The following is a 55,023-nucleotide window of genomic DNA, read 5'->3' as shown; positions in this document are numbered from 1 at the left end:
GGCGGTCCTCGGCCTGGCTGTCGGATTCGGGGTGCCGATGATCGTGAACGCGCTGATCGGCTGACGGAGCGGCGCCTGCCGTCAGCGGCGCCTGCCGGCGCGTGCGGGAGCCGCGGCTCCCGCCACACGGCGCGCGATGCCAGACTGGGGCCATGCGCTTCCTCATCCGCTCGATCGTGAACGGCTTCGGCATCTGGGTGCTCACCCTGATCCCGTTCCTGCAGATCACCGTCACGGCGTTCCCGCCGGCCGACGACCTGCAGCTGGTGCTCACGCTCGCGCTGCTGGGCGCGCTGTTCGGCCTCGTGAACACCGTGATCGGCACGATCATCAAGATCGTCGCGTTCCCGCTGTTCGTGCTCACGCTGGGGCTCATCTCGCTGCTGCTCAACGGCGTGCTGCTCATGATCACCGCCTGGATCACGAGCTTCTGGGGCTGGGGCCTGTCGACGGGCGACTTCTGGCCGGCGGTGCTCGCCGGCATCCTGCTGAGCATCATCAACTGGGTGTTCGGGATCGTGCTGCGGCCCCAGGCGAAGAAGGGCCGCTGACGCCGCCACGGCTCATTCCTCCTCGATCCGGGTCGCGCTGTACTCGGTGACGTCGACGTCGACCGCTCCGTCGAGCGCGGCGAGCGCCTCGCGCACGGCCCCGACGCGGGGATCGTCGCTCGCGTCGACCATGGCGGCGGTCTCGGCGTAGGCGTCGAGCCGGTGCGCCGGCACCGTGTACTCCTCGCTCCCGATCGACGGATCGAACAGGCGCTCCACGACGAGGCTGTCGGGCGATCCGGCCCCCGCCGCCATGCCGCCGCTCGCCAGCAGGGCGACCGGATCGTCGGTGTGGCGCACCGCGACCGCGAGGGTGCCCGGCTCGGTCTGCGCGTCGACCGGCGAGCCGAAGCCGATGTTCGTGGCCACCTCGTAGCCGCCCTCCACCGCCAGCCGCGCGCCGATCATCGCGCCCTGGCTGAAGCCGGCGATGTGCAGCACATCGCCGGGCTGCGCCCCCGCACGCTCGAGCGCCTCCTGTGTGGCCTGGAACGAGGCCGAGCGCTCGCCGCCGTACAGCTCGACGTTGGAGCGCCAGTCCCACGCGTCGTCGTCGCCGCCATGCGTGCCGGCGAGGTACACCGCGAACTGGCGCGACCCGTCCGGCATCGTGTACCTCTCCACCCGCACCCGGGCGTCGCCGCCGGACGGGATCCGCCGCGCCACCTCCTCGAGCCCGGTGGGGGCGACCGCGGCGCCCACGCTCGTCACCCGCACCCGCACCGGCTCCGCCGCACCGGTCAGGCGTGCGCCGGCCGGCACGACGCCCAGCCCGAGCGCGGGCACGTGCATGCGCAGGAACATCGGCAGCAGCATCAGCACAGACAGGAGCGTCCCCCGCAGCCCGTGGAGAATCGGCTCCAACGGGATGGCGTACCCCGGCGGCGGCGGTGCGGACCTCCACTGCCGCTCGAACTCCACGCCGACCTCGGCGCGCCACTGCGCCAGCAGCGCGTCGGCCTGCGCCAGCGCGGCGGGATCCGCCGACTCCATCGCCGCGATCCGCTCCTCGATCCCGCGGAGCTCGCGCTCCGCCGCCGGCCCCTCCCCCGGCCACTGCCGCATCAGCTCCGCGAGCACGCGCAGCTCCACCAGCTCGTAGGCGTCGGCCACCGTGCGGATGCGGCTCGCGAGGTCGTCGAGGTCGGGGCCGACCCGGGAGATCCGGTCCTGCAGCGCGGGGACATCCCAGTACGTCGGGCTCAGCAGGGCGAGCTCCCGCATCCTCCAGGCCGCGTCGTCGGCCTCGGCGGCCGCGGAGTCGACCCAGCCGCGCGCCTCGTCCACGCGTGCCGCCAGCTCGCGCAGCTCGCCGGGGTCGACGGCGATCGCTCCTCCCGCACGGATCTCGAGGGTCATCGCGCCTCCTATCCCACCGCGGCGCGCAGCCCGGCCGCCACCTTGTCGCACGCCACGGCCGCGTCCAAGGCGGCGCCCGCCCGCTCCTCCAGCTCGGCCTGCGCGGCGTCGCCGGCCGGCGATTCCCACATCGCGCTGCGTCGCGCGGCGCGGATGATCATCGCCGCCGTGGTCAGGTCGTCGGAGGCCCGCCGCAGCGACGCGCACATCGCCTCCACCACCTCGTCGATCTGCGTCGCGCTCGTCATGGCTCCACGATCCGCGATGGCGGCCGCCGGCGGGGCGCGCGAGCGGCGGATGTGGACGGCTCCCGCGCCTTCGCACGCTGTGAGCGAGCGGACGCCGCGCCCGATGCGCGGCCGGCCTTGGGACGACGGGGGTCGCACCGCCAGAATGGCCGCATGCCCTCGGATGCCTTCCGCGTCGTCTTCGTGTGCACCGGCAACATCTGCCGGTCGCCCATGGCGGAGGTCGTGTTCCGGCACCTGGCGACCGCCGCGGGCCTCGGCGACCGGGTCGTCTCCGCGAGCGCGGGCACCGGCGACTGGCACGTCGGCGAGCGCGCCGACGCCCGCACGATCGAGGCGCTGCGGCGACGGGGCTACGACGGGTCGCTGCACCGGGCCAGGCAGTTCGCCGCGAGCGACTTCCGCGACAACGACCTGGTCGTGGCGCTGGATCGCACGCACGAGCGGATCCTGACCAGCTGGGCGCGCACCGACGAGGACCGAGACAAGATCGCGCTGCTGCTGTCGTTCGATCCGGAGGCGGAGGGCCGGGACGTGCCCGATCCGTACTACGACGACGACGCGGCCTTCGACGAGGTGCTCGGTATGATCGAACGATCCGGTCGGGCGCTGTTTCGTCAGCTGGAGCCCGCCCTTCGTCCGCGATCCTGAGGACTCCCGTGAGCGATTTCCCGCCCCAGCCCCTGAGCCCGCTCGACGGCCGCTACCGCGCCGCGGTGTCGCCGCTCGCCGACGACCTCTCCGAGGCCGGCCTGAACCGCGCCCGCGTCGAGGTCGAGGTGGAGTGGATCCTGTCCCTCACCGACCACGCGCTGTTCGGCACCCGGCCGCTGCCGCTGGAGACGAAGCAGCAGCTGCGCGCGCTGTACCTGACGTTCGGCCAGGGCGCGATCGACTGGCTCGCCGAGAAGGAGTCGGTCACCCGCCACGACGTGAAGGCCGTCGAGTACCTCGTGCGCGACCGGCTGTCGCAGCTGGGGCTGGACGACATCGCCGAGTTGACCCACTTCGGCTGCACGAGCGAGGACATCAACTCGCTCGCCTACGCCCTCACGGTCAAGCGCGCCGTCACGCGCGTGTGGCTGCCGAAGCTCAAGGAGGTCGCCGCGCGGCTGCGCGGCCTGGCCCTCGAGCACGCCGACGCCGCGATGCTCTCGCGCACCCACGGCCAGCCGGCCACGCCCACCACCATGGGCAAGGAGCTCGGGGTGTTCGTGTGGCGCCTCGAGCGCGTGATCCGCCGCCTCGAGCAGACCGAGTACCTCGGCAAGTTCTCGGGCGCGACCGGCACCTGGTCGGCGCACCTCGCCGCCGCGCCCGAGGTGGCATGGCCCAACATCGCGCGCGAGTTCGTCGAGCGCCTGGGCCTGACGTTCAACCCCGTCACGACGCAGATCGAGTCGCACGACTGGCAGGTGGAGCTCTACGACGCCGCCAAGCACGCCGGCGGCATCCTGCACAACCTCGCGCAGGACATCTGGACGTACATCTCGCTCGGCTACTTCGCCCAGATCCCCGTGGCCGGCGCGACCGGATCGTCGACGATGCCGCACAAGATCAACCCGATCCGCTTCGAGAACGCCGAGGCGAACCTCGAGATCGCGGGCGGCCTGTTCACCACGCTCGCGCAGACACTCGTCACGTCGCGGCTGCAGCGCGACCTCACCGACTCCACGACGCAGCGCAACATCGGCGTCGCGTTCGGACACTCCCTGCTCGCGCTCGACAACCTGTTGCGCGGCCTCGGCGAGATCTCGCTCTCGCGCGACGTGCTGCTGGCCGACCTCGACACCAACTGGGAGGTGCTCGGCGAGGCGATCCAGACGGTCGTGCGCGCCGAGGTGGTCGCCGGGCGCTCGCAGATCACCGATCCGTACGCGCTGCTCAAGGAGCTCACGCGCGGTCGCCGCGTCGGACCTACGGACCTCGCGGAGTTCGTGAGGGGCCTCGACATCGGCGACGAGGCCAAGCAGCGCCTGCTCGCCCTCACCCCCGCGACCTACACGGGCCTCGCCGAGCAGGTCACCCGCACCTACCTCTGACGAGGGCAGTCCTCCCCATCCCGCTCCCGGTCCGTCCGCCCCTAGCATCGATGCGGACGGATCTGGAGGGAACAAGATGACCGGTCTCGTGGATATCGACTTCGGCGTCATGCGTCGCGCCTCGGCAACGCTCTCCTCTGCGGCGGGCGACCTGGAGGACGCGGCATCGCGTGCACGGCAGGCGGACGTCTCCACCTCGGCCTTCGGGCTCATGAACCTCCCGTTCGGCAGCGCGCTGCCCCCGCTGTCCGAGCTCGTCGAGGCGCTGATCTCGACGGGGTCGGCGGCCTGCGTGACGCTCGCGAGCGACGTCGACGCCGCTCGCCAGGCGTTCGAGGACGTCGATGCCGATTCCGGCGCGCGCTACGCGGCCGCCGAGGCCGACCTCGCCGGACAGAAGGCCCTCCAGTGACGGCGGCCGCGGCCACCGCGATCCGGAACGGGTCGTGGGCGCAGGGCGGGACGGCCGCGTTCCGAACGGACTTCAGCAGCCCCGGCGGTGTCGCCGCGACGATCGTGGGGTTCGCCCTCGAGTACGTGGCTCCGCTGAACGAGTGGCTCGACGATCTGGTCGGCGACGAGGGCCAGGTGCGGGCGTTCGCCGACGACTGGCGCCGCGCAGCGAACATCATCGACGCCGTGGAACAGGACCTCCACGCGGCAGACAACCGCCTCGACGTGCTCGAGGGCCGCACGGCACGCGCGATGAGGAAGCGGTTCGACGAGCTCCGGTCGCGCCTGGAGCTGACGTCCGAGAGCACCTCGGCCATCGCCGAGGCGCTCGAGCTCGCGTCGCAGATCGTCACGATGGTCCACGACGCGGTCGTCGGGGCGCTCTCGGAGCTGGCGGGTCTCGTCGGAGACCTGTTCGGCTTCGAGCTGAGCCTGCACTCCCTCGACCCGTTCGACCGGGTCGAGAAGCTCCAGAAGCTCATGGACCGCGCCTGGTACTTCATCGAGATGTGCGGGGCGCTCATCCAGCGGATGTTCGACGCCTTCACGCAGCTCATCGCGCTGATCCAGGCGCTGTGGCCGCTGCTGCTCGAGGCGCTGAAGGTCCTGCGCGAGATCGCCGCCGAAGCGGCGCCGTACATCGGCGCCTCGCTGGGGGCGACGCTCGGCGCCGTCGGCGGCTTCGGCCTCGGCGGCATCCCCGGCGCCATCGCCGGAGGCCTCGGTGGCGGGGCTGCCGGTTGGGCCCTGGGCGGCGGCGCCTCGACGCTTCTGCAGAACGACGCGCGCGTCACCGAGGTCCACCCCGATGACCTCACGATGGAACAGTACGACTACTACCTCAAGGCGCAGGAGGTCGATCGGCTCGGGTCCCTCGCCGATCTCGTCCAGCAGAACACCTACACCGACGGCATGGGCGGCTCGGAGCAGTCGGTCGTCGACGTCAAGAAGATCCGGGTCGGCGACGAGTACCGCTGGGTCGTGTCGCTGCCGTCGACGCAGGACTGGAACATCCCGACGGACGCAGGGGCCACGAACGACCTCAACTCCAACGTCGCGCTGATGACCATGGACAATGAGCTGCTGCGCACGCAGTACGAGCGCGCGGTGTACCAGGCGATGCGGGACGCCGGCGTGCCCGACGGCGCCGAGGTCGTGTGGACGGGCTTCAGCCAGGGCGGCATCATGGCGGCCAACCTGGCCGAGAACTCGCCGTATTCCACGGTCGGCGTCGTGACGAACGGCTCCCCGACCGGCACCTTCGACCTCGATCCCGACATCCCCGTCTACTCCTTCCAGCACGCGACGGATCCCGTCCCCCATCTGGACACGGTCATCGGAGCGAACGGCTCGTCCCCCCACCCGAACCACCACACGATCACGCTGCCGAACCCGACGTCCAATCCGGTCGACGTAATGGAGATCCACAAGAACGACAACTATGCGCAGAGCGTGGCCGCGTGGGAGACTCAGATGCAGGACGACCCGTCGTACCAGGAGTTCCTGGGACTCGTATCGGGTGAGGTCGTCGACCACCAGCAGCACCGTTGGAACGAGTGACGTGCGCAGAGGCTATCGAATCGCAGCGGCGATCGCGGGGGCTGCCGCACTGGCGGCGACGCTCGTCGGATGCGCCGCGGGAAGTGCGGATCGGCTCCCGGCCGCGCTGGAGGAGGCCGACGATCGCGTGACCGCGGTCGAGACATCCACGGGGTACGAGGGCTTCGCGCAGTACCTGTCCGTCGGGGTCGACATCGACGACGACTCGATGACCGAGGCGCAGCTGCGCGCCATGCTCACCGTCATCGCCGACAACGCCGGGTCGGGATTCGAGCGGATCTCGCTGGGCGTGCGCGACGGCCGCCGGCCGGGCGTGCACGAGGGGTACATCGACCTGGGCGGGCTCGCCGAGCAGCTGGGCCTCCCGCTCGCCGACGACGACACCTCCATCCTCATCAAGATCATGTGGGACGATCTCGTTGCCGCGCGCGCGGGGTGGGAGTGAGCATGACGGACCCGCTCGCCGGCTTCGCCGAGATCCTGGAGAGCTCATGACCGACCCCCTCAGCGGCCTCGCGGCGGCGCGCGAGCGCGTGCAGCAGCAGATGGACCAGGCCCGGCGCCGGCAGGAGGCGATTCACCGCCTGTCGCGGGAGATCGAAGACGCCACCGCCCGCGCCAGCTCTCCGCGCGGCGAGGTGACGGTCGTCGCGACGGCGAAGGGCGCCGTATCGGCCGTCGAGCTCGGCGGCGCCGCGATGGATCTCGCCCCGCAGGCGCTCGGCGAACTCCTCACAAGCACCATCCGCGCGGCGCAGAAGGCGGCGGCGGAGCAGGCGCTCGCGCTCACCGAGAACACGCTCGGCAACGGCGCCTTCACCGCCGAGCTGCGCGCCGACATCGAGCAACGCTACGGCGACGACGGGCCCGAGCCCGACGACTACCTCTCCCGCTTCACCGCCCGCTGACCGCGGCGGCGCGAGGCTCAGTCCTGCGCGCGCAGCGCCTCGTCCTCGAGCAGCCCGAGGTCGTCGCGGGTGACGAGGTTCGACGACACCGCGTACTCGACCAGGCGCGCGCGGCGGTTCGTCGCCAGCTTGCCGGGGCCGCCGCGCAGCCCCTGCACGCCCATGCGGTCGAGCTTGTCGCAGACGTTGTCGAGCTTGCGGTTGAACTTGCTCATCGTCCAGCCGAGGCGCTGTGCGGCGGCCGTGCTCGACGGCAGCTCGCTCATGCTCACGCCGTCGCGACGCAGCATCGGCTCGGCCAGCGCGACGATGAGCAGCTTCTGCAGCGGGGTGAAGCTCACCGGCATCACGGTGGTCTCCCCGCTGACCTGGTTCTGGATCGACGACGAGACCGCGAAGGGCGCCTCGTCGGCGTGCAGGTTGAGCTCGTAGGTCGTGGGACCGGCCGTGAAGACCACGACGCTCTCGGCGAAGACGATCGGCATGCGCGCGCCGGGCGAGAGCCACGACTGCACGGCGCCGCCCGCGCTCGAGACCGTCGCCGACAGGCGAGATCCCACGTTCGCGAGCCACCAGAGCCCGTCGTAGAACGAGATCTCCAGGAAGATGCGGTGCAGGTACTGGTTGTCGTCCACCTCGAGGTCGCCCTCGCGACCGATCGTGAACTGCTGATCGGGCGCCAGCTCGTGCCATTCGCCCGCGAACTCCACGCGCAGCTTCTTGGTCGAGCTCATCCCCGAAGGAATGGTCGATTCCTCGATAGCCCCAGTGTCATGTGCCATGAAAGCCCCTGTCCCCCGCGCAGGATACTGGCCGCGCGATCCATGGGCATTCTAGGGGAGATGTGGGGACCGTTGGGGATCAGGATCCGTCTTCGCCGCGAGCGCCCTCGTCGGCGGCCCGATTCTTCGGCTCACCGCGCAGCAGAACGGGCCCGTCGACCGGCCGCTCCACGTCGGCGGGATCGATCGCCAGCAGCAGCAGCGAGAGGATCAGCAGCACGGCGATGAACGACACGCCCGCGACGATCCCCGCGACCGCCCATGCCCGCAGCACGTCCTCGCCGGGGATCGCCTGCCAGGCTCCCATCGCCATCGCGGTGACGAGGCCGGCGAACGCCGCGGCGACGAACGCGATCCCCACCAGCTGCACGGGGCGCATGAGTTCGCGGCGTCGGCTCTTGTCGGTCACTGCGGGTCCTTCGGGGTCGGGGCGGAAGAGGTCGAGGTGCTCTCGCGGGCGTCCACCGGCGCCGCCGCCGGCCCGCTCTCGGCGCGCGGCGAGAGGCCGGCGATCCCGAGCCAGACGGCCACGATGGCGGCGTAGCCGCCGAGCAGGCCCACGGCGATGATCGTGCCGGTGAGGGTGAACGAGCGGCCGGCCTCCTCGATGAAGTAGTCGAGGCGGTAGCCCGCGGGCACGAGGAGCACGGCCAGGGCCAGCACGAGGCCGAGCACGCCGACGACGATCGTGTCGCGCGCCGTCTCGCGGCGGGCGCGGCGATCCACGAGCCCGATGACGAGCTCCACGAGGCCGGCGAGCAGACCCCAGGCGATGAGCACGGCGAACAGCATCGTGGTGCTACGCAGCTGCGGCAGCCCGCTCACGACGCCGGCGACGAGGTAGACGGTCGCGAGCAGCACGAACCGGCCGCGCTGGCCCTGCGGCTGCACGAGCCACACCGCGAGCCCCAGCACGGCGGCGGTCGTCACGGCGAAGCCGCTGAACACCGCCAGGCCGACCTCGGCGGAGTGATCCGGCGAGAACGTGATCATCACGGCGGCGATCGCCGCGAACAGGGCGCGCAGCAACTGCACGTGCCGGGCCGTCATAGTCACCGGATCATCCTATTCCGGCCACCTGGGAGAACGATTCGGCAGGGGCCGGGGCGGCGCCCGGCTACAACGGCGTGCCAGGCCCTCGCAAGGCATTGCGTCCCGGCGCCCGCGCGGCAAGGCTCGGGGCATGCAGAACCGACGCGTCGCGCACCGACCGCGCCGGCGGAGGCCGTGGCTCCGGGTTGCGGCGCTGCTCGCGGCGGCCCTCTCCCTCCCCGCCTGCGGGCTCAGCATCCCCGCCGATCCTGACGGCACCCTCGACCGCGTGAGCGGCGGCACGCTGCGGGCGGGGGCGTCCGCGGATCCGGGGCTCGTCGAGGTGCGCGGCGGCGAGCCGGAGGGGCCGCTCGTGGATCTCGTCGAGGAATTCGCCGATCGGATCGACGCGGACGCCGAGTGGACGGTGGCGAGCGAGGAGAGCCTCGTCACCGGCCTCGAGGAGGGACGGCTCGACCTCGCGGTCGGCGGCTTCACCGACGCGACGCCCTGGTCGGACCGCGGCGGTCTCACGCGCGGCTACCCCGGCATCCCGGGCGCGGACGGGCGGCCCATCGCCGTGCTCGTGCCCCTGGGTGAGAACGCCATGCTCGCCGAGCTCGAGGCCTTCCTCGACGAGGAGGTCGGATCGTGACCCGATTCGGGCGCACCGATCTGCCGCAGCGCGAGCGCGACGCCCTGCGCAGCGCCGTGCGGTGGGAGCTGTTCACGATCGGCTACACGCTCGTGACGATCACGCTCGTCGCGTTCGTCGTGGGCAACTCGCAGGCCATGAAGACGGCGTGGATCGAGGACATGCTCTCGCTGCTGCCGCAGCTCGCCTTCCTCGTCGCGCTGCTGTTCGTGCGCCGGCGCCCGTCGAAGGCGCATCCCTACGGCCGGCATCGCGCGATGGGGGTCGGGCACCTCGTGGCCGGCGTGGCCCTGCTCGCCGTCGGCGCGAACCTCGCCGTCGAGGCGGTCGTCGGCCTCATCGCCGCCGAGCATCCCACGATCGGCACGGTCCGGCTGTTCGGCGAGACCGTGTGGCTCGGCTGGCTCATGGTGGGCGTCATGGCGCTCATCGTGATCGGGCCGCTGTTCTACGGCCGCGTCAAGGCGAAGCTCGCCCCCGTGCTGCACAACAAGCTGCTCTACGCCGACGCCGACATGGCGCGCGCCGACTGGCACACGAACGCCGCATCGATCGTCGGCGTGCTGGGCGTGGGGGCCGGCGTCTGGTGGCTGGACGGCGCGGCGGCCCTGTTCATCTCGCTCGGCATCATCTGGGACGGCGTGCGCAACACGCGCGCCGCGATCACCGACCTCATGGATCGGCGCGCGCGCACGTACGACGACGGCGAGCCGCATCCGCTCATCGCGGAGACGGTCGGCTACCTGCGGTCGCTGCCGTGGGTGGCGCGGGCGGCCGTGCGGATGCGCGACCAGGGCCAGGTGTTCCACGTCGAGGCCTTCGTCGTGCCGCGGCGGGGCCGGGTGACGATCCGGCAGCTGCGCGACGCGTCGGACGGCGTCGCGCAGCTGGACTGGAAGATGCAGGACGTGGTCGTCGTGCCGGTCGATCGGCTCCCCGAGGAGGCCGACCGCAGCACCTGACGCGGCGGGCGGGCACATAGGCTGGACGTCCCCCGATCGAGGAGCCCATGTTCGACAGCCCGCTCTCGAGGTCGGCGTATGAGGTGCTCGGCGTCGACCCCTCCGCCGACGTCGACGCGCTCCGCCGGGCCTTCCGCCTGCGCCTGCGCCAGACCCACCCCGACGCCGGGGGCGAGGCCGCGGAGTTCATCGACGTGCAGCGCGCGTGGGAGCTCGTCGGCACGGAGGAGGCACGCGTCGCCTACGATCGCGGCCACGGGTTCGTCGGCGACTCCGACTGGCGCGGCTGGAGCGCGCCGCCCGCGCCGCGCGACTCCCGCCTCCGCTACCGTGTGCGAAAGGCCCGGAACCTCGGTCCGGGCCTTTCGCCGTTCCCGGGGGACGCTCACTCGCGGCACAGATCCCGGATCGCGGCGGTGATGCTGTGCCGGGAGCCGGTCGGGCGGGCCTCGCCGAGGTGCGTGCCGGCGAAGCACTCCCAGCCGTCGCCGATGGCGCAGACGTAGCCCTTGACGGTGCCGTCGAGCACGATCTGGTAGCAGTCCAGGCCGACGGGGACGATCGTCGCCTCCGGGGCACGGCCCAGCGCGGGGTGGCCGGAGGACATCGGCGCGTAGGCGCCGGCGCTGCGTCGAGCGGGGGTGGGATCTGCGGTCAACGTCATCGTCTGTCCTGCCTTTCGGCCAGTGGATGGTGCTCTGACCAGCATCCCGATCGCGACGGCGGAACCGGAATCGGCGAGGGAGGGTTGACGATCGTATGCCTGCCGGGCTATACGCGACGGCGCCCCGGATCGCAGGGATCCAGGGCGCCGTCGAGCGGTGCGTCAGGCGTAGTCGTAGAAGCCCTTGCCGACGCCGCGGCCGAGGCGGCCGGTGTCGATGTAGTCCTTCTTGATGCGCTCGGCGAACTCGCGCTGGACCGGGTCGGCGCTGTCCTTGTTGAGGTTGTAGGGCGTGACCATGCCCACCACGTCGAAGATCTGGAACGGGCCCAGGGGAGCGCCGGTCGCCTTGCGCCAGGTGAGGTCGATCGTCTCGATGTCGGCGACCCCCTTCACCCAGAGGGCGGCGGCGGCTCCGAGCAGGGGGACGAGGAGCGAGTTGAGCACGTAGCCCGGCTGCTCCTTCTTGACCCGGATCGCGACCATGCCGATCTCCTCGGCGAACTGGGCCACCTGCTCGAACACGGCGGGGTCGGTCTGGGACTGCGCCATGACCTCGCCGGTGTTGTTCTTCCACACCTCGTTGGCGAAGTGCAGGGCGAGGAACTTCGACGGGCGATCCGTCGCGCTGACGATGTCGCTCGGCAGCAGCGTGGACGAGTTGGTGCAGAAGATCGTCTTCTCGGGAGCGACGGCCGAGACCTTCGCCCACGTGTCGCGCTTGATGTCGAGGCGCTCGGGCACGGCCTCGATGATGATGTCGGCGTCCGACACGGCATCGGCCAGGTCGCTCGTCGCCCGGATGCGCGCCACGGCGGCGTCGAGCTTCTCCGGCGTCGCGTCGGGCAGGTCGCGCAGGTACAGCGGCTTGAGGTACTCCCAGCGCTCGGGCAGCTTGGCGAGGATCTCATCGCTGATGTCGTACGCGACGACGGTCTTGCCGAAGTACGCGGCCTGGAAGATGATCTGCGATCCCAGCACACCCGTGCCGAGAACGGTGAGGTTCTGCATGACTCCTTCTTTCTGAACAGTCACCAACCACTCTCCTCCCTGCATCGAAGGCACAGGATCGGACGGATGGGCGTGAGCGAACTGGTGACAGGTTCGGTTTAGGCCGCGAGTGTGAGCGGCTCGGCTAGCTTGGCTTCGAACCCGATGGGCGTCAAGCCGCCGAGGGTGTCCTGGGCGCGCTGGCGGTGATACTTCCGCTCGATCCAAACGACGATGGCGAGTCGCAGCTCCTGCCGGGTCGCCCACCGCTGCTGGTTGAGAACGTTCGTTTGCAGCAGTGACCAGAAGCTCTCCATGGCCGCGTTGTCGCCGGCGGCGCCGACTCGTCCCATCGATCCGACCATGTGGTGACGGCGTAACTCGCGGACCATCGCGCGGCTGCGAAACTGGCTGCCCCTATCGGCGTGATGCAGCCGGCGACCTCACCGCGGCGCGCGACAGCATTTCGGACGGCGTCTACGGCGAGTTTCGCGGTCATCCGGTCGCTGATCGAGTAGCCGACGATGCGGTTGGAGAACACGTCCTTGATCGCGCAGCAGTAGAGCTTGCCTTCGCTCGTCCAGTGCTCCGTGATGTCCGTGAGCCAGAGCCGGTTCGGTGCATCGGCGCGGAACACGCGCTGGACGTGATCGTCGAACACGGGCGGCCCGGCCTTCTTCCCCTTCCCGCGTCGCCGGCGTTGCGCGGATGAGAGGATCCCGGCCTGCGAGCACAGCTTCCACGCCGTCCGCCGGCTCATCCGCCACCCCGCCCGGCGGGCCTCGTCGGCGAGGTATCGGTATCCGAACGTCGGGTCCTCGTGGTGCGCATCATGCAGCGCGTTGATCCGATATGCGCGGAGCACGTCCGCGTCCCGGACGGGGTCGTTGCGCCACCGGTAGTAGGGCTGGCGGGCGAGCTTGAGAACCCGGCACGACACCGTCACGGGGATCCCCGCGTCGGCGAGCTCAGATACGAGCGGGTACGTCATTTTGGGGAGCCACCAAGCCGCAGGTTCGCCTGCGACAGATACGCCGCCGCACGGCGGAGGACCTCGTTCTCCTGCTCGAGCAACCGGATCCGCTTCTTCAACTCCCGCGCCTCGGCAGCGTCCGCGGCGGTCTGGCCGGGACGGTTACCGTCTTCGACGTCGGCTTGACGGAGCCAGTTCTGCAACGTCGCTTCGCTGATACCGAAGTCGGCGGCGATCTGTTTGATGGTGACGCCGCTACCGAGGGCGACAGCGCGTTGACGTTCAGGGCTGCGGGTACTCCCACTCCCAACCGCCTTGTCCCGTCATGTCCAACACGATCACGCCGGTCGCGGTCGGCACGTCGAGCACCATGCTCCCCGCCACTCGCTCGCCGGGGCCGACCACGGACGGAATCATCTCTGCGTCGGTCAGGCACGACCAGGCCGCCATCGAGTTCGGGTCTCCGTTGAAGGTGGTGCCGTTCTCGGCGATCACCTTCCATGTTCCGTTGAAGTACATCTGATCCGCGAACGCGGAGGTCGTCTCACCCTCGAGGTCGATCTTGACGAAGTGACCGTTCTCGGGGCTCTCGGCGAACTCACCCGTGCACCCGGGATCGACAGTGATCGAGGTGACGACGAAGGACGCGTCAAGGGCGTCGATCGAGTCGCCGAACCCGAACACCTCGCCGACCCGCTTGACCAGGTTGCCGCGCGGCGACGTGCCATCACCTGAAGCCTGATCCTCGGTCGGCTCGGGGCTCGGTGTGTTAGGCACCGCCGGTTCGATAGTCGGCGTGCTGGGCGCGGGAGCGGGCTCCGTCGGCGCGGTGGGCGCGCATCCAACGACGACCACGGCAGCGGCCGCGATGATGGCCCCGAGGGCAATCTTGTGCATGAGGTGACGTCGCCTTCGTGGGACGGCCGCTTGCGAATCGGCCAGCATCGTCGCTCGCAAGCCACCGTGGGGTGGACTGTGCGATACCCGGATGAAGCCAGGGTAGTGGTGGGGTGCGACATTTCCCGAGCACAGGAAGCGGTGGACGGAAGTGACACGGCGCCCCCCCGGGATCGGGAGGGGCGCCGCCGGTCGGGTAACCGCTTATTCGTCGCCGCCGAAGCCCGAGGGGGCCATGTCGGTGAAGCGGGAGAAGTGTCCCTGGAAGGCGACCTCAATCGTCGCCGTCGGTCCGTTTCGGTGCTTGGCCACGATGAGATCCGCCTCGCCGGGGCGGGTGTCCTTGTCGTAGACCGAGTCTCGGTGCAGCAGGATGACCATGTCGGCGTCCTGCTCGATCGATCCCGACTCGCGGAGGTCGCTGACCTGCGGGCGCTTGTCGGTGCGCTGCTCGGGGCCACGGTTCAGCTGCGACAGCGCGATGACGGGTACCTGGAGCTCCTTGGCGAGGAGCTTGAGCGCGCGCGAGAACTCCGAGACCTCCTGCTGTCGTGACTCGACGCGCTTGCCGCTCGTCATCAGCTGCAGGTAGTCGATGATCACCATGCTCAGGCCCACCCGCTGCTTCAGCCGGCGGCACTTGGCGCGGATCTCGACGAGCGTCATGTTCGGGCTGTCGTCGATGTACAGCGGGGCGTCGTGGATGCGCCCCTGCGTCTGCGCGACCGTGGTCCAGTCGCGCGAGTCGAGCATGCCCTTGCGCAGGTTCTGCAGCGGGATCGCGCCCTCGGCGCTCAGCAGGCGCATCGCGATCTCGGCCTTGCCCATCTCGAGCGAGAAGAACACGGCCGGCTTCTGGTGCTTGATTGCCGCTGCACGGGCGAAATCGAGCGCCAGCGTCGAGTTGTGGGTGGGGATCATCGACTCGCCGGCGAGGTACAGGTGCTCGTCGTTGTCAACCTGCACGCACCGCACGGGCACGCTCTCGATCGGTCGCACAGCCGTCACGTACCGGCGGCCGATGCGCGTGGCGTTCGACGGGCGCTCCTGGGCGTGGAGCGCGCGCTTGCGCTCGAGCCAGAAGACGTCGTCGGTCGTCGAGAAGTTCAGGATGTACGCCGTCGATGATGCCTCGCTGCGACCGCGCACCCGCTTGGTGGTGCGGCCGCAGCGATACCCGAGCCCCACGATCAGCTCGTAGACCGAGTCGGCCAGCTTCTTGCTCGTCACCGCGAACTGGCAGGACCCGACGCCGCGGACGACCGAGCCGTCGGTGTCCATCAGTCCCGCGAGCAGCTCGCGGCGCTGCGCCTCCGATGCGCGAAGGTACGCGGAGGGAATGTGCTTGTCGCCGAGCACGCCGAGTCCCCGCAGCAGTGCGGTGAACGAGCCGTGATCGCGGTAGCACGCGGCGCACTGCCACGACTCCCCCGAGAACGGCTTCCCGCAATCCGGGCACGACATGCGCTCAGGGTGCGCGCCCTTGTTCTTCGGGCCGCACGTCCGACCGCACGTGCGCACGTGCGGGTGCCGGGCGATGAACTCCGCGCCGCACACCTCGCAGTCGCGCACCAGCGGCTCACGCTCAAGGAGCTTCAGCGCGTAGAGCATCTGCCCGCGCGCCTCGACGCGCACGCCCTGGCGCGCGATCAGCGCCGGGATCTCGGCCGTCTCGCTCGTCAGCCGGGCGCCGTCGCTGTGGCCGTCACCCAGCCACGCGCCGAGCGCGTAGGGTGCGATCGGCAGGTCGGCCTCGGGAGCCTGGAGCGGCTGCGCGTTGCGGATCGAGTGATTGGCGCGAGCCTCGGCGCCGACCGTCAGCGTCGCGAGCATCTGCTCGGTCGTCACGATCCCGGTACCGCCGGTGCCCCGACGACTCGCGCGCGTCTCGGTCACCCACTGGTGCTCGGCATCGGCGATGATCGTCGAGCCGTCCGAGAAGACGACCTCGTAGGTCGGACGACCGTACATCACCTCGGTCGCCGCCACGACGCGAGTGGGGCGCCCGGCCGCGTCGTAGAGCTCGTCGCCGACCTGCACCTCGCCCATGGTCGTCCATCCACTCGGCGTCGGCAGTGGGGTGTCCAGTGCGAGCGCCTTGCCCATGGCGGGACGGGCGGCGACGACGATCATCTGTCCGCCGTGCAGGCCGTTGGTGAGCGTGTCGAGCTCGGTGAACCCGGTCGGGATGCCGGTCATCTGGCCGTCGCGCCCGCGGGCGGCCTCGATCTCCTCGATCGCCGCGTCGACCGCGACGTTGAGCGGCACGTAGTCCTCGGTGGTCTCGGTGCCCGTGACGCTGTAGATCTCCGCCTGCGACGCGTTGACGAGGTCGGTCGCGTCACCCTGGCCCTGGTACCCCATCTGCACGATACGAGTGCCGGCCTCGACGAGGCGGCGCAGCAGCGCCTTGTCGGCGACGATCTCGGCGTAGTAGCCGGCGTTGGCCGCCGTCGGCACGATCGAGGTGAGGGTGTGCAGGTAGTCGGCACCGCCGGCTCGCTGCAGGTCACCCGTCTTGAGCAGCTCGTCGGTGACGGCGACCACGTCGGTGGGCTCGCCGTGCGAGTACAGCGAGAGGATCGCCTCGAAGATCAGCTCGTGCTTCGGGATGTAGAAGTCCGGCCCTCGCAGCGTCTCGATGACGTCGGCGACGGCGTCCTTCGACAGCAGCATCCCGCCCAGGGTGCTCTGCTCCGCCAGCAGGTCGTTCGGCGGCGTGCGCTCCTGATCCCGGGAGCTACCGAGTCGCTCCTCCGAGATGTCAGCGATCGACACGCGCGCACCACTTCCTCTGCTGGCTTGATCGTTCATCGGGATGGAACCACGGACCTCCGACATCGCGATGGACGTCGAGTCGGGCCTGCCGGTTCACGCTAGGAGTCGTTCACCCCGCCCGCAATTCACCCTGTGGATAACTCTGTGGACGATCCTGGGCAAAACGCCGTGCACGGTGTGGACGCCGCCTGTGGACAGATTTGGGCACGCCCGCATCATCGTGCGCAGAAACTGCGCGTAATCAGAGCTTTTCCGATTCCACAGTCTGTGGAGAGAACTGCACTTCAACCTGCACATGAAGGTCGTCGCTCGTCGCATCTTCATCCACATACAGCGCGAGACGGCGCGAACCCCGAGGGATCCGCGCCGTCTCGGCGTGCGTCTCGAGAATCACTTCTTGAGCGCGACCACCTGGATGTTGATCACGGCGGTCACGTCGTCGTGCAGACGGACGAGAGCCTCGTGCTCGCCGACCGACTTGATCGGCGACGGGATGGTGATCTTGCGCTTGTCGAGGTCGCCCAGGCCGGCCTCGGACACGGCGGCGGCGATGTCCGCCGGCTTGACCGAGCCGAACAGGCGCCCCTCGGCACCCGCCTTGACGGCGAGCTTGACCTTGCCCTCGGCCAGCTTGCCCTTGAGGGCCACGGCCTCCTCGTGGGTCGCGATCGCGCGGGCCTCGCGGGCGGCGCGGATCGACGCCACCTGCTTCTCGCCGCCGCGCGTCCACGCCACGGCGAATCCCTGCGGGATGAGGTAGTTGCGGGCGTACCCGTCCTTGACCTCGACCACGTCTCCGGCGCTGCCCAGGCCGTCGACCTCGTTCGTGAGAATCAGCTTCGACATGGGTGCTCCTTACCGGCCCGCGCCCGCGTAGGGCAGGAGAGCCATCTCGCGAGCGTTCTTGATCGCCTTGGCGATCAGACGCTGCTCCTGCACCGAGACGCCGGTGATGCGACGGGCGCGGATCTTGCCGCGCTCCGAGATGAACTTGCGAAGGGTGGCGACATCCTTGTAATCGATGACGCCGACCCGGATCGACTTCGCGGGAGCGGCGTTCTTCGCGCCCTTCCGCGGCTTGCGGCGGTCGCCGCTCGACTTTCCAGCCATGTTGGGTCCTTAGTGAGAAAGAGAGATCTGGATGGGGTTCCGGCTCAGAACGGGGTGTCGTCGCCGAAGGATCCCGGGGTGCTCCATGCGTCGGCTCCGGCCGATCCCGGAGTCGCCCACGGCTCCTCCGACACCTGCTGGCGGGGCTGCTGCTGCCCGCCGCCGAACTGCTGACCGCCGCCGGATCCACGTGCCACGCGGGTGACCTGCGCGGTCGCGAAGCGGAGCGAGGGGCCGATCTCGTCGACCTCCAGCTCGATCGCGGTGCGCTGGTTGCCCTCGCGGTCCTGGTAGGAGCGCTGGCTCAGGCGGCCCTGCGCGATGACGCGCATGCCCTTGGTCAGCGATCCGGCCACGTGCTCGGCGAAGTCACGCCACACGCTCGCACGGAGGAAGAGGGCTTCGCCGTCCTTCCACTCGCCCGAAGCGCGATCGAACGTGCGCGGCGTCGAGGCGATCGTGAAGTTCGCCACGGGGACGCCGTTGTTCGTGTAACGAAGCTCCGGGTCCGCCGTGAGGTTCCCCACCACGGTGATGACGGTTTCGCCGGCCATGGTGCTTAGGCCTTCGCCGCCGTCTTGCGAGCAGCCTTGGCCTCGGCGCGCTTGGCCTCGGACGCGATCATGGCGATCGCCTCTTCGGCACGCAGCACCTTGGTGCGCATGATCTGCTCGTTCAGCTTGAGCTGGCGGTCGAGCTCGACGGTGGCCTCGCTCGTGGCGGTGAAGTTGACGACGGCGTAGATGCCCTCGTTCTTCTTCTGGATCTCGTAGGCGAAGCGGCGCTTGCCCCAGACATCGACCTTGTCGATCGTGCCATCAGCATCCGTGATGACCTTCAGGAACTTGTCGAGAATCGTGGGGACCTGGCGCTCGTCGATCTCCGGCTGAAGGATCACCATGAGTTCGTACTGGTGCGTCATTGACCCACCTCCTTCGGACTAGATCGGCCGCCGAGCATCTCTCGACGGCAGGAGGGTGTGTTGCACATCGCGCGGCGTGAGGCCGCACAACCTTCGTAGTGTATCCGATCAGGGCTTTTCCCGCGAACCGTCCGCCTCGCGGCGCGAGCGCAGCAGCGGACCGAGCGCGAAGACCATCTGGTAGAGCGGGCGCGGGGTGTCGGGATCGGCGTCGCGGGCGTTGCGGAGCCGTTCCCCCCAGCGGGCGCCGAGCTCCTGCAGCTCGGCGGACAGCTCCTCCGCCTCCGCCTTGGTCAGCGGCGCCTGACTGATGCTGCCGATGCGAACCGTCTCGTCCGGCTCGCCGATGAAGGCCTCCGGCTCACCTCCCAGCACGGCGCGCAGCCAGCGCAGCACGGGTTCGGTCACGAGCCGCGCCTCCGGGGAGTCCTTGCTCAGCCGGTACCCGTCGGTCGAGAGCGGCTTCCACACGCGGTCGCGCCGGTCGCGCGCGAGCTCACCTCGTCGCCGCGGTCGGCGCCATCCTGATCCGCCGGCCGCTGAACGGCGACCTCGCCGAGGCGCGCAGCACGCACCCGCTCAAGGCGCTCGCCGAGGGCCTGCGCTACGTCGGCTCGCAGCCCCTGTTCGTGGTCATGATCGCGCTCGCGATCGTGCTGAACACCGCGAGCAACGGCTCGACGATCGCCGTGACGCTCGACCTGGCCGAGCGCGGCACCGATCCGTTCCTCATCGGCCTGCTCAGCACGATGATCGGCGCCTCGCTGCTGGCGGGATCGTTCCTCGCGCCGGTGCTCGTGAAGCGGGTGCGCACGGGCACGATCGTGCCCGCGTGCATGGCCGTGATGTCGCTGTCGTTCCTCGCCATGGCGATCTTCCCCACCTACGGCGCGATCCTCGCCTGCTACACCGTCGCCTACCTTCTCGCGCCGGCGCTGAACGCGTCGATCTTCTCGTACGCCGCCGTCATCACCCCCGAGCAGATGCAGGGCCGCTTCTCGTCGGTCGCCGCGCTCTCGGGCGCCGCCTCGTTCCCCCTCGCACCGCTGGTCGGCTCCGGCCTGCTCGCGGGCGTCGGCCTGGCCACCGCGCTCCTCGTGCTGGCGCTCACGCTCGTCGCCGTCGCGATCGCCCTGTCGCTCTTCCGCCCGCTCACCCGCATCGGCACCCCCGACACGTGGGCGGCCGACGCGGCCTGACCCGGCGGGCTCCGGCGTGATAGACAGCAGAGCATGGACGAGATCGCCCCCTCCCCGCAGCGCCACCACCGCCTGCCCGGGCTGTACAACTTCCGAGATGCCGGCGGGTACGACACCGCCGCGGGCACGGTGCGCTGGGGCAAGCTGTTCCGCTCGGACGCCCTGCACCGCATCGACGAGGTGACGCGGCAGCACCTGGTGGGGCTCGGCATCGCCCACGTCGTCGACCTCCGCAGCGCGATGGAGCTGGAGGCCGCACCCAGCGCCCTCGCCGAGCTGCCGATCACCGTGCATCATCTGCCCGTCTTCGCGGGGGCGGCGCCCGTCTCGGCCGCGGCCTCCGGCATCGCGCGGGTCTACGAGCACATCGTCGACGAGCGGGGCGAGGCGCTGGCGGCCGCGGTGCGCGTGATCGCGGGCACGGCACCGCACGAGGCGGTGCTCGTGCACTGCACGGCGGGGAAGGATCGCACGGGGCTCGTCATCGCGCTCGCGCTGTCGGCGGTGGGCGTGGCCCGCGAGGACGTGGTCGCCGACTACGCGCTGACCGAGGCCAACCTGCGCGGCGAGTGGGCCGACCAGATGCTCGCCGCCATCCGCGCCAGGGGCATCGATCCGACCCCCGAGATCGTGGGGCTCGTCACCGCGAGCCCCGCCGCCGTGCTCGAGGCGACGCTCGCGCGGATCGACGCCCGCCACGGTTCGATCACCGACTACCTGATCGCGCACGGGATGACCGCGGCCGAGATCGACCGCCTCGCCGACACCCTGATCGATCGCGCCTGAGTCAGCGCCGCAGCTCGAGACCCAGCCAGTCGGCGAGCGCCTCGAGCTCGGCGTCGACGGCGTCGGCGTCGGCCGGCGACAACGGCACGTCCTCGTGGATCGCGTTCACCGTGAGCACGCCCTTCTTGCGGTCGGCCTTCGCGTCGAGCTTGCCGATGAGGCGGTCGCCCAAGAGGATCGGCAGCGCGAAGTAGCCCCAGCGCCGCTGGGCGGCGGGCTTGTACATCTCGAGCACGTACTCGAAGCCGAACAGGTCGCGCGCCCGGTCGCGGGCGTAGACCATCCGGTCGAACGGCGACAGCAGCGCCGCCCGATCCCCCGCCCACTCGGCGCCGAGCACGTCCGGATGCACGCGCCACGTGCCCTCGACGCCCTCGACCACGGCCTCGAGCCCGATCGGGCCGAGCGGCGAGGGCTCCGCCGGGGAACGCAGCGGCTTCTCGCGGGCGATGCCGAGCGACAGCAGGCGGCGCTCGTCGCGGATCGCGCGGGCCTCGTCCGGCGACTGCACGTGCAGGTCGGCCGGGTACACGCGCTCGGCGAGATCCCACAGGCGCCGGCGGCCCTCCCGCCCGGCGACCGCGACCTCGCCGCGCAGGCACAGCACCTCGAGCATCCGCCCGGTGTTGCGCTCGTCGTCCCAGCCGGTGGAGGCGTACGGCACCTCGGGGTCGTTCGGCAGCGTGGCCGCGGTCTGCGCGCCGTCCGCCCGCAGCCGCGCCACGATCCGGTCGCGGAACGCCGCGTTCGCCTCGACCCAGGCGCTCGTCGCGGGATTCACCCACTCGTCCGCGACCGCGAGCACGACGCCCATGTCGGCCATCGGGCGCAGCAGCGTGACGTGCTCGGCCACCGTGCGCTCCACCTCGAGTGCGTGGGTGAGGTCGGCCGGCGCCAAGGCGTCGCCGAGGCGCGACCACAGCACGAGCTCCTGGCTGCGCGCGACCGCGGTGGTCGGATCGATCTGCACGCCCGCGAGCTGATCCATGACCTCGAGCAGCGACTGCGGCCGGTACGCGTCGAGGAACTGCGCGCGCACCGCGATGCGCCGCGCCTCCTGCCCGCTCAGCGTCAGCATGCCCCGATCGTGCCACCCCGGGCGCCGACGCAGAAGGCGCGGATCCGCCCGCGGCGCGCCGGCCGGCTGTCGTACGGTGGCAGGGTGAGCCAGCCGTCGCCCTCCGCCTATCGCTTCGACGCGCGGCCGCTCGTCGATCCCGTGGACCGCGCCGCCGTGAAGGCGTGGCGGGCGCAGCAGCGCGCGAACGGCGCCGGCACGGGCCAGGGCTGCCTCGTCGCCGGCATGATCGCGTTCGCGTCGGTCTTCCTCGTCGTCGGGCTGGCGATGCTGCCGCTGATCGGGGGCGCCTTCTCCGGGGACCGGCCGTCGCCGGCGTTCGTGCTCGTGCCGCTGCTGTTCCTCGCCGTGCCGATCATCATGATCGTCGCCGTCGTGCGCGGCGCGATCGGCTCCCCCGAGGCCGCATACCGGCTCGACCACTTCGCCCGCGCCAACGGAATGCGCTACCTGCCCCGAGCCGAGGATCCGCGCCTTCCCGGCATGATCTTCAACCGCGGCAACTCGCGCCAGGCCACCGGCCGGGTGCGCGGCGAGCACCCGCGCTTCGTCGAGTTCGGCAACTACCGCTACACGACCGGATCGGGCAAGAACCGCACCACGCACCGCTGGGGCTACGTGGCGATCCACCTCGACGCCCCGCTGCCGCACATCGTGCTCGACGCGCTCGGCAACAACAGCGTGTTCGGCTCCAACCTGCCCACGACCTTCGACCGCGATCAGCGCCTGAGCCTGGAGGGCGACTTCGACCGCCACTTCGCGCTGTACTGCCCGCAGGGCTACGAGCGCGACGCGCTGTACCTGTTCACGCCCGACATCATGGCGCGGTTCATCGACCACGCCGGGCAGCTCGACGTCGAGATCGTCGACGACTGGCTCTTCCTCTACACCCGACGGAACGTCTCGACGCTCGATCCGCGCACCTGGGCATGGCTGTTCTCGGTGGTCGCGGCCCTCATGGACAAGCTCGCTCAGTGGGGTCGGTGGCGGGACGAGCGGCTCACGGCGGGCGCCGCCCCGGCCGCCGTCGTCGCGCCCGGAGGGGCCCTGCCCTTCGGCGACGAGGCCGTCGTCGCGCCGCCGGCGCCGGCACCCGGCGTGGCCGAGCCCGGGCGACGCCTGAAGAAGGGATGGTCGTGGGCGAGTGTCGTGGTCGCGCTCCTCGCGATCGCGTGGTTCGCCCTCAACGTGATCGGCATCTTCGGCCGCTGAGCCGCGCAGCTTCGAGATCGCTGTGAAGTTGGCACTCTCACCCCGAGAGTGCTAATAATCGAAGTGAGTCGATCCGACTCGATTCTGTGAGGTGAACAGCGCCAGACAGAAGGAGGACGATCACCATGGCGATGTTCTTCGATCCGTTCCGCGAGCTGGACCGCGTCGCCCAGCAGATGCTCGACCGTCAGGGGCCGCGGCTGATGCCGATGGACCTGTACCGCGACGGCGATCACTACGTTCTCAGCGCCGACCTGCCGGGGATCGATCCCGGCAGCGTGGACATCGACGTCGACGGTCAGGTGCTCACGATCCGCGCCGAGCGGACCGTGCGCAGCGACGAGGGCGTCTCGTGGATCACCCGCGAGCGTGCCTCGGGCACCTTCCTGCGTCAGCTGAATCTCGGCCAGGGCATCGACACCGAGGCGATCTCGGCCCGGTACGAGAACGGCGTGCTCAGCGTGCTCATCCCGATCAGCGAGAAGGCCAAGCCCCGCAAGATCGAGATCCAGCACGGCGCCGACGCACCCGCGATCACCGTCTGACGCGGCACAGACGGGGCGGCTCCGATGGAGCCGCCCCGTCTGCATGCGCACGCGATTCGCGGGCATCTGGTCGCCGTCGCTCCCCGGACTGCGCGAGCCCCCGGCCCCCACCTGGCTCAAGCGCCCCCGCCTGACAGCCCGCGGGGCGCCGCCGCCTGAGGCCGGTCAGCGCGCGGAGCGGGGCGCGAGCGTCGAGAGCAGCGCGAGCTTCTCGTGACTCTCGGTGCCCGGCACCGCCGTGTAGACGAGCAGCGACTGCGACGTGGCGGGGTCGATCAGGTTCTGACAGGTCACGTCGAGCAGGCCGACCTCGGGGTGAAGGAAGCGCTTCGTCTCCGCCGGGCGCAAGCCCACCTCCTGCAGCTGCCACACCTCACGGAACTCCTCGCTCCGGGCCAGCAGCAGGTCGGCAAGTGCCGCCGCACGGGACCTGGGACCCCGGCGCCCCCGCACTTCGCGCAGTCCCGATGCCCACAGCCGCGAGAGGAAACCGTGGTCCTCGCGGGGGTAGAGCTCACGCATGTCGGGATCGGTGAACCATCGGAAGCCGATGCTCCGTTCCGGCCCCTCGAAGCGCGTCAGGTCGCCCGTCAGCGCGATCCCCAGGGGCGTCTGGCGCAGGGTCTCCCCCAGCTCCGTCACGATCTCGGCCGGGGTGTCCTCGAGCCGGTCCAGCACCCGCAACAGGCCGGGTCCGATGTGCTCGCTGCCGCCACCGCGCGGCGGCAGCGGATGCCCGGCCAGGCGGAACACGTGGTCGCGCTCATCCACCGTCAGGTGCAGGCCCTGCGCGATCGCCGCGAGCATCTGCTCCGACGGCAGCGGTCCGTCACCGCGCTCGAGGCGGGCATAGTAGTCGGCCGACATGTGGCACAGCGCGGCAACCTCCTCGCGGCGCAGGCCCTCCGTGCGGCGACGTCGGCCCCGGGGAAGACCCACGTCCTCCGGCTGCAGCGCCGCACGGCGCCGCCGGAGGAAGTCGCCCAGCCCCGCCCTGTCGATCACCACGCCTCGATCCTGGCACCCGCGGGTCCGGCCAGCCACGACATGCCAGGTCCTGGATCCGCCGTTCGGCATCGCGCCACAGTGGGAGCCGACCAAAGGAGACCCATGCCTCGCACGCCCATCGACCTCCCTCTCCCGTCCCTCGCCGGCCGACGCGCCGTCGTGACCGGCGGCAGCGACGGCATCGGACTGCGCATCGCCACTCGACTGGCCCGTGCCGGCGCCGATCTCGTGCTTCCGGTGCGCAATCCCGCCAAGGGAGCGGCCGCGGCCGAGAGCATCCGGGCGGCGACGCCCGGCGCCGTCATCGAGCTGCCGCCACTCGACCTCTCGTCGCTCGCGTCCGTCGCCGATCTCGGCGACGCGCTCGTCCGCGACGGACGGCCGATCCACCTGCTCATCGCCAACGCGGGGGTCATGACCCCGCCGACGCGCCAGACCACATCCGACGGCTTCGAGCTCCAGCTCGGCACCAACCACCTCGGGCACGCCGCCCTCGTCGCCCATCTGATGCCGCTGTTGCGCGCCGGCAGAGCGCGGTGACATCGCAGGTGAGCGTGGCCGCCGCACGCGGCGGGATCGACTGGGGCGACCCGAACGGGGAGCGGTCATACGACGGCATGCGCGCCTACCGCCAGTCGAAGATCGCCGTCGGGCTGTTCGGGCTCGAGCTGCAGCGCCGCAGCGCCGCGCGCGGATGGGGGATCACGAGCACCCTGTCGCACCCCGGGGTGGCGCCGACCAGCCTGCTGGCCGCGCGTCCCGAGATCGGCCGCTCCGGGGACACCCTCGGTGTGCGGGTGATCCGCTGGGGGTCGGCTCGGGGCCTGTTCTTCGGAACCCCGGAAAGCGCTGCGTTGCCCGCGCTGTACGCGGCGGCGTCACCGGACGCGGAGCCCGGGCGACTGTACGGCCCGAAGGGACCGGGCCACCTCGGCGGCGCACCCGCCGAGCAGTCGCTGTACCGTGCCTTGCGGTCCGCCGACGACGCCGCGCGTCTGTGGCAGCTCACCGAGGAGCTCACGGGCGTCACGTTCCCCGGGTGAGCTCACACCATGCCGAGCGCGCGGGCCTCGTCCTCGGTGAGCAGCCGCGAGCGGATGAGAAAGCGCATTCCGGTCGGCGCCTCGACGCTGAATCCCGCGCCGCGGCCGGGGACGACGTCGATCGTGAGATGGGTGTGCTTCCAGTACTCGAACTGCGGCGCCGACATGTAGACCTCGATCGGATCGTCGAGACCCGCGTCGATCGTGCCGAGGAGGACGTCCCCGGGGCCGGTGCGGAACATCCCGACCGGGTAGCACATCGGCGAGGATCCGTCGCAACAGCCACCCGACTGGTGGAACATCAGCGGGCCGTGCTGCGCCGTCAGGGTGCGGAGCAGGGCGGCGGCCTCACCCGAGACCGCCACCCGGCTCACATCGTGCTCCATCAGAAGAATCCCTGCGCACCCTCGGCATAGGAGACGAGGAGGTTCTTCGTCTGCTGGTAGTGCTCGAGCATCTTCAGGTGGTTCTCGCGACCGATGCCCGACTGCTTGTACCCGCCGAACGCCGCGTGCGCGGGGTACTGGTGATAGGTGTTCGTCCACACCCGGCCCGCCTCGATCGCACGGCCGGCGCGGTAGCAGATGTCCGCGCTGCGGCTCCAGACGCCGGCCCCCAGCCCGTAGAGCGTGTCGTTTGCGATCGAGATCGCGTCGTCATAGGTGTCGAACGACGTCACCGAGACCACCGGCCCGAAGATCTCCTCCTGGAAGATGCGCATCGAGTTGGAACCCTCGAACACGGTCGGTGCGATGTAGTACCCGCCGCTCAGCTCGCCGCCGAGGTCGACCGGCTCGCCGCCCGCCAGCACCTTGGCCCCCTCCTGACGGCCGATGTCGAGATAGGAGGTGATCTTCTCGAACTGGTCGTTGGACGCCTGTGCGCCGATCATCGTCTCCGGGTCGAGCGGGTTGCCCTGCTTGATCGCCTTCACGCGCTCGAGCGCGTCGCCAAGGAAGGAGTCGTAGATGGACCGCTGGATCAGCGAGCGCGACGGGCAGGTGCACACCTCTCCCTGATTGAGGGCGAACATCGTGAAGCCCTCCTTCGCCTTGTCGTAGAACGCGTCGTCCCGATCGGCGATGTCCTCGAAGAAGATGTTGGGGCTCTTGCCGCCCAGCTCGAGCGTGACGGGGATGAGGTTCTGCGACGCGTACTGCATGATGAGGCGGCCCGTGGTCGTCTCCCCCGTGAAGGCGATCTTGCGGATCTTCGGGTGCGAGGCGAGCGGAGCGCCGGCCTCGATTCCGAACCCGTTGACGATGTTGACCACGCCGGCGGGGATCAGGTCGCCCACGATCTCCATGAGCAGCAGGATCGACGCCGGGGTCTGCTCGGCCGGCTTGAGCACGACGCAGTTGCCCGCGGCGAGCGCCGGGGCGAGCTTCCACACCGCCATGAGGATCGGGAAGTTCCACGGGATGATCTGGCCGACCACGCCGAGGGGCTCGTGGAAGTGGTACGCCACGGTGTCCTCGTCGAGCTGGCTGAGCGAGCCCTCCTGCGCCCGGAGCACCCCCGCGAAGTAGCGGAAGTGATCGATCGCGAGCGGGATGTCGGCGGCGAGCGTCTCGCGCACCGGCTTGCCGTTCTCCCACGTCTCGGCGACGGCCAGGCGCTCGAGGTTCTGCTCCATGCGGTCGGCGATCCGGTTGAGCATGAGGGCGCGCGCCGCCGGTGTGCTCTTCTTCCACGTGGCGAACGCCTTCCACGCGGCGTCGACGGCGCGGTCGACGTCCTCGGCCGTGCCGCGTCCCACCTCGCAGAACGGCTTGCCGGTGACGGGCGTGATGTTCTCGAAGTACTGGCCCTTCGCGGGTTCCACCCACTCGCCGCCGATGTAGTGCCCGTAGCGCGAGCGATACTCGGCCACCGAGCCCTTGGTGCCCGGCGCCGCGTAGACGCTCGAGACGCCCTCTTCCACAATGGTCATCGCTGGTCTCCCTTGACTGTCGATGGGCGCGGCCGCTCGCCGCGCTTTCCTCGGACGCTACGCCGCGGCACGTTGCATCGGGTTGCGGGGGCGGGCTTTCTCCCCCGCGGCGACCCGCAGCGAGCTCAGCCGGCGAGTTCCAGTTGCGCGACGATCGCCGCACGTCGCGGGGATCGGGGCGGGAGCATCCCGAGGCACAGCCGCAGCGCCTCGACGTCGTCGCGTCCGGCGTCCGTATCGATGTAGGCCAGCAGCGCGTCCAGGCCGGCGTCGTCGAGCATCGCCTCGCGCAGTGCGCCGCGGACGGTCTCGCGAAGCTCCTCGATCCCGGGAGCCTCCGAAGACGGCAGCACGTCACCCCGCCAGGCTGCGAGGGCGACCCGGTGGGCGCCCCGGCCCAGCAGGGACAGCACGTGCTGCGCGTCGGTCTCGAGCGAGCCGCCCAGGCGATACGGCCGCGATTCGAGGGGGAGGTCGTGCCGCGCGAGCACCTTGCGCAGCCGCACGATCTCGGGGCGCAGGGTGCCGACCGCACTCGGGTCGCCGTAGACGAGCTCGGCCAGTCGCTCGGCCCCGAGCCCCTGGCGGTGGGTGGCGAGCATCAGCAGGATCTCACCGTGGCGCTCGCTGAGCTCGCTGGGTGAGCCGGCGCCCTCGAGCAGGGCGCGGTCCCGGCCAAGGACCGCAAGCGTCGGGCGCGCCGGGCGTGAGGCGCCGCGGCGGGGACCGGAGCTGATGATACGGCGCGGTGCCTCCGCCCGCGCGCGCATGCGAGCGACGAGGAGCTCGGCCTCCACCGCCCGCACCGTGGCGTCGACGAGCAGCTGCGCCTGCGGATGCGCGGCGCTGTCGCGACCGGTGACGTCGATCACGCCGAGCAGCGCTCGGGTCTCGGGGTCGTGAACGGGCGCCGCGGTGCACGACCACGGCTGCACCAGCCGGTTGAAGTGCTCCGCTCCCCGCACCTGCACGGAGGCGCCGAGCGCGAGCGCGGTTCCGGGCGCCGCCGTCCCGACGCGGTCCTCCGACCAGTTGGCGCCCTCGACGAATCCCATCTCGCCGGTGAGCGCGCGGATGCGCCGATCGCCCTCGACCCACAGCAGCCGCCCCGCCGCGTCCCCGACGGCGACGACGACCCCGGCCTCGGCATGCTCGCCGGGCAGCAGCAGTCCGCGGATCATCGACATCGCGCCCGCGAGCGGGTGTGCGCGCCGGTACTCCTCGAGCTCATCGTCGTGCAGGTCCAGCGGTGGCAGGTCCTCCGGGCCGACGAGGTTCTGCAGCGACCGCCGCCACGACTGCCGCACGAGCGGCCGGACATGAGCGAGCCGTGGATCGTCGGCGTTGCCGGCGATGAGCTCCTCGTGGGCGCGCTCGACGAGCAGACGCGCACTCGCGTCGGCGGCGGACGCCCACGGTGAGTCCATGGCAGCTCCGATCGTCGTCGAGGGAGCGTCTGGGTGCCCTCAGTGTAGGCCGGAGCGCCCGAGTTGTCAGCCGTCGACCCGGGACCGGAACGTCGATCGGGACGAGGTCGTCGGATGTCGGCGGCCCGGCGTAGCGTGCAGGAATGGAGACAAGCCCCGCACGCCCGTTCCGGATCGACGTGCCCGACGCGGTCCTCGACGACCTCCGGGCGCGGCTCGCGGCCACGCGGTTCCTGCCCGACTCGCCGAGACGGCCGGCGTCCGGCATGACGTCGGACTACCTCCGGGAGCTCGTCGACTCCTGGGCCGCGTGGGGCTGGCGCGAGCGCGAGGACTGGCTGAACGACCACCCGCAGTTCGTGGCGACCGTCGGCGATGCGGACGTCCACTTCGTTCACCTCCGCAGCCGCACGCCCGGAGCCCCTGCGCTGCTCGTGATGCACGGCTGGCCCCACACCTTCGCGCTGCAGCTCGACTTCGCCGATCTCCTGCCCGACCTCGACGTCGTGGTGCCGAGCCTGCCGGGCTTCGCGTTCTCGTCGCCCTACCGGGACGGCCCGGTGACCGACGACCGCCTCGCCGCCACGATGCACACGCTCATGACCGAGGTGCTCGGGTACGACTCCTACCTCACCTATGGCGAGGACGTGTCGGCCAACGTCAACGACCTGATCGCCTCCCGCCACCCCGACCGGGTCGCCGGGGTGATCGCCACGCACGCGCATTTCCCCGACGACGCCGAGCGTGCGCAGCTGACGGCACCCGACGAGCGGGCCTTCCTCGATCGCCTCGCCGCCGACCTCGGACCCGAGTCCGGCTATGCGCACATCCAGGGCACACGCCCCGACACGCTCGCCGCGGGCCTCAACGACTCCCCCGCGGGCCTGCTCGCCTGGCTCACCGAGAAGCTCGTCGAGTGGAGCGACGTCCCCGCGGGCGGCCGCCCCGGTCAGAAGCCGGACGATCCGCGAGAGGTCGAGCGGCTCCTGTCTCGCGATCGGATCCTCACCGAGGCCACCATCTACTGGGTCACGCAGACGATCGGCACGTCGTTCCGCCCCTACGTCGAGGGCGGGCCCGCCCCGACGCCACCCGCCACGGTGCCGGCCGCGGTGTTCATCCAGCGGCACGAGGCCGACTATCCGGAGTCGTTCGCGCGCCGCTTCTACCGCGATCTGCGCGTGTTCGAACGTCTCGAGGACGGCGGCCACTTCGCCGTCGCGGAGGCGCCGCAGGCCATGGCCGATCGCGTGCGCCGCTTCGCACGCGATCTGGGGCTGCTTGCCTAGGCGGCGCCGACGATCTGCTCGCGCGCCTTCACCCCGTGCAGCAGCACCTCGTTGACGGGCGTGGGGATGCCGAGCTCGCGCCCGAGGCCGACGACCACGCCGCTGAGGATGTCGATCTCGGTGCGGCGTCCCGCGCGGATGTCCTGGAGCATCGACGTCTCGCCGTGCGGCGCGAGGGTGGCCACGACCCGCAGCCACTCGTCGAGGTCGCCATCGCCGAGGTCGACGCCCTTCGCCGCCGCGATCCGGATCAGCTCGCGCTGGGCGGCGAGCATGACCTCGCGCGCGTGCGATCCCTCGCGGTTGAAGGCGCCGTACTCGGCATCGAGCAGGGCGGAGGCCGGGTTGATGCCGACGTTGCCCATGAACTTCCACCACAGCGAGCGGCGCATGTCCGCCGGCACCTCGTGCGGCACGTCCGCCTGCGTCAGCAGCGCGTCGAGCGCGGCGACGACGTCGTCCGCCGGGGCGTTCGTCTCGCGCCCGAACGCGATCCGCCCGAAGTTCTCGTAGGTGATGTCGTTGCCGCGGCGCACGACGTCGCTGCCGGCGGTCATCGACAGCAGCACGTCGGCCTGCGGGAAGGCCGACGCCAGCGCGTCCTCGCTGTGGATGCCGTTGATGAGGCTGAGGATCACCGTGCCGGCCGCCACCACGGGCCGGGCGAGCGCGATGGCGGGCTCCAGGCCGTTCGCCTTCGTCGCGATGAGGAGCAGGTCGGCGGGCGCCGCGGGCGACCCGGGCCGCACCACCGGGAACCGCACGTCGCGGCCGTTGATCACGATGCCGTCTCGCTCGAGGCGATCCGCTCGCTCGCCGTCGGCGACGACGAAGACGTCCGCCTCGGGAAGCCCGCGCGCGATCCGGTCCAGGTAGATCCCGCCGAGCGCTCCGAGCCCGATCATCCCGATCCGCATGCGCATCCCTTCCGTCGCCCCGCCGATCCTATGCCGGGCGCGCCCTCCGCTCGTATGACGAATAAGCACCCATCCAGCCTCCGGACCAGTGCTTATTCGTCATATGGGGCGGGATCAGGGCCGCGGCCGCCGAGGAGCTGGAGTGCGGCCGCCTCGGCGGCCGCCACGACCTCGTCGACGGAGCCCGCGGCCGAGACCACGGCGCCGCGCTCGTCGCTTTCCAGCGGCTCGAGCGTCGCCAGCTGGGTGTCCAGCAGCGACGGCGGCATGAAGTGGCCGGTGCGCTCGGCCAGGCGGTCCGCGACGCGATCGGCGTCGGCCGACAGCTGCACGAACGCGATGCCGCCCGCCGTCTCGACCAGCGCCTCGCGGTAGCGGCGGCGCAGCGCCGAGCAGGCGACGACGGGCAGCCCGCCGCCGGCCACCACCTCCGTGACCCGATCGCCCACCCGGCGCAGCCAGGGCATCCGCTCCTCGTCTGTCAGCGGCTCGCCCGCAGCCATGCGCTTCCGCGCCTCGGGGGCGTGCAGATCGTCCGCCTCGACGAACACCCCGCCGAGGCGCGCGGCGAGCGCGCGGGCAACGGTCGTCTTGCCGACGCCCGACACCCCCATCACCACGATCGCGGTCGCATGCTCGCTCACCCCTCCTGGATACCGCATCCGCACGCGGAGCGGACGGCCCTTGACGCCCGGCTCGCCGAACTAGAATCGAGGGTGATCCCGCCATCCGCGAGTCTGGAGCCCCTCCGCGTGAGCACCGAACACGTCGTCGACACCGTGGCCAACGCCGCAGCCACCCCGGAGAAGGAGCAGCCGTTCGAGGCTCTCGGACTCAAGCCGGACGAGTACGCGCGGATCCGCGAGATCCTGGGCCGGCGCCCCACGAGCGGTGAGCTGGCGATGTACTCCGTGATGTGGTCGGAGCACTGCTCGTACAAGTCGAGCAAGAAGTACCTGCGCCAGTTCGGGCAGAAGGTCTCGGACGAGATGAACGAGAAGCTCATGGTCGGCATGGGCCAGAACGCCGGCGTCGTCGACGTGGGCGAGGGCTGGGCCGTGACCTTCAAGGTCGAGAGCCACAACCACCCCAGCTACATCGAGCCGTTCCAGGGCGCCGCGACCGGCGTGGGCGGCATCGTGCGCGACATCATCTCGATGGGCGCGCGCCCCGTGGCCGTCATGGACCAGCTGCGCTTCGGCGCGATCGACCACCCCGACACCGCGCGCGTGGTGCACGGCGTGGTCTCGGGCATCTCGAGCTACGGCAACTGCCTGGGCCTGCCCAACATCGGCGGCGAGACCGTGTTCGACGCGGTCTACCAGGCCAACCCGCTCGTCAACGCCCTCGCGGTCGGCGTGATGCGCCACGAGGACATCCGCCTCGCCAACGCCACCGGCGCCGGCAACAAGGTGGTGCTGTTCGGCGCCCGCACGGGCGGCGACGGGATCGGCGGCGCGTCGATCCTCGCCTCCGACTCGTTCAGCGACGGCGGCCCCACCAAGCGCCCCGCGGTGCAGGTGGGCGACCCGTTCGCCGAGAAGGTGCTCATCGAGTGCTGCCTGGAGCTGTACCGCAACGACCTCGTCGAGGCGATCCAGGACCTCGGCGCCGCGGGCATCTCGTGCGCCACGAGCGAGCTGGCCGCCAACGGCGGATCGGGCATGAACGTCGAGCTCACCAACGTGCTGCTGCGCGATCCCTCGCTCACCGCCGAGGAGATCCTCATGAGCGAGTCGCAGGAGCGCATGATGGCGATCGTCGCTCCCGAGAAGCTCGACGCCTTCCTCGCGGTCGTGGACAAGTGGGACGTCGAGACGAGCGTGCTCGGCGAGGTCACGGGCGACGGCCGCCTCGTCATCACGTGGAACGGCGAGACGATCGTCGACGTCGACCCCTCGACCGTCGCCGTCGACGGCCCCGTCTACGACCGCCCCGTCGCGTACCCGACGTGGATCGACGCCCTGCGCGACGACAGCGCCTCGGCGCTGCCCCGCCCGACCGATCCGGCCGCGCTCAAGGAGCAGTTCGCCCAGCTCGTCTCGTCGCCGAACCTGGCCGACACGAGCTGGATCACCAACCAGTACGACTACTACGTGCTCGGCAACACGGCCCTGTCGTTCCCCGACGACGCCGGCATGATCCGCGTCGACGAGGAGTCGGGCCTGGGCTTCGCGATCGCGACCGATGCGAACGGCCGCTACTGCCAGCTCGACCCGTACCAGGGCGCGCAGCTGGCCCTGGCCGAGGCGTACCGCAACGTCGCCGTCACCGGCGCGAAGCCCGCCGCCGTGACGGACTGCCTCAACTTCGGCTCCCCCGAGAAGCCCGAGGTCATGTGGCAGTTCTCGCAGGCCGTCGAGGGCCTGTCGGACGCGTGCCTCGAGCTGGGCGTGCCCGTGACGGGCGGCAACGTGTCGTTCTACAACCAGACGGGCGACACCCCGATCCACCCGACCCCGGTCGTCGGCGTGCTCGGCGTGATCGACGACGTCTCGCGCCGCGTGCCGAGCGGCTGGCAGGACCCGGGGCAGAACATCTACCTGCTGGGCGTGACCGCCACCGAGCTGAGCGGATCGGCGTGGGCCGACGTCGTCCACGGCCACCTCGGCGGCCGCCCGCCGGCCGTCGACCTGGCCGCCGAGAAGCGCCTGGCCGGGCTGCTGAGCGCCGCCAACGACGAGTGGCTCATCTCGAGCGCGCACGACCTCTCGGAGGGCGGGCTCGCGCAGGCCCTCGCCGAGTGCGTGATGCGCTTCGGCGTGGGCGCCCGCGTGTGGCTGACGGAGCTCATGGAGCGCGACGGCGTCGACGCCGCCGCCGCGCTGTTCTCCGAGTCCACCGGCCGCGTGCTCGTCTCGGTGCCGCGCGAGGACGACGTGAAGTTCCGCGGGCTGTGCGCCGGCCGTGACTACCCGGTGCTGCGGATCGGCGTGACCGACACCGTGCCGGATCTCGAGATCCAGGACCACTTCACCCTCTCGGTCGCCGAGCTGCGCGCGCTGTCGACCTCGACGCTGCCCCGCTACTTCGGCGAGACGGTCGCGGAGCCCGTGTGACCCTCATCAACCACTCCGAGCTCGAGCCGGACGACGACGAGCCGTCGGTCTCGCTCGACCGCCGCAACCGGCGCGTGCGCACGGTCGCCTGGGTCGTGATCGTCGCCCTGCTCGTGACCGGCGGCGGCGCCTCGGCCTTCGCCCTGCTGTTCGGCTGAGCTCGGTCGACGGCGGAGACCGCGAGCCCGCGCTCGATCCGCGAGCCCGCGCCCGATCCGGCGCGGGCTCGGCGGACGAGCACGGGTTCGCGGAACGAGGTCCCCCGGCCCGGTGGCCCTAGAGTGGCGGCGTGGGATTCTGGGAGTTCGTCGCGGGGTACTGGTGGCTGGTCTTCCCCGTCGGGGGAGCGGCCGTCGGCGTGCTCGGATCGGCGACCGGCTGGTTCGACAAGCAGGCGGAGCGGGATCACCGCCGCAAGCTCGAGCTGATCGAGGCGAAGGCGCGCGCGAAGGCGATCGAGAAGGGCACGGCGCTGCCGGCGATCCCGGCGGGCCAGGAGCACGACGTCGAGGCCGTCGAGCGCGCGGACGCCGAGGGCCGCGCCGCGCGCCTCGAGCGCCTCATGAGCACCCACGACGAGGTGACGAAGCGCTGGCTGGACTACGAGCTCGACGTGGCCAAGCTCATCGCCTTCCCCACCATGAGCGACGGCCGCGAGCAGCTGACCGCCGCCTTCCTGCGCGCCAAGAAGGTCGCCGACGGGCTCCGGCCGACCACCGCCGACGCGCGTGTCGACGCCGAGACGTTCGCGGCGTACCGCGACGCCGTGCACGACTTCGAAGTGGCCTTCGACATCGCCGAGCAGCACGCCCGCCGCGTGCGCGACACGGGCTTCACCGATGCCGAGCGGCGGCGCCTCGATCGCGCCCGTCAGTTGCTGCAGACGGCGGTCGACCGATCCGCCACCGCCGCCGAGCGCCAGGTGGCATACAAGCGCGTGCGCGAGGAGCTCGACGGGCTCATTGCCGTCTCCGACGACGCGATCGAGGTGCTGGAGCGGAAGGTCGCGCCCGAGATCGAGGGCTGACCGCGCGGGCGGGCCACCGCGCCTCGATAGGATCGCGTCGTGACTCCCACCGTCGTGACACCCACCCCCATCCCGCTCGGTGCGGGCGTCGTCAAGCGCGCCACGCGCATGCCCGACGGTCGCGAGCTCATCTACTTCGACGACGCCGGCACGACGCTGCCCGCCGAGCGTCGCGTCGACGAGCGCACGCTCGATCCGCGCCCCGCCACGGCGACGATGCGGCGCGACGTGCTCACGGGCGACTGGATCTCGGTGGCCGCGGCGCGCCAGAACCGCGCGCACCTGCCGCCCGCCGACCTCGATCCGCTCGCCCCGCAGACCCCGACGAACCCGTCGGAGGTGCCCGACGTGTACGACGTCGTCGTGTTCGAGAACCGCTCGCCCTCGTTCGGTCCCGCCCTCGCGGAGGCCGTGGGCGAGGCCCCGGCCGGCGAGAACCCGCCGGGCGATCTGGACGCCCCCGGTCTCGGCCGCACGTTCACCTCGGTCGGCCGCTGCGAGGTCGTGTGCTTCAGCCCCGAGCGCGAGGGATCGTTCGGCACCCAGCCCGTCACGCGCGCCCGCACCGTGATCGAGGCGTGGGCCGATCGCACCGAGGCGCTCTCGGCGCTGCCGGGCGTGCAGCAGGTGTTCCCCTTCGAGAACCGCGGCGAGGCGATCGGCGTCACCCTGCATCACCCGCACGGCCAGATCTACGCCTACCCGTACATCACGCCGCGCACGCAGCTGCTGCTGCAGTCGATCGAGCGGGAGGGCCGCGACCTGTTCGCGCGCATCCTGGACTTCGAGCAGGCGGGCCCGCGCGTCGTGCTCGAGGCCGAGCACTGGCTCGCGTACGTGCCCTTCGCGGCGCGCTGGCCCGTCGAGGTGCACCTTGCTCCGCGTCGCCACGCCGCCGACTTCGCCGAGCTCACGGGCGCCGAGCGCGACGAGCTCGCCCGCGTGTACCTGCGCCTGCTGCGCGGCGTGGACCGCCTGTACAGCACCCCGCCGACGGCCGCGTTCGCGCGTGGGACCCCCTACATCGCCGCCTGGCACCAGGCGCCCGTGCACGTCGCGCGCGACAGCGCTCGCCTGCACCTGCAGCTGACGTCGCCGCGCCGCGCCGCCGACAAGCTCAAGTACCTGGCCGGATCGGAGGCCGCCATGGGCGCCTGGATCGGCGACATCCCGCCGGAGCAGTCCGCCGAGCGCCTGCGCGCCGCCGTGGCCGAGGTGGGGGAGATCGCGTGACGGCGCTCGACGACGCCCGCGCCCTCCTCGCCAAGCTGAGCGACGCGCCCCCGGCCGGGGTGTGGTCCTCCGCCGGCCGCGTGAACCTGATCGGCGAGCACACCGACTACAACGAGGGCTTCGTGCTGCCGTTCGCGATCGACCGGCGCACGTACGCCGCCGTCGCGCCGCGCGCCGACGGGAACATCCGGGTCGCCTCCACGTTCGACTCGGATCCGGTCGAGCTGCCGCTCGCCGAGCTCGCCGCCACGTTCGCGGGCGAGGCGGGCGCCGCCGTGCGTCGCGGCGACGTTCCCGAGTGGGCCGCATACCCGCTCGGGGTGGCGTGGGCCGCGCTGGACGCGTCGGGGCGCGCCCCGCACACCGTCACCGGCCTCGACATCGCCTTCGCCTCGGACGTGCCCGTGGGCGCGGGGCTGTCGTCGTCGGCCGCGATCGAGGGCGCCGCGGCGTTCGCGCTGGACGAGCTGTGGCAGCTGGGCCTCGAGGGCATCCAGCTCGCGCAGGTCGGGCGGACGGCCGAGAACGAGGCCGTCGGAGCCCCCACCGGGATCATGGACCAGGTCTCGTCGATGCTCGGTCGCCCCGACGCCGCGACGTTCCTCGACTGCCGCTCGCTCGAGTTCGAGCCCGTCGACCTGGGCTTCGCCCGCGAGGGCCTCGTGCTGCTGGTGATCGACACGCAGGTGACGCACGCGCACTCCACCGGCGGCTACCGCGACCGGCGCGACGCCTGCGAGCGCGGCGCGCGCCTGCTCGGCGTGCCGGCACTGCGCGACGTGGCGGTCGCCGAGCTCGACCGCGCCCGCGAGGTGCTCGACGACGTCACCTACCGCCGCGTGCGCCACATCGTGACCGAGAACCAGCGCGTGCTCGACACCGTGCGCACGCTGCGCGAGCACGGGCCGCGCGCGATCGGCGAGCTGCTGCTGGCCTCGCACGCCTCGATGCGCGACGACTTCGAGATCTCGGTCGCCGAGCTCGACACCGCCGTCGACACCGCGGTCGCCGCCGGGGCGATCGGCGCACGCATGACGGGCGGCGGCTTCGGCGGCGCGGCGATCGCGCTCGTCGAGTCCGGATCGGAGGAGCGCGTCACGCGCGCCGTGACCGACGCGTTCGCGGCGGCCGGGTTCGCGGCGCCGCGCATCTTCCCCGTCACCGCCTCCGCCGGCGCCGGCCGCGACGCCTGAGCGCGCCGCCGGAGGAGCGGTTCCCGCGCAGCGCGGTGTCGGCTCCGCCGTGACTCCACGCGGCCGACCGCACGCCGACATGGTGCGATCGCGGCGGGGTCAGATCACGCCGAGCGCGAGCATCGCGTCGGCCACCTTCGTGAACCCCGCGATGTTGGCTCCCACCACGTAGTCACCGGGTGCGCCGTACTCGTCGGCGGTCTCGAGGCAGCAGTCGTGGATCAACCGCATGGTCTCCTGCAGGCGCCCTTCGGTGTGCTCGAACGTCCACGCGTCACGCGAGGCGTTCTGCTGCATCTCCAAGGCGCTCGTCGCCACACCACCGGCGTTGGCGGCCTTGCCTGGGGCGAACGTCACTCCCGCCTCGCGCAGCACGCGAATGGCCTGGGGGGTCGTGGGCATGTTGGCACCCTCGGCGACCACTTTCACCCCGCCGCGGACGAGCGCCGCCGCGCCGCTCTGGTCCAGCTCGTTCTGCGTGGCTGACGGGATCGCCACGTCGGCGGGGACATCCCAGATCGAGCCGTTCGCCACGAAGACCGCGCCCGAACGCGCATCCGTGTACTCGCCGATGCGCGCGCGACGGACGTGCTTGACCTCCCGCAACACGTCCAGGTCGATCCCTGCCTCGTCGACGACGTAGCCGCTCGAGTCGGAGCACGCCACGACGGTGCCGCCGAGCTGGTGCACCTTCTCGATCGCGTAGGTCGCGACGTTGCCCGCGCCGGAGACGATCACGCGCTTCCCCTCGAACGAATCCCCCGCCGCGCGCAGGATCTCCTCGGCGAAGAAGACCGTGCCGTAGCCCGTCGACTCGGTGCGCACGAGGGAGCCGCCCCACGTGATCCCCTTGCCCGTGAGCACGCCCGACTCGTAGCGATTGGTGATCCGCTTGTACTGACCGAAGAGGTAGCCGATCTCGCGACCGCCGACACCGATGTCGCCCGCCGGGACATCGGTGTGCTCACCGATGTGGCGGTACAACTCGGTCATGAAGGACTGACAGAAGCGCATCACCTCGTCGTCGGACTTCCCCTTGGGGTCGAAGTCACTACCGCCCTTGCCGCCCCCGATCGGCATGCCGGTGAGCGAGTTCTTGAAGATCTGCTCGAAGCCGAGGAACTTCACGATGCCGAGGTTGACGGACGGGTGGAACCGCAGGCCGCCCTTATAGAGGCCAAGGGCCGAGTTGAACTCGACGCGGAACCCGCGGTTGACCTGGGTGCGACGGGCGTCGTCCACCCACGGCACCCGGAAGATGATCTGCCGCTCCGGCTCGCACAGTCGCCGGATCACCTCGGCATCGGCGTATTTCGGGTGCCTTTCGACCACGGGCCCGAGACTCTCGAGCACCTCCTGGGCCGCCTGGCGGAACTCGGGTTCGCCTGGATTGCGCCGAACGATCTCGTCGAAGATCGGCACGAGGTGAGGGTGCAGCTGCGGCATGGGGCTCTCCATCAGCATCGGGTGCCACGTGCCGCGGATGAATCGCGGCGGGGAACGGCGCGACCTCGACGGTGGCGCACCCGAAGAGCGTATCGTCCGCGCGCTGCCCTCGCGCCCACCGTCCTCGCCGCCGCGGCCACCCGAGCCATCGTCGCCGGCCGCTTGTCGGGCGACCTCTCGGCGCCCGCGCCGGCCGGGACGGCGTCCGACATCGGACTCGGCCTAGACTTCACGGGTGATCCCGATGCCCTCGCCGCAGTCCGTCGCGCGGTTCTGGCGTGAGGCGCGCAGCGCGGTCCCCGAACTGCCCGCGGAGCCGCCGAACGCCGATCGGGTGTGGGGGTTCGGCGCCACGCCCGAGCACGCCGACGGGCTGCTCGCGCTCGTGCTCGCGGGCCTGAAGACCGGCACATCCGGTTCGCTGTGGGACTACGACGCGGCGGGCGAGGACGTGACGCGTGTCAGCGAGCTCGACGTGATCCTCGACGGTTCCGGCGTGCCGCGCGCCGTCATCCAGACCGTCAGCGTCGAGACGGTGCCGTTCGACGAGGTCACGGCCGAGCACGCCCGCGCCGAGGGCGAGGACGACCGCAGCCTGGCCTCGTGGCGGGCCATCCACCGGCGCTTCTTCACCGAGAACGCCCGACACGACCGCGGCTTCGACGAGCGGATGCCCGTCGTGTGCGAACGGTTCCGCCTCGTCTATCCCGCGTAGGGCCGGCCAGCGCGGCTCGGCGGTCCTCCCACGCCCCAGGCCTGTGTACCGGCGACCATGCGCAACGTAGCGTGGCGTGTGATCACCGGAAGGAGCGATGGATGCCCTCTACCCTGCTCGAATCCCGTCTGCCCGTCGCAGCCGCGCCCATGGCCGGAGGCCCGACGACCGTCGAACTGGCGATGGCCGTCAGCGATGCCGGCGGGTTCCCGTTCCTCGCGGGCGGCTACACGTCGCCGGCCGACCTCGGCGAGCAGCTCTCGCGCCTGCGCGCCCACGGCGGTCCGTTCGGCGTGAACCTGTTCGTGCCGTCCGCACAGGAGCCCGACCCGGCCGCCCTGGCCGCATACGCCGAGGCACTGCGTCCCGAGGCCGAGCGGTACGACCTCACCCTCGATGCCGCGCCGAGGACCGATGACGATTCCTGGGCCGAGAAGCTCGCCCTGCTCACCGAGGATCCGGTGCCCGTCGTGTCGCTGACGTTCGGCCTGCCCTCCGCCGACGACATCGCCGCGCTGCAGCGCGCCGGGTCTCGCGTGCTCGCGAGCGTCACGACGACGCAGGAGGCGCTGACCGCACGCGACGCCGGGGTCGACGGGTTGGTGGTGCAGGGGCCCGACGCCGGCGGCCACAGCGCGGTGCACCAGCCGGAGCGCATGCCGGGGCACGTGCCGACGGCCGAGGTCGTCGCGCACGTGCGGGCCGCCGTGCCGCTCCCGCTTGTCGCGGCCGGCGGCGTGGACGGCCCCGACGCCGTGCGCCGGCTGCGCGCCGCGGGCGCCGAGGCGGTGGCCGTGGGCACCCTGCTGCTGCGCACCGACGAGGCGGGCACGAATCCCGTGCACCGCGCGGCGCTTGCGGATCCCGCGTTCACCGAGACGGTGCTCACGAGGGCGTTCACGGGCCGGCCGGCGCGATCCCTGCGCACCCGGTTCACCGACGCCTACAGCGCGCTCGCCCCCGTCGCCTACCCCGCCGTGCACCGCCTCACGCGCGAGCTGCGGCAGGCGGCCGTCCGGGCCGGCGACCCCGACCTCGTGCACCTGTGGGCGGGCACGGGCTTCCGCGCGGCGCCCGAGGGCCCGGCCGGCGACGTCATCCGCCGGCTGGCCGAGGGCGCCTGAGCTCAGCGTCCGGCGACGGCCTCGCGGGCGCGGTGGGCGGCGTCGCGGGCGATCTGCGGCGAGAGGCCGACGTGCTTCGTCGGATCGAGCAGGTCGCGGATCTGCGGGGCGGAGAGGGCGCCGGCCACCCGCTCGTCGTCGATGAGCAGCTCCTCGAAGTCGTCCTCGTCGGTGCGGACCGCCTGCATGGCGATCTCGTAGACGATCCGGTGCGCCTCGTCGCGCCCGATCTCCTCGCCGAGGGCGAGCATGACGGCCTCAGAGCCGATCATGTTGCCGCTGAGCTCCAGGTTGCGGCGCATCCGCTCGGGGAACAGCTCGAGCCCGCGCAGCACGATCTTCAGCCGCGTGAGCATGTCGCCCATCGCGATGAGCGCGTTCGCCATGGTGGTCTCGAGCTTGGCCGTCGCGCCGCCGTCGGCCTCGTGCGGGTGGATCACCGCGCCCACGGCCTCGGGGGCCAGCGCGCGCACCTGCGCCGACAGGTCGAGCACGTCGGCGCACAGCTTGGGGTTGCGCTTGTGCGGCATGGTCGAGCTGCCCACCGACCCCTCGGGCACGGGCTCGGACACCTCGCCGAACTCCGTCTGCATGCCCGTCTCGATCTCGATCGCGACGCGGCCGGCCGAGGCCGCGACGAGCGCGAGATCGGAGATGTAGGCCGACTGCGGCGACAGCAGCGCCCGCGAGGGCACGGGCATGGGCTCGAGCCGCAGCTTCTCGGCCACGCGCTGCTGCACCTTCGGGCCGATGGACCCGAGCGACCCGAAGCTGCCGACGGCGCCGGCCATCATCACCCGCAGGCACGGCTGCACGCCCCGGCGGATGCGGTCGTGGCCGCGCAGGAAGTCGTCGATCCACGTGGCCACCTTGAGGCCGAACGTGATGGGCACGGCGTGCTGGCCGTGCGTGCGACCCGGCATGATCATGGTCGCCGAGCGCTCCGCGAGATCCGCCATCGCCTCCAGGCAGTCCAGCAGCAGCTGATCGATGATCCGATGCGCGCGCTTGATGAGGATCGCGTTGCCCGACTGCGTGATGTTCTGGCTCGTCGCGCCCCAGTGCACCCAGCCGCCCGCCGGCTCGCCGGCCACGCGCACGAGCTCCTCGATGAGCGGCACGAGCGGATGCCCCTGGATGCGCATGCCCTCGACGACGCGCGCGAGATCGAGGTTCTCCAGGCGCGCCACCTCGGTGATCCGCGCCGCCGCGTCGGCGGGGACGATGCCCAGCTCGGCCTCGGCCTGGGCCAGCGCGACCTCCACGTCGAGCCAGGCCTGCCAGATGCTCTCCTGCGTGTAGAGGGCGCGGATGCCGGCGTCGGGGACGCTGTAGTCCGTGAATCGACCGGCGTCGCCCGCAACCTCGGCGATCGACGGGATTCTGCTGCCCACCTTCGCCACCCTACTCCGCCCGCCGCGGCTCGCTTCCGGGACCCGTTGACATCCCCTTGGTTCCATGGTTCATTAGTCGAGTAACTAACCGACAAACCGACGGGAGACGCGGTGCCAGACGACGGCAAGCCCCTTTTCCTCCAGATCGCCGAGCGGGTGGAGGACGAGATCGTGGACGGCACCCTGCCCGAGGAGACGCAGGCGCCGTCGACGAACGAGCTCGCCGCGTTCCATCGCATCAACCCGGCCACGGCGGCGAAGGGAGTGAACATGCTCGTCGAGAAGGGCGTGCTGTACAAGCGCCGCGGCATCGGCATGTTCGTCGCCGAGGGCGCCCGCGAGCTGCTGCTCGCCGAGCGGCGTGCCGCCTTCGCCGACGCCTACGTGCTGCCGCTGCTCAACGAGGCCCGCCGCATCGGCCTCGCCCCCGACGACGTCCGCGCGCTCATCAGCGAGCACGCGAACCAGCCCACCCCCTGACACGGAAGGACCATGATGGACCCCGTCATCGAGGTGCAGAACCTCACCAAGCGCTACAAGGACAAGCTCGCGCTCGACGATGTGAGCTTCACCATCCAGCGCGATGCGATCTACGGCTTCCTCGGCCGCAACGGCGCCGGCAAGACCACGGCGATGTCGATCCTGACCGCGCAGAACTTCGCCACGAGCGGGTCCGTCAGGGTCTTCGGCGAGAACCCCTACGAGAACGCGCGCGTGCTCAACCGCATGTGCTTCGTGCGCGAGAGCCAGAAGTACCCGGACGAGGCGAACGCCAAGACGGCCTTCGCCTCCGCGCGGCTGTTCTTCCCGAACTGGGATCAGGGGCTGGCCGACGAGCTCATCGACGACTTCCAGCTGCCGCTGAAGACCATCACCAAGAAGCTCTCGCGCGGCCAGCTCTCGGCCGTGGGCGTGATCATCGGGCTCGCCTCGCGCGCCGAGATCACGTTCTTCGACGAGCCGTACCTCGGCCTCGACGCCGTGGCGCGCCAGATCTTCTACGACCGCCTGCTGCAGGACTACGCGGAGCACCCGCGCACGATCATCCTCTCGAGCCACCTCATCGACGAGATCTCCAACCTGATCGAGCGGGTGCTGGTGATCGACCGCGGCCGGATCCTCATGGACCAGTCGGTCGACGAGGCCCGCAGGCAGGCCACGAACATCGTGGGCGACGCCGAGCAGACGGAGCGCTTCGTGCGCGGCCGCGAGGTGCTGCACCGCGAGTCGCTGGGACGCGTCGCCTCGGTCACCTTCCTCGGGGAGCTCACGGATGCCGAGCGCCGGGAGGTCGCCGCGGCGGGCCTCGACTTCGCGCCCGTGCCGCTCCAGCAGCTGATCGTGCGCCTCACCCAGCATGAGGCTGCGAGCGCCACGGCCGGCATCGAACACACCAGCACCGAAGGAGCACTGCGATGACCACCGCCACCGCCCCCGCCCGCCGCAGCCTCGCGGGCCGCACCCTGAACGTCGTGCGCCTGCAGCTGATCAACGCCCAGTCGTTCGTGTGGGTGCCGCTGCTGATCCTCGGCGCCGCCATCGCGATCTCGCTGCTCATCTTCGGCATGGTGCCCGGCGGCGAGGTCAAGGTGGCCGGGGGCGCCAACGCACCTCTGTGGTACTTCCTCGCCATCGGCATCCAGGCGATGACCCTGAGCTTCCCCTTCTCCCAGGCGATGAGCATCACCCGGCGGGAGTTCTTCGTCGGAACGGTCATCGTCGGCGCGATCGGCGCGGCGATGATGGCCACGATCTTCCTGGCCCTGGCGGCCATCGAGGCCGCGACGAACGGGTACGGCCTGAACGGGCGCATCGCCTATCTGGAGTGGTTCTTCGAGCCCGGGTGGGCGTCCGCCTGGCTCACCTACTTCACCATCACGCTGCTGCTGTACGTCGTGGGCTTCTGGATCGGCACCATCTGGAAGCGCTTCGGAACCCTCGTGCTCACGAGCGTGCTCGTCGTGCTCGGCCTCGCCCTCGTGGTCGCGATCTTCGTGATCACGCGCACCGAGTCGTGGGAGCCCGTCATCACGTGGTTCGCCCAGACGGGTCCGCTCGTGCTGACGCTGTGGGGCCTGCTCCTCACGGCGGTGCTGTCGGTGGGCGCCTACGCCACGCTCCGCAAGGCGACGGTGTAGCCGGCACCTGCGGCGGCCGCGCCGTCGCGCACAGATCTCGCGCTTCCTCCCAGGGATTCGACCGGACCCTGGGAGGCGGTGCGAGATCTGTGCGATTGCGCGCGGCTCAGCCGGACTCGGCCTCGCGCTGCAGCGCCTCGCGCTCGGCCTCGGTCGGCTCGTAGCCCTGCACGTGCCGCTCGTCCGGGCCGTTGTACTCCGAGAGCGGGCGGATGAGGGCGTTGGAGGCCTGCTGCTCCATGATGTGCGCCGTCCACCCCGTCACGCGCGCCGCGATGAACAGCGGCGTGAAGGTGAGGGTGTCGAATCCCATGAGGCTGTAGGCCGGGCCCGACGGGTAGTCGAGGTTCGGGTAGATGCCCTTGCGCTCGACGAACTCGCGCTCGAGCGTGCGGTAGAGCTCGAGCACGTCGGGCCGGTCGTAGTGCGCGGCCAGGCTCTCGAGTGCCACCTGCATCGTGGGCACGCGCGAGTCGCCGCGCTTGTACACCCGGTGCCCGAAGCCCATGATCTTGCGCTTCTCGGCGAGCGCCTTCTCGAGCCACGGCACGACGTTCTCGGCCGATCCGATCTCGTCGAAGATGTGCAGCACCGCCTCGTTCGCGCCGCCGTGCAGGGGGCCCTTCAGCGCCCCGATCGCCCCCACGACGGCCGAGTACAGGTCGCTCAGCGTCGAGGTGATGACGCGAGCGGTGAAGGTCGAGGCGTTGAACGAGTGCTCGGCGTACAGGATCATCGAGCGGTTGAAGGCGTCGACGACGACCGGATGCGCCTCCTCGCCGAACGTCATCCAGAGGAAGTTCGCGGCGTAGTCGAGGTCGTCGCGCGGCGCGATGAGCTCCTGCCCGCGGCGGCGGCGCTGGCCGTACGCGACGATGGCCGGCAGCGCGGCGAACAGCCTCACGCTGCGCGCCAGGTTCTCCTCGGGCGTGCCGAGCGCGTCCATCACCGACGCGGATCCCGCGGTGTCGCCCGCCCCGATCACGCTCACGGCCGTGCGCGCCTCGTCCATCGGGTGCGCCTCGAGCGGCAGCAGGTCGATCGCCGCGCGCACCTCCGGGGCGAGCGCGCGATGCCTGCGCTCCTCGGCGCGCAGCGCGGCCAGCTCGTCGCCCGTGGGCAGCTCGCCATGCCACAGCAGGTGCGCGACCGCCTCGAACGGCTGCGTCGCGGCCAGCTGCTGCACCGGATAGCCGCGGTACAGCAGGCTGTTCGTCTCCGGGTTGACCTTCGACACCGCGGTGGTGTCGACGACGACCCCGGCGAGGCCCTTCCTGATCTCGTCCGTCACGATCTCGCTCCCTTGCAGATCCGTCGGATCACCTGGTGATCTCGAAGTCGAAGATGCCCGAATCGAAGGTGTTGTAGCCCGCGTAGTCGAGCAGGTCGTACAGGTCGGCCCGGTGCTGCATCTCGCCGAGGCGAGACGTGAGCCGGCCCTCGTCGTTCAGGGTATCGAGCGCCCGCTCCGCCGCGCCCATCGCCATCCGCAGCAGCGAGACGGGCCAGATCACGATCCGCACGCCCGCGTCGCGCAGCTGGTCGACGCTGAACAGGTCGCTCTTGCCGAACTCGGTCATGTTGGCCAGGATCGGCACGTCCACGGCCTTCGCGACGGCCTCGAACTCGGCGAGGTCGGCCATCGCCTCGGGGAAGATCGCGTCCGCGCCCGCGTCGACGAGCTTCTTCGCGCGCTCCACGGCGGCGTCCAGGCCCTCGATCGCGCGGATGTCGGTGCGGGCCATGATCAGGAAGTTCGGGTCGCGCCGCGCGTCTGCGGCGGCCCGGATGCGCTGCAGCGCCGTGTGCTCGTCGACGACCTCCTTGCCGTCGAGGTGCCCGCAGCGCTTGGGGTTGACCTGGTCCTCGATGTGGCAGCCGGCCAGGCCCGCGTCCTCGAGCGTCTGCACGGTGCGGGCGACGTTCATCGGCTCGCCGAAGCCGGTGTCGGCATCGACGATCGCGGGCAGCTCGGTCATCCGCGCGATCTGCTGCGCGCGGCCGGCCACCTCGGTGAGCGTGGTGAGGCCGATGTCGGGCAGCCCGAGGTCGGCCGACAGCACCGCGCCCGAGATGTACACGCCGTCGAAGCCCTTGCGCTCGATCAGCCGGGCCGACAGCGGGTTGAACGCGCCGGGGAACCGCAGCAGCTCGCCCGAGTCCAGCCGCTCGCGGAACAGGCGCCGCTTCTCGTGCGCCGGTGTCTGGGCGTACAGCATCAGAACAGTCCCCTCGGGCTCGGCGCCTGCTCGAGCAGGCCGGGGCGCGCCACGATCGTGAGGCGCCGCACCTCGTCGGCCGTGAGCTCCGGCAGGCGCTGGGCGAGCTCGAGGAACCGGTCGATCTCGTCCTGCTCGAGCGCGGGCTCGGCCAGCAGGCGGAACTTGCGGATGTAGTCGGCACGGGCGAACGGCCGTGCGCCGAGCGGATGGGCGTCGGCCACGGCGATCTCGTCCGTGATCGTGGATCCGTCGGCGAGGCGGATCTCCACGCGCCCGCCGAACGCCTTCTCGTCCGGGTCCTCCGAGTGGTAGCGGCGCGTCCACTCGTCGTCGAGCGCCGTGGTCACCTTGCGCCACAGCTCGACGGTGTCGGGCCGCGCCGCGCGCTCGGGCGCGTACGAGTCGACGTGGTGCCAGCCGCCATCCTGCAGCGCCACCGTGAAGATGTACGGGATCGAGTGGTCCAGCGTCTCGCGCGACGCGGTCGGGTCGTACTTCTGCGGGTCGCCCGATCCCGATCCGATGACAACGTGCGTGTGGTGGCTCGTGTGCAGCACGATGCTCTCGACGTTGCGCGGGTCGCGGATCTCCGGCCGCTCGGCGCCGAGGCGACGGGCCAGATCGATCCACGCCTGCGCCTGGTACTCGGCCGAATGCTCCTTCGTGTACGAATCGAGGATCGCGCGCTTCGGCTCGCCGGGAGCGGGCAGCGGCACCTCGTAGCGGGCATCCGGACCGTCGAGCAGCCACGCGATCACGCCGTCCTCGCCCTCGTAGATCGGCGAGGGGCTCGTCTGACCGCGCATCGCCCGGTCGACGGCCTCGACCGCCATCTTGCCGGCGAACGCGGGGGCGTGCGCCTTCCACGTGCTGATCTCGCCCTTGCGGCTCTGGCGTGTGGCGGTGGTGGTGTGCAGCGCCTGCGACACGGCCTGGAAGACGACGGCCGGGTCGAGGCCGAGCATCGTCCCGATGCCCGCGGCGGCCGACGGGCCCAGGTGCGCGACGTGGTCGATCTTGTGCTTGTGCAGGCTGATGGCGCGCACGAGGTCCATCTGGATCTCGTATCCCGTGGCGATGCCGCGCAGCACCGCGCGGCCGTCCGATCCGGCGTGCTGGGCGACGGCGAGGATCGGCGGGATGTTGTCGCCCGGGTGCGAGTACTCGGCCGCGAGGAAGGTGTCGTGGTAGTCGAGCTCGCGCACCGCCACGCCGTTGGCCCACGCCGCCCACTCGGGGCTCGTGAGCCGGTCGAACGCGCAGCCGAACAGCGTCGATCCCGCCCCGCCGCGCGAGACGGGGTGATCCAGCGCCTGGGCGCGCGCCGCGTTGATGGGCCCGCGCGTGAGCGAGGCGGCGGCGACGGCGGCGTTGTCGATGACGCGGTTGACGATCATCTCCGCCACGTCGTCGTCCACCTCGACGGGGTCGGCGGCGACCTCGGCGATCTTCCACGCGAGCTGCTGCTCGCGGGGCAGCGGCTCGTCGCTGCGGTAGGTGCGGACGGGATGGATGACGGTCATGCTGCTCCTTGCTCGGCGGCGGGATCGGCGGGCGCGGTCACGGCCGCTCGTTCTCCTCGGCGCCCGCCGCGACGTGATGCCGGATCACCTCGGCCACGACGAACTTGAACCACTTCTCGGCGAACTCGGGGTCGAGGTGCGCCGCCTCGGCCAGCTCGCGCAGGCGGGACACCTGCCGCGCCTCGCGATCCGGATCGGAGGCCGGCATGTCGTGCTGCGCCTTCAGCTGCCCCACCTGCTGCGTGGCGCGGAAGCGCTCCGCGAGCAGATAGACCAGCGCCGCGTCGATGTTGTCGATGCTGGCGCGCAGGCGCAGCAGCGCTGCGTACGGGTCCTCGGGCGTGCTCATACCGCGAGCCTACCGAGCCGGATCAGAGCCGCTCGATGATCGTCGCGTTCGCCATGCCGCCGCCCTCGCACATCGTCTGGAGCCCGTAGCGGCCGCCCGTGTGCTCGAGGTGCGCGAGCATGGTGCCGAGCACGCGCGTGCCCGACGCCCCCACCGCGTGCCCGAGCGCGATCGCGCCGCCCCACGGGTTGAGTCGCTCCGGGTCGGCGCCGAGCTCGGCGGCCCACGCGAGCGGCACGGACGCGAAGGCCTCGTTCACCTCGTACACGTCGATGTCGTCGAGCCCCAGCCGCGCGCGCTCGAGCACGCGCCGCGTGGCCGGAATGGGCGCCGTGAGCATGAGCAGCGGATCGTCGCCGACCGCGCTGAAGGCGTGGAACCGGGCGCGCGGCCGCAGCCCCAGCCGCTCGGCGCGCTCCTCGCTCATGATGAGCACCGCGGAGGCCGCGTCGGTCAGCGGCGACGAGTTGCCCGCCGTGATGTCCCACGTCACCTCGGGGAAGCGCGCCTCCAGCTCGGGCGTGCGGAACGCCGGCGGCAGCGCCGCGAGGGCCTCGGCCGTGGTCGAGGGGCGGATGGTCTCGTCGCGGTCGAACGCGCCGGCCCCGACCGGCACGGGCACGACCTGCGAGTCGAAGAGCCCGGCCTCCCACGCCGCCGCCGCGCGGCGGTGCGACTCCGCGGCGTAGGCATCGAGCCGCTCGCGAGAAAGGTCCCACCTGCGCGCGACGAGCTCGGCCGAGACCCCCTGACCGACCAGGCCGTCCGGGTAGCGCCGCGCGATCCCCTCCGCCCGCACGGATCCCTCGGCCGAGGAGCCGAGCGGCACGCGGCTCATCGACTCGACGCCGGCGGCGATGACGACGTCGTACGCGCCGGCCATCACGCCCTGCGCCGCGAACGACACGGCCTGCTGGCTCGATCCGCACTGCCGGTCGATGGTCACGGCCGGCACCGACTCGTCGAACCCGGCGGCCAGCACCGCCTGCCGCGCGATGTTGGAGCCCTGATCGCGCAGCTGGCTGACGCAGCCCATGATCACGTCGTCCACCTGCGCCGACTCGAGCCCGCTGCGCTCGAGCAGCACGGCGAGCACGTGCGCCGCGAGGTCGACGGGATGCACCTCGGCGAGCGCGCCGCCCGGCTTGCCCTTGGCCGACGGGGTCCGTACCGCGTCCACGATCACCGCGTTCTGCATGTCCACTCCTTCTTGCGCCCGCGTCGCCCTCGACATCGGCGCGTCGATCCCTTCGAATGGTCACAGGACGCCGGTGCCCGCGTCCACCCCCGCAGCGACGCAGGAGGAATCATGGAGCTCACCCACACCGCCGCCCTCGTCACGGGCGGCGCCTCGGGACTCGGCGCCGCGACCGCCGAGCGCCTCGCGGACGCGGGGGCGCTCGTCGTCGCGCTCGACCTGCCCGAGGCGGTCGAGGGCCGCACGTGGGGCGACGCGATCCGGTACGTCGGCGGCGACGTGACTGACGCGGCTCAGGTGTCGGCGGCGCTCGACGCGCTGGGCGAGGGCGATCCGCCGCTGCGCGTCGTCGTGAACTGCGCGGGGATCGCGCCGGCCCGCAAGGTCCTCTCCTCGCGCGGCGCGCACGACCTCGAGCTGTTCCGCCGGGTCGTCGAGGTCAACCTCGTGGGCACGTTCAACGTGCTGCGCCTGGGCGCCGAGCGGATCGCGCGCGCCGAGCCGGACGGCGACGGCCAGCGCGGCGTGATCGTCAACACGGCCTCGGTCGCCGCGTTCGAGGGGCAGATCGGCCAGGCCGCGTACGCCGCGTCGAAGGGCGGCGTCGTGGGCCTCACGTTGCCGGCCGCCCGCGATCTGGCCGCGCACGGCATCCGGGTGAACACGATCGCGCCCGGCATCGTCGACACGCCCCTGCTCGCCTCGCTCGGGCCCGAGGTGGGCGCCTCGCTCGCCGAGGCGATCCCGTTCCCCCGCCGCCTCGCGCGGCCGGACGAGTTCGCCCGGCTCGTGCAGACGATCGTGGAGCACGACTACCTCAACGGCGAGACGATCCGCATGGACGGCGCCCTGCGCATGGGGCCGTCCTAGTCGGGGGGTCGGCGGCCGGGCGGATCAGCCGGCGGGCGGATCAGCGGCCGAGCGGGAGGATCCGCGTGGGCGTCGGGTAGTCCAGGCGGTGGCGCACGCGCCCGGGGAAGCCGGTGCGCTCGTCGAGCGGCAGCGAGACGATCTCGCTCGACCCCTGGCCCGCGACGAGCAGCGTGTCGCGCACGATCGCGTGGTGGCGGGGCGTGACGATGCCCGATTCGGCGAGGGCGACCGGCTCGAGGCGGTCGCCGTCCCCCGCCACACGCAGCACCGAGATCGTGTCGCTGCCGCGCAGGCCCGCGTACAGGAACGCCCCGTCGCGCGAGGGCGCGAGCTCGGCGGCCGTGTCGCCCTCGGCGGCTCCGGTCTGCGCGCCGGCGCGCAGCGCCCACCGGCCGTCGGCCCCGCGCGCGAGCACGAACACCTCGCACGAGAGCTCGGTCACCACGTAGAGGAAGCCGCTGGGGTGCAGCACCATGTGCCGCGGCCCCGTGCCGAACGGCAGCACGACCTCGTGATCCGGCACGAGGCCGGTCGCGCCCACGCGCCAGAACCGCACGAGGTCGTAGCCCAGATCGGTCGTCGCCACACGCCCGTCGGGCAGGAACAGCGCCGCGTGTGCGCGCGACGGCCGCGGCTCGGCCGGCGCGGGCGCACCGCCGCGCAGGGCGTCGGCGAGCGCGTCGCCGGGCTCGCCGACTCCCGCGTCGCCGCCCCGGCGCACCTGCTCCAGGAGTCCGCGCACCGCGGGGTCGTCGAACGGATCCGCCTTCCCGCCGAGCAGCGCCCGCAGTTCGGCGGCCGGATCCGATCCGTCGTCCGTGCCGGCCAGCATCGCCGCGATCCGCCCCGGGTCTGCCCCGCCGCCCACGAGCGCCCCGAGATCAACGGCCCCCGCCCAGTCGGGCAGGGCCGTGTCGTCGCCGAACCCGCCCTCGTTCGCCGAGCCCGCGCCCGATCCGATGCGGGCTCGCGGATCGGGCGCGGGTTCGGCGGAGTACGGGTCGTGGGCCTCCGGGGCGAGGGCGGGCTCGCCCAGGCGGCCGTCGGCGGCGAGGGGAATGTGCACGACGCGGCCGTCGCCCCAGCACGAGGCGATCAGGCGCGAGCCGTCGGGCGCCACGGCCACGTGACAGACGGCCTCGCCGGCGGCGACGGGCTCGCCCAGCGGGATGAGCGTCGCCTCGCCCGTGCGCCGGAACGCGGCGACCTGCTGCGCGCCCTCGAGCGCGGCGTACAGCACGGGCGCCGACGGGTGCGGCGCGAGCCACGTGGGCGACGGCGTCTCGACCGCATCGCCGCGATGCGCCAGCGGCCCGGATGCCAGCGGCGCGTCGGCCTCGCCCGCCGTCACGACGCCGATCCCGGCGCCGTCGCCGCCCATGTCCGATCCGCGCCCGCCGATGAAGAACCTCATGCGCCCATCCTGCCCCGCCGCAGCCGCGCCTTCGACACCTCCACAACCCTCGGTTGCTGAACGCAGGCGTGCAGCGCGCCGGAGAGGAAGCGACCAGCGCAACCCGGCCGGCGGGCTTGCGGTGGTCGCTTCCTCTCCGCGGCCAGCGGCCGCTCCGTTCAGCAACCGATGAGGCCCGCGGCCAGTGAGGCTCAGTCGACGAGGTCGTGGCGGACGATCACCTGGTCGCGCGAGGGGCCGACGCCGATGACCGAGATGCGCGTGCCGCTCATGCGCTCGAGTGCGAGCACGTAGTCCTGCGCCGTCTGCGGCAGGTCCTCGAACGTGCGGCAGCCCGAGATGTCCTCGCTCCAGCCCGGGAAGTGCTCGAGGATCGGCTGGGCGTGGTGGAAGTCGGTCTGGTTCACCGGCACCTCGTCGAAGCGGCGCCCCTCCACGTCGTACGCCACGCACACGGGGATCTGCTCGAGGCCCGTGAGCACGTCGAGCTTGGTGAGCACGAGGTCGGTGATGCCGTTGATCCGGGTCGCGTAGCGCGTGATGGGCGCGTCGTACCAGCCGACGCGGCGCGGGCGGCCCGTCGTCGTGCCGAACTCGAAGCCCTTCGCCCGCAGCCAGTCGCCCTGCTCGTCGAACAGCTCGGTCGGGAACGGCCCGGAGCCGACGCGCGTCGTGTAGGCCTTGACGATGCCGACGATCCGGTCGAGGCGGTTCGGGCCGACGCCCGATCCCGTGGACGCGCCACCCGCCGTCGCCGACGACGACGTGACGTACGGGTAGGTGCCGTGGTCGACGTCGAGCATGGTGGCCTGGCCGCCCTCGAACACGACGACCTCGCCGCGCTTCAGGGCCTCGTCGAGCAGGTAGCCGGTGTCGGCCACGAGCGGCGCGAGGCGGTCGGCGTACGAGAGGAGGTCGTCGACGATCTCCTCGACCGTGATGGCGCGGCGGTTGAACACCTTCACGAGCAGGTGGTTCTTCTGGTCGAGCGCGCCCTCCACCTTCTGGCGCAGGATCGACTCGTCGAACAGGTCCTGCACGCGGATGCCCACGCGGCTGATCTTGTCGGCGTACGCGGGACCGATGCCGCGGCCCGTCGTGCCGATCTGCTTCTTGCCGAGGAAGCGCTCGGTCACCTTGTCGAGCGTGCGGTGGTAGTGCGTGATGAGGTGCGCGTTCGCGCTCACGCGCAGCTTCGACACGTCCACGCCGCGCGCCGAGAGCGCGTCCAGCTCGGCGAAGAGCACCTCGGGGTCGATCACGACGCCGTTGCCGATGACGGCGTTGACGCCGGGCGACAGGATGCCGGAGGGCAGCAGGTGCAGCGCGTACTTCTCGTCGCCGACCACCACCGTGTGGCCGGCGTTGTTGCCGCCGTTGAACTTCACGACCCAGTCGGTGCGGTCGCCGAGCAGGTCGGTGGCCTTGCCCTTGCCTTCGTCGCCCCACTGGACGCCCACGATGACGATGCCTGGCACGGGTTCCCCCCTCTGATCGGGTGCGCTACCCGTCGATCCTATCGAGCGCCCCGACGACGCCCTCGCGCGCGTCAGGCGGCGGGCGTGGCGGACGCCTCGATCTCGCGGAGAACGTCCACGACAATCCGCTGGTGTTCCTCGTCAGGGAAGACGACGTCGATGCGCGTGGACTCGCGATCCGTGTAGGGGCTGTCGAAGAGGCGCCTCGGGTCCATCTCGCCTCGGCTGGTGAGCTCGTCCACGACCATTCGCAGGAACTCCATCTGACCCGACGTCAGGCCACCGAACGCAAGCCGAGCGGCGAACGCGGCCTCAGCCGCCGAGCGGTCGAGGCCGACCAGCGACCGGACGAAGATGCCGAGTCCTCGGTCGCCCGTCACCCTCGCGAGCGCCTCCGGGGTGCCCTCGCCCTGCTCGATCAGGATCCGCTCGAGCTCGGTGAGGTCCGTATCGGTCAGCGGCAGGTTGCGACGCAGTCTCTGGATGGCGAGGTGATCGCGGTGCGCGCGGATGTACGCCGTGACCTTCTCGCGGAAGCGCGCCTGGTCGACCCCTACGGCGACGATCGGGAGGTCCACGCCGCGCCCCTCGCCCAGGTCGTCAGCCCAGTCCACGACCACGACCTTGCGCTTCTTCCTGTCGAGGAACTGGACGAGGCCTCGGATCGCGCGTCGCGCGTGCTCGAGCATCGCCAGCGTGACGCCCTCCCACCACTCGTCGCTCGTGAGCGCCTCGAGAAGCTCTGCCTGGTCCGCGACCTGAGGGACCGCGAGCTTCTCGAGCAGCAGCCTCGCCACCTGCTGCACGTTGTCGCGCATGCGACGCGCGGTCGCCTCGTCCCCCTCGAGTTGCGCTAGCTCACGGCGCAGCAGGAGCAGGTCGAACCTCTTCGCCTGCTCGTCGTCGTCGGCCACTGCCGTCGGCATGCCGCCCAGCGCGGCGGCGACGTCTCCCGCCTCGGCCGCGCCGATCGGTGCCTGCCACGCCGCGATGTCCCGGTATCGCTCGATGAGCTCCCGGTGCGGGCGCGCGACGAACGACTCGGCGGGAATCCCGGCGACGAACTCGCTCAGCCACGCGGCGGCAGAGGCGCGGGCCTCCGCGTCGTCCGTACCCGGGGCGATCCTGCTGACGAGCGCCGCGCGCGTCGCGAAGAGTCGGCTGCCCAGCGATGCCGGCACGGAAGCAGCGCGATCGGCGGGCTCCATCCGGAAGAAGTCGAGGTTGCCGCAGAAGTCGAAGACCCGGAAGCCCGACTTGTCGTCGGTCGAGGAGTCGCCCGTGTCGCCGAACACCCCCGGTGCCAGCCGCGTT

Annotated in this window: 57 protein-coding genes and 3 pseudogenes (2 of these 60 cut by a window edge); 28 read left to right on the top strand and 32 right to left on the bottom strand. The window is 71.5% G+C overall.

Translation table 11 applies throughout. The features are described 5' to 3' along the window. On the top strand, window positions 1-64 hold the final stretch of the coding sequence (locus ACWDR7_RS01085) for a hypothetical protein (RefSeq protein ID WP_449853086.1). The gene continues 608 nt to the left of window position 1, outside the view; only the last 64 of its 672 coding nucleotides appear in the window; its start codon lies beyond the left edge, outside the window; its stop codon occupies window positions 62-64. Between the two features lie 88 nt (window positions 65-152). Continuing rightward, window positions 153-551, top strand: coding sequence for a phage holin family protein (locus ACWDR7_RS01080; RefSeq protein ID WP_449853085.1), 399 nt, complete (start codon window positions 153-155; stop codon window positions 549-551). Window positions 552-563: 12 nt separating this feature from the next. Here the strand turns inward: ACWDR7_RS01080 and ACWDR7_RS01075 are convergent, their stop codons facing one another. Next, the gene (locus tag ACWDR7_RS01075) at window positions 564-1,910 is read right to left on the bottom strand and encodes a hypothetical protein (RefSeq protein WP_449853084.1); all 1,347 of its coding nucleotides are present in this window, start codon (window positions 1,908-1,910) and stop codon (window positions 564-566) included. 8 nt (window positions 1,911-1,918) lie between these two features. Continuing rightward, window positions 1,919-2,158, bottom strand: a complete 240-nt coding sequence (locus tag ACWDR7_RS01070) for a hypothetical protein (RefSeq protein ID WP_449853083.1) — start codon at window positions 2,156-2,158, stop codon at window positions 1,919-1,921. Between the two features lie 153 nt (window positions 2,159-2,311). Between ACWDR7_RS01070 and ACWDR7_RS01065 the strand changes: the two genes are divergently transcribed. From ACWDR7_RS01065 to ACWDR7_RS01040, 6 genes are all read left to right on the top strand, one after another. Beyond that, window positions 2,312-2,809: a low molecular weight protein-tyrosine-phosphatase gene (locus ACWDR7_RS01065; RefSeq protein ID WP_449853082.1), complete on the top strand. Its 498-nt coding sequence runs from the start codon at window positions 2,312-2,314 to the stop codon at window positions 2,807-2,809. Between the two features lie 8 nt (window positions 2,810-2,817). Further along, a complete protein-coding gene (gene purB, locus ACWDR7_RS01060; protein WP_449853081.1) occupies window positions 2,818-4,200 on the top strand; it encodes an adenylosuccinate lyase in 1,383 nt (460 codons plus the stop codon). A 76-nt stretch (window positions 4,201-4,276) separates the two neighbouring features. Next, window positions 4,277-4,612, top strand: coding sequence for a type VII secretion target (locus ACWDR7_RS01055; RefSeq protein WP_449853080.1), 336 nt, complete (start codon window positions 4,277-4,279; stop codon window positions 4,610-4,612). Beyond that, complete coding sequence (locus ACWDR7_RS01050; protein ID WP_449853079.1) at window positions 4,609-6,213, top strand: WXG100-like domain-containing protein; 1,605 nt, start codon at window positions 4,609-4,611, stop codon at window positions 6,211-6,213. Before ACWDR7_RS01055 ends, ACWDR7_RS01050 begins: the two co-directional genes overlap by 4 nt. 127 nt (window positions 6,214-6,340) lie before the next feature. Beyond that, on the top strand, window positions 6,341-6,658 hold the full coding sequence (locus ACWDR7_RS01045; RefSeq protein ID WP_449853078.1) for a hypothetical protein: 318 nt from the start codon (window positions 6,341-6,343) through the stop codon (window positions 6,656-6,658). Window positions 6,659-6,704: 46 nt separating this feature from the next. Beyond that, window positions 6,705-7,121 (top strand): YbaB/EbfC family nucleoid-associated protein, encoded by a 417-nt coding sequence (locus ACWDR7_RS01040; protein WP_449853077.1) that lies wholly within the window; start codon window positions 6,705-6,707, stop codon window positions 7,119-7,121. A gap of 17 nt (window positions 7,122-7,138) precedes the next feature. On the opposite strand, the gene ACWDR7_RS01035 is transcribed toward ACWDR7_RS01040, so the two are convergent. The 3 genes from ACWDR7_RS01035 to ACWDR7_RS01025 all read right to left on the bottom strand — a co-directional run bounded on the left by ACWDR7_RS01035 (window position 7,139) and on the right by ACWDR7_RS01025 (window position 8,953). Continuing rightward, a complete protein-coding gene (locus ACWDR7_RS01035) occupies window positions 7,139-7,855 on the bottom strand; it encodes a hypothetical protein (RefSeq protein ID WP_449853076.1) in 717 nt (238 codons plus the stop codon). Between the two features lie 127 nt (window positions 7,856-7,982). Beyond that, window positions 7,983-8,312 carry an amino acid transporter gene (locus ACWDR7_RS01030; protein ID WP_449853075.1) on the bottom strand — a complete coding sequence of 110 codons (330 nt, stop codon included), beginning with the start codon at window positions 8,310-8,312 and terminating at the stop codon, window positions 7,983-7,985. Further along, window positions 8,309-8,953 (bottom strand): acyl-CoA synthetase, encoded by a 645-nt coding sequence (locus tag ACWDR7_RS01025; protein WP_449853130.1) that lies wholly within the window; start codon window positions 8,951-8,953, stop codon window positions 8,309-8,311. Before ACWDR7_RS01025 ends, ACWDR7_RS01030 begins: the two co-directional genes overlap by 4 nt. Before the next feature lie 133 nt (window positions 8,954-9,086). Here ACWDR7_RS01025 and ACWDR7_RS01020 point away from each other — a divergent pair, with 133 nt between their 5' ends. From ACWDR7_RS01020 to ACWDR7_RS01010, 3 genes and pseudogenes are all read left to right on the top strand, one after another. After that, a complete protein-coding gene (locus ACWDR7_RS01020; RefSeq protein ID WP_449853074.1) occupies window positions 9,087-9,590 on the top strand; it encodes a hypothetical protein in 504 nt (167 codons plus the stop codon). Then, the gene (locus tag ACWDR7_RS01015) at window positions 9,587-10,552 is read left to right on the top strand and encodes a cation transporter (protein ID WP_449853073.1); all 966 of its coding nucleotides are present in this window, start codon (window positions 9,587-9,589) and stop codon (window positions 10,550-10,552) included. The genes ACWDR7_RS01020 and ACWDR7_RS01015 overlap by 4 nt, the downstream gene beginning before the upstream one ends. Before the next feature lie 47 nt (window positions 10,553-10,599). Then, a pseudogene (locus ACWDR7_RS01010) lies at window positions 10,600-10,884 on the top strand (DnaJ domain-containing protein); the annotation flags it as partial. 53 nt (window positions 10,885-10,937) lie between these two features. Here the strand turns inward: ACWDR7_RS01010 and ACWDR7_RS01005 are convergent. The 10 genes and pseudogenes from ACWDR7_RS01005 to ACWDR7_RS00960 form a co-directional block, all read right to left on the bottom strand. Continuing rightward, complete coding sequence (locus ACWDR7_RS01005; RefSeq protein WP_449853133.1) at window positions 10,938-11,216, bottom strand: hypothetical protein; 279 nt, start codon at window positions 11,214-11,216, stop codon at window positions 10,938-10,940. Between the two features lie 162 nt (window positions 11,217-11,378). Beyond that, window positions 11,379-12,227 carry a 3-hydroxyacyl-CoA dehydrogenase gene (locus tag ACWDR7_RS01000; protein ID WP_449853072.1) on the bottom strand — a complete coding sequence of 283 codons (849 nt, stop codon included), beginning with the start codon at window positions 12,225-12,227 and terminating at the stop codon, window positions 11,379-11,381. A gap of 98 nt (window positions 12,228-12,325) precedes the next feature. After that, window positions 12,326-13,460 (bottom strand): annotated as a pseudogene (locus ACWDR7_RS00995) (IS3 family transposase); the annotation flags it as partial. A gap of 1 nt (window position 13,461) precedes the next feature. Then, entirely contained in the window at window positions 13,462-14,124 is a 663-nt protein-coding gene (locus ACWDR7_RS00990; protein ID WP_449853071.1) for a hypothetical protein, read from the bottom strand. Between the two features lie 156 nt (window positions 14,125-14,280). Beyond that, window positions 14,281-16,890 (bottom strand): replicative DNA helicase, encoded by a 2,610-nt coding sequence (gene dnaB / locus ACWDR7_RS00985; RefSeq protein ID WP_449853070.1) that lies wholly within the window; start codon window positions 16,888-16,890, stop codon window positions 14,281-14,283. 354 nt (window positions 16,891-17,244) lie between these two features. Beyond that, window positions 17,245-17,700, bottom strand: coding sequence for a 50S ribosomal protein L9 (gene rplI / locus ACWDR7_RS00980; RefSeq protein ID WP_449853069.1), 456 nt, complete (start codon window positions 17,698-17,700; stop codon window positions 17,245-17,247). Window positions 17,701-17,709: 9 nt separating this feature from the next. After that, a complete protein-coding gene (rpsR, locus tag ACWDR7_RS00975) occupies window positions 17,710-17,964 on the bottom strand; it encodes a 30S ribosomal protein S18 (RefSeq protein WP_040168021.1) in 255 nt (84 codons plus the stop codon). 44 nt (window positions 17,965-18,008) lie between these two features. Next, window positions 18,009-18,518, bottom strand: a complete 510-nt coding sequence (locus ACWDR7_RS00970) for a single-stranded DNA-binding protein (RefSeq protein WP_449853068.1) — start codon at window positions 18,516-18,518, stop codon at window positions 18,009-18,011. A gap of 5 nt (window positions 18,519-18,523) precedes the next feature. Continuing rightward, window positions 18,524-18,886: a 30S ribosomal protein S6 gene (rpsF, locus tag ACWDR7_RS00965; protein WP_449853067.1), complete on the bottom strand. Its 363-nt coding sequence runs from the start codon at window positions 18,884-18,886 to the stop codon at window positions 18,524-18,526. Between the two features lie 108 nt (window positions 18,887-18,994). Continuing rightward, window positions 18,995-19,294, bottom strand: a complete 300-nt coding sequence (locus tag ACWDR7_RS00960; protein ID WP_449853066.1) for a hypothetical protein — start codon at window positions 19,292-19,294, stop codon at window positions 18,995-18,997. A gap of 227 nt (window positions 19,295-19,521) precedes the next feature. On the opposite strand from ACWDR7_RS00960, the gene ACWDR7_RS00955 reads away from it, so the two are divergent. Then, on the top strand, window positions 19,522-20,085 hold the full coding sequence (locus ACWDR7_RS00955; protein ID WP_449853129.1) for an MFS transporter: 564 nt from the start codon (window positions 19,522-19,524) through the stop codon (window positions 20,083-20,085). 33 nt (window positions 20,086-20,118) lie between these two features. Beyond that, window positions 20,119-20,871 carry a tyrosine-protein phosphatase gene (locus ACWDR7_RS00950; protein ID WP_449853065.1) on the top strand — a complete coding sequence of 251 codons (753 nt, stop codon included), beginning with the start codon at window positions 20,119-20,121 and terminating at the stop codon, window positions 20,869-20,871. A 1-nt stretch (window position 20,872) separates the two neighbouring features. Here the strand turns inward: ACWDR7_RS00950 and ACWDR7_RS00945 are convergent, their stop codons facing one another. Beyond that, complete coding sequence (locus ACWDR7_RS00945) at window positions 20,873-21,949, bottom strand: DNA glycosylase AlkZ-like family protein (RefSeq protein WP_449853064.1); 1,077 nt, start codon at window positions 21,947-21,949, stop codon at window positions 20,873-20,875. An 84-nt stretch (window positions 21,950-22,033) separates the two neighbouring features. Here ACWDR7_RS00945 and ACWDR7_RS00940 point away from each other — a divergent pair, with 84 nt between their 5' ends. Next, window positions 22,034-23,161 carry a hypothetical protein gene (locus ACWDR7_RS00940; RefSeq protein WP_449853063.1) on the top strand — a complete coding sequence of 376 codons (1,128 nt, stop codon included), beginning with the start codon at window positions 22,034-22,036 and terminating at the stop codon, window positions 23,159-23,161. 125 nt (window positions 23,162-23,286) lie between these two features. Then, the gene (locus ACWDR7_RS00935; protein ID WP_449853062.1) at window positions 23,287-23,706 is read left to right on the top strand and encodes an Hsp20/alpha crystallin family protein; all 420 of its coding nucleotides are present in this window, start codon (window positions 23,287-23,289) and stop codon (window positions 23,704-23,706) included. A 165-nt stretch (window positions 23,707-23,871) separates the two neighbouring features. On the opposite strand, the gene ACWDR7_RS00930 is transcribed toward ACWDR7_RS00935, so the two are convergent. Next, window positions 23,872-24,711 (bottom strand): helix-turn-helix transcriptional regulator, encoded by an 840-nt coding sequence (locus tag ACWDR7_RS00930; RefSeq protein ID WP_449853128.1) that lies wholly within the window; start codon window positions 24,709-24,711, stop codon window positions 23,872-23,874. Window positions 24,712-24,816: 105 nt separating this feature from the next. Between ACWDR7_RS00930 and ACWDR7_RS00925 the strand changes: the two are divergent. Further along, window positions 24,817-25,757 (top strand): annotated as a pseudogene (locus ACWDR7_RS00925) (SDR family oxidoreductase). Window positions 25,758-25,759: 2 nt separating this feature from the next. On the opposite strand, the gene ACWDR7_RS00920 reads toward ACWDR7_RS00925, so the two are convergent. From ACWDR7_RS00920 to ACWDR7_RS00910, 3 genes are all read right to left on the bottom strand, one after another. Then, window positions 25,760-26,143, bottom strand: coding sequence for a DUF779 domain-containing protein (locus ACWDR7_RS00920; RefSeq protein ID WP_449853061.1), 384 nt, complete (start codon window positions 26,141-26,143; stop codon window positions 25,760-25,762). After that, window positions 26,143-27,690, bottom strand: coding sequence for an acetaldehyde dehydrogenase ExaC (gene exaC / locus ACWDR7_RS00915; protein WP_449853060.1), 1,548 nt, complete (start codon window positions 27,688-27,690; stop codon window positions 26,143-26,145). Before exaC ends, ACWDR7_RS00920 begins: the two co-directional genes overlap by 1 nt. A gap of 125 nt (window positions 27,691-27,815) precedes the next feature. After that, window positions 27,816-29,117, bottom strand: coding sequence for a GAF domain-containing protein (locus ACWDR7_RS00910; RefSeq protein WP_449853059.1), 1,302 nt, complete (start codon window positions 29,115-29,117; stop codon window positions 27,816-27,818). 143 nt (window positions 29,118-29,260) lie between these two features. On the opposite strand from ACWDR7_RS00910, the gene ACWDR7_RS00905 reads away from it, so the two are divergent. Beyond that, complete coding sequence (locus ACWDR7_RS00905; protein ID WP_449853058.1) at window positions 29,261-30,406, top strand: epoxide hydrolase family protein; 1,146 nt, start codon at window positions 29,261-29,263, stop codon at window positions 30,404-30,406. Here the strand turns inward: ACWDR7_RS00905 and ACWDR7_RS00900 are convergent. Further along, entirely contained in the window at window positions 30,403-31,323 is a 921-nt protein-coding gene (locus ACWDR7_RS00900) for a ketopantoate reductase family protein (RefSeq protein WP_449853057.1), read from the bottom strand. The two genes, ACWDR7_RS00905 and ACWDR7_RS00900, sit on opposite strands and share 4 nt — an antisense overlap. A gap of 92 nt (window positions 31,324-31,415) precedes the next feature. Then, window positions 31,416-31,967 carry a gluconokinase gene (locus ACWDR7_RS00895; RefSeq protein WP_449853056.1) on the bottom strand — a complete coding sequence of 184 codons (552 nt, stop codon included), beginning with the start codon at window positions 31,965-31,967 and terminating at the stop codon, window positions 31,416-31,418. A gap of 108 nt (window positions 31,968-32,075) precedes the next feature. Between ACWDR7_RS00895 and purL the strand changes: the two genes are divergently transcribed. The 5 genes from purL (at window position 32,076) to galK (ending at window position 37,835) form a co-directional block, all read left to right on the top strand. Next, window positions 32,076-34,382: a phosphoribosylformylglycinamidine synthase subunit PurL gene (gene purL / locus ACWDR7_RS00890; RefSeq protein WP_449853055.1), complete on the top strand. Its 2,307-nt coding sequence runs from the start codon at window positions 32,076-32,078 to the stop codon at window positions 34,380-34,382. Beyond that, window positions 34,379-34,540 carry a hypothetical protein gene (locus ACWDR7_RS00885; RefSeq protein WP_158231537.1) on the top strand — a complete coding sequence of 54 codons (162 nt, stop codon included), beginning with the start codon at window positions 34,379-34,381 and terminating at the stop codon, window positions 34,538-34,540. Before purL ends, ACWDR7_RS00885 begins: the two co-directional genes overlap by 4 nt. 131 nt (window positions 34,541-34,671) lie before the next feature. Next, a complete protein-coding gene (locus ACWDR7_RS00880; protein ID WP_449853054.1) occupies window positions 34,672-35,409 on the top strand; it encodes a hypothetical protein in 738 nt (245 codons plus the stop codon). A 108-nt stretch (window positions 35,410-35,517) separates the two neighbouring features. Beyond that, window positions 35,518-36,642 (top strand): galactose-1-phosphate uridylyltransferase, encoded by a 1,125-nt coding sequence (galT, locus tag ACWDR7_RS00875; protein WP_449853127.1) that lies wholly within the window; start codon window positions 35,518-35,520, stop codon window positions 36,640-36,642. After that, window positions 36,639-37,835, top strand: a complete 1,197-nt coding sequence (gene galK / locus ACWDR7_RS00870) for a galactokinase (RefSeq protein WP_449853053.1) — start codon at window positions 36,639-36,641, stop codon at window positions 37,833-37,835. Before galT ends, galK begins: the two co-directional genes overlap by 4 nt. A 99-nt stretch (window positions 37,836-37,934) precedes the next feature. On the opposite strand, the gene gdhA is transcribed toward galK, so the two are convergent. Beyond that, on the bottom strand, window positions 37,935-39,293 hold the full coding sequence (gdhA, locus tag ACWDR7_RS00865; RefSeq protein WP_449853052.1) for an NADP-specific glutamate dehydrogenase: 1,359 nt from the start codon (window positions 39,291-39,293) through the stop codon (window positions 37,935-37,937). Window positions 39,294-39,525: 232 nt separating this feature from the next. Here gdhA and ACWDR7_RS00860 point away from each other — a divergent pair, with 232 nt between their 5' ends. Next, on the top strand, window positions 39,526-39,996 hold the full coding sequence (locus ACWDR7_RS00860; RefSeq protein ID WP_449853126.1) for an ASCH domain-containing protein: 471 nt from the start codon (window positions 39,526-39,528) through the stop codon (window positions 39,994-39,996). A gap of 101 nt (window positions 39,997-40,097) precedes the next feature. Beyond that, window positions 40,098-41,120, top strand: coding sequence for an NAD(P)H-dependent flavin oxidoreductase (locus ACWDR7_RS00855; protein ID WP_449853051.1), 1,023 nt, complete (start codon window positions 40,098-40,100; stop codon window positions 41,118-41,120). A gap of 2 nt (window positions 41,121-41,122) precedes the next feature. Here the strand turns inward: ACWDR7_RS00855 and ACWDR7_RS00850 are convergent, their stop codons facing one another. After that, complete coding sequence (locus ACWDR7_RS00850; protein WP_449853050.1) at window positions 41,123-42,514, bottom strand: lyase family protein; 1,392 nt, start codon at window positions 42,512-42,514, stop codon at window positions 41,123-41,125. Window positions 42,515-42,625: 111 nt separating this feature from the next. Here ACWDR7_RS00850 and ACWDR7_RS00845 point away from each other — a divergent pair, with 111 nt between their 5' ends. The 3 genes from ACWDR7_RS00845 to ACWDR7_RS00835 are packed head-to-tail and all read left to right on the top strand — an operon-like array spanning window position 42,626 to window position 44,652. Next, window positions 42,626-42,994 carry a GntR family transcriptional regulator gene (locus ACWDR7_RS00845; protein WP_449853049.1) on the top strand — a complete coding sequence of 123 codons (369 nt, stop codon included), beginning with the start codon at window positions 42,626-42,628 and terminating at the stop codon, window positions 42,992-42,994. Between the two features lie 15 nt (window positions 42,995-43,009). Beyond that, window positions 43,010-43,933, top strand: coding sequence for an ABC transporter ATP-binding protein (locus ACWDR7_RS00840; protein ID WP_449853125.1), 924 nt, complete (start codon window positions 43,010-43,012; stop codon window positions 43,931-43,933). Then, on the top strand, window positions 43,930-44,652 hold the full coding sequence (locus tag ACWDR7_RS00835) for a hypothetical protein (RefSeq protein ID WP_449853048.1): 723 nt from the start codon (window positions 43,930-43,932) through the stop codon (window positions 44,650-44,652). The genes ACWDR7_RS00840 and ACWDR7_RS00835 overlap by 4 nt, the downstream gene beginning before the upstream one ends. A gap of 106 nt (window positions 44,653-44,758) precedes the next feature. On the opposite strand, the gene ACWDR7_RS00830 is transcribed toward ACWDR7_RS00835, so the two are convergent. From ACWDR7_RS00830 to ACWDR7_RS00810, 5 genes are read right to left on the bottom strand one after another with little or no spacing between them, the layout of a single operon-like run. Then, window positions 44,759-45,943, bottom strand: coding sequence for a bifunctional 2-methylcitrate synthase/citrate synthase (locus ACWDR7_RS00830; RefSeq protein WP_449853047.1), 1,185 nt, complete (start codon window positions 45,941-45,943; stop codon window positions 44,759-44,761). Between the two features lie 28 nt (window positions 45,944-45,971). Further along, window positions 45,972-46,871: a methylisocitrate lyase gene (gene prpB / locus ACWDR7_RS00825; protein ID WP_449853046.1), complete on the bottom strand. Its 900-nt coding sequence runs from the start codon at window positions 46,869-46,871 to the stop codon at window positions 45,972-45,974. Beyond that, entirely contained in the window at window positions 46,871-48,397 is a 1,527-nt protein-coding gene (locus ACWDR7_RS00820; RefSeq protein WP_449853045.1) for an MmgE/PrpD family protein, read from the bottom strand. The genes prpB and ACWDR7_RS00820 overlap by 1 nt, the downstream gene beginning before the upstream one ends. Before the next feature lie 37 nt (window positions 48,398-48,434). Further along, on the bottom strand, window positions 48,435-48,746 hold the full coding sequence (locus tag ACWDR7_RS00815) for a chorismate mutase (RefSeq protein ID WP_449853044.1): 312 nt from the start codon (window positions 48,744-48,746) through the stop codon (window positions 48,435-48,437). A 22-nt stretch (window positions 48,747-48,768) separates the two neighbouring features. Further along, window positions 48,769-49,944: a thiolase family protein gene (locus tag ACWDR7_RS00810; RefSeq protein WP_449853043.1), complete on the bottom strand. Its 1,176-nt coding sequence runs from the start codon at window positions 49,942-49,944 to the stop codon at window positions 48,769-48,771. 111 nt (window positions 49,945-50,055) lie between these two features. On the opposite strand from ACWDR7_RS00810, the gene ACWDR7_RS00805 reads away from it, so the two are divergent. Further along, window positions 50,056-50,814 carry an SDR family NAD(P)-dependent oxidoreductase gene (locus ACWDR7_RS00805; protein ID WP_449853042.1) on the top strand — a complete coding sequence of 253 codons (759 nt, stop codon included), beginning with the start codon at window positions 50,056-50,058 and terminating at the stop codon, window positions 50,812-50,814. Between the two features lie 40 nt (window positions 50,815-50,854). Here ACWDR7_RS00805 and ACWDR7_RS00800 read toward each other — a convergent pair whose 3' ends face one another. The 3 genes from ACWDR7_RS00800 to ACWDR7_RS00790 form a co-directional block, all read right to left on the bottom strand. Beyond that, entirely contained in the window at window positions 50,855-52,231 is a 1,377-nt protein-coding gene (locus tag ACWDR7_RS00800) for a lactonase family protein (protein ID WP_449853041.1), read from the bottom strand. Between the two features lie 191 nt (window positions 52,232-52,422). Then, complete coding sequence (locus ACWDR7_RS00795) at window positions 52,423-53,709, bottom strand: adenylosuccinate synthase (RefSeq protein ID WP_449853040.1); 1,287 nt, start codon at window positions 53,707-53,709, stop codon at window positions 52,423-52,425. A gap of 71 nt (window positions 53,710-53,780) precedes the next feature. Then, on the bottom strand, window positions 53,781-55,023 hold the end of the coding sequence (locus ACWDR7_RS00790) for a DEAD/DEAH box helicase family protein (protein WP_449853039.1). It continues 2,168 nt past the right edge of the window; the window shows 1,243 of its 3,411 coding nt (coding positions 2,169-3,411); the start codon falls outside the window, past its right edge; the stop codon is at window positions 53,781-53,783.

It is taken from the genome of Microbacterium sp. NPDC003461 (assembly GCF_053588335.1).
The sequence above is the reverse complement of the archived record's forward strand: the minus strand, read 5'-3'. Positions and strand labels throughout refer to the sequence as shown.

Excerpts from the sequence above, each read along its gene's own strand:
- ACWDR7_RS00805 (WP_449853042.1), top strand. The coding sequence starts at position 50,056 with ATGGAGCTCACCCACACCGCCGCCCTCGTCACGGGCGGCGCCTCGGGA.
- ACWDR7_RS00810 (WP_449853043.1), bottom strand. The coding sequence starts at position 49,944 with ATGCAGAACGCGGTGATCGTGGACGCGGTACGGACCCCGTCGGCCAAG.
- ACWDR7_RS01040 (WP_449853077.1), top strand. The coding sequence starts at position 6,705 with ATGACCGACCCCCTCAGCGGCCTCGCGGCGGCGCGCGAGCGCGTGCAG.
- ACWDR7_RS00840 (WP_449853125.1), top strand. The coding sequence starts at position 43,010 with ATGGACCCCGTCATCGAGGTGCAGAACCTCACCAAGCGCTACAAGGAC.
- exaC (WP_449853060.1), bottom strand. The coding sequence starts at position 27,690 with ATGACCATTGTGGAAGAGGGCGTCTCGAGCGTCTACGCGGCGCCGGGC.
- rpsR (WP_040168021.1), bottom strand. The coding sequence starts at position 17,964 with ATGGCTGGAAAGTCGAGCGGCGACCGCCGCAAGCCGCGGAAGGGCGCG.
- ACWDR7_RS01035 (WP_449853076.1), bottom strand. The coding sequence starts at position 7,855 with ATGAGCTCGACCAAGAAGCTGCGCGTGGAGTTCGCGGGCGAATGGCAC.
- ACWDR7_RS01025 (WP_449853130.1), bottom strand. The coding sequence starts at position 8,953 with ATGACGGCCCGGCACGTGCAGTTGCTGCGCGCCCTGTTCGCGGCGATC.
- rpsF (WP_449853067.1), bottom strand. The coding sequence starts at position 18,886 with ATGACGCACCAGTACGAACTCATGGTGATCCTTCAGCCGGAGATCGAC.
- ACWDR7_RS00900 (WP_449853057.1), bottom strand. The coding sequence starts at position 31,323 with ATGCGGATCGGGATGATCGGGCTCGGAGCGCTCGGCGGGATCTACCTG.
- ACWDR7_RS00820 (WP_449853045.1), bottom strand. The coding sequence starts at position 48,397 with ATGACCGTCATCCATCCCGTCCGCACCTACCGCAGCGACGAGCCGCTG.
- gdhA (WP_449853052.1), bottom strand. The coding sequence starts at position 39,293 with ATGGAGAGCCCCATGCCGCAGCTGCACCCTCACCTCGTGCCGATCTTC.
- ACWDR7_RS00860 (WP_449853126.1), top strand. The coding sequence starts at position 39,526 with ATGCCCTCGCCGCAGTCCGTCGCGCGGTTCTGGCGTGAGGCGCGCAGC.
- ACWDR7_RS00955 (WP_449853129.1), top strand. The coding sequence starts at position 19,522 with ATGATCGCGCTCGCGATCGTGCTGAACACCGCGAGCAACGGCTCGACG.
- ACWDR7_RS00970 (WP_449853068.1), bottom strand. The coding sequence starts at position 18,518 with ATGGCCGGCGAAACCGTCATCACCGTGGTGGGGAACCTCACGGCGGAC.
- dnaB (WP_449853070.1), bottom strand. The coding sequence starts at position 16,890 with ATGAACGATCAAGCCAGCAGAGGAAGTGGTGCGCGCGTGTCGATCGCT.
- ACWDR7_RS01070 (WP_449853083.1), bottom strand. The coding sequence starts at position 2,158 with ATGACGAGCGCGACGCAGATCGACGAGGTGGTGGAGGCGATGTGCGCG.
- ACWDR7_RS00920 (WP_449853061.1), bottom strand. The coding sequence starts at position 26,143 with ATGGAGCACGATGTGAGCCGGGTGGCGGTCTCGGGTGAGGCCGCCGCC.
- rplI (WP_449853069.1), bottom strand. The coding sequence starts at position 17,700 with ATGTCGAAGCTGATTCTCACGAACGAGGTCGACGGCCTGGGCAGCGCC.
- ACWDR7_RS00800 (WP_449853041.1), bottom strand. The coding sequence starts at position 52,231 with ATGAGGTTCTTCATCGGCGGGCGCGGATCGGACATGGGCGGCGACGGC.
- ACWDR7_RS01005 (WP_449853133.1), bottom strand. The coding sequence starts at position 11,216 with ATGACGTTGACCGCAGATCCCACCCCCGCTCGACGCAGCGCCGGCGCC.
- ACWDR7_RS01020 (WP_449853074.1), top strand. The coding sequence starts at position 9,087 with ATGCAGAACCGACGCGTCGCGCACCGACCGCGCCGGCGGAGGCCGTGG.
- ACWDR7_RS00935 (WP_449853062.1), top strand. The coding sequence starts at position 23,287 with ATGGCGATGTTCTTCGATCCGTTCCGCGAGCTGGACCGCGTCGCCCAG.
- ACWDR7_RS01065 (WP_449853082.1), top strand. The coding sequence starts at position 2,312 with ATGCCCTCGGATGCCTTCCGCGTCGTCTTCGTGTGCACCGGCAACATC.
- ACWDR7_RS01055 (WP_449853080.1), top strand. The coding sequence starts at position 4,277 with ATGACCGGTCTCGTGGATATCGACTTCGGCGTCATGCGTCGCGCCTCG.
- ACWDR7_RS01080 (WP_449853085.1), top strand. The coding sequence starts at position 153 with ATGCGCTTCCTCATCCGCTCGATCGTGAACGGCTTCGGCATCTGGGTG.
- ACWDR7_RS01075 (WP_449853084.1), bottom strand. The coding sequence starts at position 1,910 with ATGACCCTCGAGATCCGTGCGGGAGGAGCGATCGCCGTCGACCCCGGC.
- ACWDR7_RS00990 (WP_449853071.1), bottom strand. The coding sequence starts at position 14,124 with ATGCTGGCCGATTCGCAAGCGGCCGTCCCACGAAGGCGACGTCACCTC.
- ACWDR7_RS00815 (WP_449853044.1), bottom strand. The coding sequence starts at position 48,746 with ATGAGCACGCCCGAGGACCCGTACGCAGCGCTGCTGCGCCTGCGCGCC.
- ACWDR7_RS00855 (WP_449853051.1), top strand. The coding sequence starts at position 40,098 with ATGCCCTCTACCCTGCTCGAATCCCGTCTGCCCGTCGCAGCCGCGCCC.
- ACWDR7_RS00905 (WP_449853058.1), top strand. The coding sequence starts at position 29,261 with ATGGAGACAAGCCCCGCACGCCCGTTCCGGATCGACGTGCCCGACGCG.
- galT (WP_449853127.1), top strand. The coding sequence starts at position 35,518 with ATGCCCGACGGTCGCGAGCTCATCTACTTCGACGACGCCGGCACGACG.
- ACWDR7_RS00945 (WP_449853064.1), bottom strand. The coding sequence starts at position 21,949 with ATGCTGACGCTGAGCGGGCAGGAGGCGCGGCGCATCGCGGTGCGCGCG.
- ACWDR7_RS00910 (WP_449853059.1), bottom strand. The coding sequence starts at position 29,117 with ATGGACTCACCGTGGGCGTCCGCCGCCGACGCGAGTGCGCGTCTGCTC.
- prpB (WP_449853046.1), bottom strand. The coding sequence starts at position 46,871 with ATGCTGTACGCCCAGACACCGGCGCACGAGAAGCGGCGCCTGTTCCGC.
- ACWDR7_RS00835 (WP_449853048.1), top strand. The coding sequence starts at position 43,930 with ATGACCACCGCCACCGCCCCCGCCCGCCGCAGCCTCGCGGGCCGCACC.
- ACWDR7_RS00950 (WP_449853065.1), top strand. The coding sequence starts at position 20,119 with ATGGACGAGATCGCCCCCTCCCCGCAGCGCCACCACCGCCTGCCCGGG.
- ACWDR7_RS01000 (WP_449853072.1), bottom strand. The coding sequence starts at position 12,227 with ATGCAGAACCTCACCGTTCTCGGCACGGGTGTGCTGGGATCGCAGATC.